Below are 55,785 nucleotides of genomic sequence, written 5' to 3'. Positions count from 1 at the left end.
GGCGGTCATCAACCATGTGGTCGACAGGCGTATCGATGCACTCATGGCACGCACCCAGAAGCGGCCACTGGCCGAAGGCCGGGTAGCGCCTCTGCCGGCGCTGTTGTTCGCGCTGGCGTTGGCCCTGATGGGCATGGCTTCGCTGCTGGTCTTCACCAACGCCCTCACGGCCTGGCTGACCCTGGCTTCATTGTTGGGTTATGCAGTGCTCTACACCGGCTTTCTCAAGCGCGCCACGCCACAGAACATCGTCATCGGCGGGTTGGCTGGCGCGGCACCGCCGTTGCTCGGCTGGGTGGCGGTCAGCGGCCACATCAGCGCCGAGCCACTGCTGCTGGTGCTGATCATCTTTGCCTGGACGCCCCCGCATTTCTGGGCGTTGGCCATTCACCGCAAGGAGGAATACGCCAAGGCCGATATTCCGATGCTGCCGGTAACCCACGGCGAGGGATACACCAAGCTGCATATCCTGCTCTACACCCTGATTCTGCTGGCGGTTACCCTGTTGCCCTACGCCATCCACATGAGCGGCCTGCTCTACCTGGTTTGTGCCCTTTTGCTCGGCCTGCGCTTTCTGCATTGGGCGTGGGTGTTGTACCGTGGCAGCCGGCCGCACGCGGCGATCGGCACGTTCAAGTACTCTATCGGCTACCTGTTCGCACTGTTCATCGCGTTGCTCGTTGACCACTACTTGTTGCTGAACCTATGACTCGAACCCAGAAAACCGTATTCATCCTCGTCGCCCTGGTCGCGCTGATCCTGGGCCTTACCGTCAACAAGGTGCTCAATGGCCGCAGCCAACCCAACCCTGCCGAGCTGATCGACGCCGGCATTATCCTGCTGCCCCAGAGCCGTACGGTGGCGGACGTGACCATGACCAATCAGGACGGCCAGCCGGTAAAGCTGGATGACCTCAAGGGCAAGTGGTCGCTGCTGTTCTTCGGCTACACCTACTGCCCGGACATCTGCCCTACTACCCTGGCCCAGTTGCGCCAGGTGAAGAGCGAACTGCCCAAGGAGGCCGTGGACCGGCTGCAAGTGATGCTGGTGAGCGTTGACCCGAACCGCGATACGCCGAACCAGCTCAAGCAGTACCTGGGCTATTTCGACAAGGACTTCGTGGGGGTCGCGGGGTCGATCGAGGATACCCAGAAACTGGCCAACGCCTTGAGCATTCCCTTCATTCCGGCCGATACCAGCAAGCCTGGGTATACCGTGGATCACAGTGGCAACCTGGCAATCGTCGGGCCGGACGGGCGTCAGCGTGGGTTCATTCGAGCGCCGTTCAATAACCAGAAGCTGGTGGCGCAGTTGCCGGGGTTGGTCAAGCGGGATTGAACCAGGCCCTGAAAGCCCCGCGGGTGAACCCGTTCCCAGAGCTTTTCCGCTGATCTGGAGCACAGCGGTTCACCTGTGGGAGCGGGTTTGCCCGCGAAGAGGCGGGTGTAGATCTGCGGCTTAGAACGCCGGAATCACCGCACCCTTGTACTTCTCTTCGATGAATTTCTTCACCTCTGGCGAGTGCAGCGCAGCAGCCAGTTTCTTCATGTCGTCCGAGTCCTTGTTGTCCGGACGAGCCACCAGAATGTTCACGTAAGGCGAGTCGCTGCCTTCGATGACCAGTGCATCCTTCTCCGGGTTCAGCTTGGCTTCCAGCGCATAGTTGGTGTTGATCAGCGCCAGGTCGACCTGGGTCAGTACGCGGGGGATGGTGGCTGCTTCGAGCTCACGGAACTTCAGGCCCTTGTCGTTACCGGTGATGTCTTTGACGGTGGACAGGATGTTCTTGTTGTCCTTGAGCTTGATCACACCGGCCTTGTCCAGCAGCAACAGGGCACGACCGCCGTTGGTGGCGTCGTTGGGGATGACCACGGTGGCACCGGAGGACAGCTCGTCGAGCTTCTTGATCTTGGTCGAGTAGGCGCCCAAGGGCTCCAGGTGCACGCCGGTAACGCTGACCAGCTGAGTGCCCTTGGACTTGTTGAATTCATCCAGGTACGGCTGGTGCTGGAAGAAGTTGGCGTCCAGGCGCTTCTCGGCGACCTGCACGTTCGGCTGGATGTAGTCGGTGAATTCCTTGACCTTCAGCTCTACGCCTTCCTTCGCCAGCTGTGGCTGGACGAACTTGAGGATCTCGGCGTGCGGCACCGGGGTGGCGGCAACGGTCAGGGTGTCGGCGTGGGCCGAGAAGGCCGCGATGGCGGCAGCGACAGCAAGCAGCTTCTTCATTGATCACTCCTTGTGAGGGCCGCGACGGCCCCCGAACGGGTCGGCCTGGCCGACCCCATTGGGGTTACTTACGGGAAAAATGCACGACCAGTTTGTCGCCCACGCTTTGCAGGACTTGAACCAGAATCAGCAGCAGCACGACGGTAACGATCATCACGTCGGTCTGGAAACGCTGGTAGCCGAAGCGGATCGCCAGGTCGCCCAGGCCGCCGGCACCCACCACACCCGCCATGGCGGTGTAGGACACCAGGGTGATGGCAGTGACGGTGATGGCTGCGAAGATGCCCGGACGGGCCTCTGGCAGCAACGCGTTGGTGATGATCTGGCGGGTGGTGGCGCCCATCGACTGGGTGGCTTCGATGATGCCACGGTCCACTTCGCGCAGGGCCGTTTCGACCAGGCGTGCGAAGAACGGCGTGCAGCCTACCACCAGCGGCGGGATGGCGCCCGCGACACCCAGCGAGGTACCAGTGATCATCACGGTGACCGGGATCATCACGATTAGCAGAATGATGAACGGCAGCGAACGCAGCACGTTGACGACGAACGACAACAGCGCATAGACGCCCTTCTGCTCGAACATCTGCCGTGGTCCGCAGAGGAACAGCAGTACGCCCAGCGGCAGGCCCAGCAGCACGGTGAAGAACAGCGAGCCGAACAGCATGATCATGGTATCGACGGTGGCCAGCCAGATTTCGGCCCAGTCGACGTTGGCGAAGAAATTGAGCGCGTCCATCAACGCAGTACCTCCATATGTACGTCAGCTGCCTTGAAGCGGTCGAACGCCGCCTCCATGTCGCCGCCGGTGACGGCCAGGGTCAGCTGTCCATAGGGGACATCCTTGATGCGGTCGATACGTCCAGCGAGGATGCTGTAGTCGACCCCGGTCTCACGGGCCACGGTGCCCAACAGCGGTGCGTAGGTCGCATCGCCCTGGAATGTCAGGCGCACGATGCGGCCTGGCACGTGGGCGAAGTCGTCACGCTGCTCGCTTTCATCGACGTGTTCGTCTTCCTGCACGAAGCGCTTGGTGGTCGGGTGTTGCGGATGCAGAAATACTTCGGCCACCGAGCCCTGCTCGACGATATGGCCGGCATCCATGACCGCAACGCGGTCGCACACCCGGCGGATCACGTCCATTTCGTGGGTGATCAGCACGATGGTCAGGTTCAGCTCGCGGTTGATCTCGGCCAGCAGCTGCAGCACCGAGGCCGTGGTCTGTGGGTCGAGGGCGCTTGTGGCCTCGTCGCATAGGAGGATTTTTGGGTTGGTGGACAAGGCACGGGCGATGCCGACGCGCTGCTTCTGACCGCCAGACAGCTGTGCCGGGTACTTCCTGGCATGGTCCTGCAGGCCAACGCGGGCCAGCAGTTCGCTGACGCGCTTGTCGATCTCGCTGCGCGACAGTTCGCCGGCCAGGGTCAGTGGCAGCGCCACGTTGTCGGCCACGGTCTTGGATGCCAGCAAGTTGAAGTGCTGGAAAATCATCCCGACCTGCTGACGAAAACCGCGTAGCTGGTTGGCATTGAAGGCGGTGACATCTTCGCCGTCGACGATGATCTTGCCGCCCGAGGGCTCCTCGAGGCGATTGATCAGGCGCAGCATGGTGCTCTTGCCCGCACCGGAGTGGCCAATCAGGCCGAATACCTGGCCGTTTTCGATGGTCAGGCTGGTCGGGTTGAGAGCTGGGATTTCCCTACCGGCGACGCGGTAGGTCTTATGCACATTTTGGAACTCGATCACGTAGCGAACCTTGTGGGGCGCATGGAATTTGTGTCGGCGGTTGGCCGGGGGTCGCGCATTTTAGCCTTTTCCCATAGCTGTTCTTAGCATTTATTTCGTCATGCACCAATCCAGCGGGCATAACGCGACAACCGGTAATCCTGATTGAACGCTCGGCAAAGCTTCCTAGTCACTACTTGAACGAGCCCGTACAGGGCATGCCTGAAGACTGACGAGGAGAGCCGACTCATGCCCACCAAGAAGAACGACGCGCCCAAGCACAGTGAAGTCGCCGGCACCGATACCCCTGACCGGGCCAACACCAACGCCAAGCTGCAGCGGCTGGAGTCCTGCCGCAGCGATGCCACCGGGCAGGCGCTGCGCACCAACCAGGGCGTGAAGATCGCCGATAACCAGAACAGCCTGAAGGCGGGCCCTCGCGGACCATCGCTGCTCGAAGACTTCATCCTGCGCGAGAAGATCACCCACTTCGACCATGAACGCATCCCTGAGCGTATCGTCCACGCCCGGGGTACCGGTGCCCATGGCTACTTCCAGAGCTACGGCTGTCATGCCCAGTTGACCAAGGCTGGCTTCCTCCAGGACCCGGAGAAGATCACGCCGGTGTTCGTACGGTTTTCCACGGTACAAGGGCCACGCGGCTCGGGAGACACGGTGCGCGATGTGCGCGGCTTCGCCGTCAAGTTCTACACCGATGAAGGCAACTTCGACCTTGTTGGCAACAATATGCCGGTGTTTTTCATTCAGGATGCGATCAAGTTTCCTGACTTCGTGCATGCCGTGAAGCCTGAACCGCACAACGAGATACCGACGGGCGGCTCGGCCCATGACACCTTCTGGGACTTCGTTTCGCTGGTGCCGGAATCGGCGCACATGGTCATCTGGACCATGTCCGATCGCGCCATTCCGCGCAGCCTGCGGATGATGGAAGGCTTTGGCGTGCATACTTTCCGCATGATCAACGCCGAGGGCGTGGCCAGTTTCGTCAAGTTCCACTGGAAGCCGCGCCAGGGCGTGCATTCATTGCTATGGGATGAGGCACAGAAGCTGGCGGGCAAAGACACCGACTACCATCGCCGCGACTTGTGGGAAGCGATCGAAACCGGTGACTACCCTGAGTGGGAGTTGGGTGTGCAGATCGTACCTGAGGCCGATGAGCACAAGTTCGACTTCGACTTGCTCGATCCGACCAAGATCATTCCCGAGGAACTGGTGCCAGTCACCAAGCTGGGCAAGATGGTGCTCAACCGCAACCCGGACAATTTCTTTGCCGAAACCGAGCAAGTGGCTTTCTGTCCGGGGCACATCGTGCCGGGTATCGACTTCAGCAATGATCCGCTGCTGCAGGGCCGGCTGTTTTCCTACACCGATACTCAGATCAGCAGGCTGGGTGGCCCGAACTTCCATGAGATCCCGATCAACTGCCCGATGTCGCAGAACCACAACGGCCAGCGCGATGGCATGCACCGCATGACCATCAACAGGGGGCGTGCCTCATACGAGCCGAACTCTATCGACGGCGGTTGGCCCAAGGAGACGCCTCCTGCGGCGCAGGACGGCGGTTTCGAGAGCTATCAGGAGCGCATCGACGCGCACAAGATCCGCCAGCGCAGCGAATCGTTCGGCGACCATTTCTCCCAGGCGCGGCTGTTTTTCCAGAGCATGAGCCCGACTGAGCAGCAACACATCATCAAGGCCTACAGCTTCGAGTTGGGCAAGGTGGAGCGAGAGACCATCCGCCAGCGAGAGGTGAACGAGATTCTGGCTAACATCGACCTGAAGCTGGCGGCTGCAGTAGCAGCGAACCTCGGGTTGCCGGCGCCCAAGCAGGGCACGGTGAAGGTCAAGGGAAGCAAACTCGCGCAATCCGAGGCGCTGAGCCAGATGAACCATCCTGGTGACGTCGGTATCAAGGGGCGCAAGATTGCGCTGCTGGTGGCCGATGGGGTGGATGCGGCTAGCGTTGACGCGCTGGTCAAGGCGCTGGAGGCCGAGAGCGCCCGTCCACTGCTGCTGGGGCCGAGCTCCGCGCCGGTGAAGACGGCAGATGGCAAGCAGTTACCGGTAGACGCGTCGATGGAGGGTATGCCGTCGATCATGTTCGATGGGATAGTCGTTCCGGGCGGCAGCGAATCGGTCAAGGCGCTGGCGTCTAGCGGCTTGGCGAAGCATTTCCTGCTGGAGGGTTACAAGCATCTGAAGGCGATGGTGCTGACCAAGGATCTGGCAAGCAGCCTGGGCCTGAAGCAAGACAGGGGGCTGCTGCTGGGAGATGACAAGGCGGTAATGAATGCCTTCGTCAAAGCCGTAGAAGGGCATCGGGTATGGGAGCGAGAGGCCGTCGCGGAGGGTGTGCCGGCCTGAGGGCTGCAAAAGCAGCCCTGATCGTCACTGCTGATGCGGGACCAGAACGACCTGTGCCCGCATCGAGCGTCGGATTTCATGCTTCTGCTTGAGCTCGAAATCGCTGTCGATCTTGTGCACGCGCTTCTCAAGCAGTGTCTTCAGCCAAGGCGCGTCTTCGGTCCGAGGTACCTGGAACACCACCTCGCACTGGTAATTCACCACGTCCTTGGCAATTTCGTCGAGCTGGCGTCGCATCGCCCGGATATCGGTGGTTTTCAGCGCAACGACGGTGCTTGGTGCAGCCGGGTCGATCACCCGCGCCTGGGGCTTGGCCTCGGCAGCCTTCAGCGCTGCCTCGGCTTTTTCCAGCTCGGCCTTGCGTGCCTGGGTAACGGCATCGCCACCGGTCACCGCTGGCGCCTGGGGCATCAGCGCCCGGGCACGGGCCAGCGCGGTGGCTGCAGCATTGACGTCGCCCTTCTGCAGGACGATCTGGCTACGCTGCAGGTAGGCTTCGGCAAGCTGGCGCTGGTATTGCTCCAGGCGTGCGTCGTCGGGCGACTGGGTTTGCAGCGCCGCCAACTGATCTTCGGCGGTGGCCAGCTCATCGCTGGTGATACTTTGCTGCAATTGCTGCCAGGCATCGGCTTGGGCAGGTGCACCCGCCTGTTCGACCGGCGCGCTGGAACAGGCAGCCAGGAACAGCGAAAACGCGGCAACAAGCAGATAACGGGAGGCGAACGGCTTCATTCCTGCGACTCTCTATTTGCGCAAAAAGCGAGCAAGTCTACACCCAGGGGCATACGCTCGAAAACAGGTCTTACAGACCCTTTACCCTTGAAAAGGTTGCAGGGTATGCCTGCGCACCCCCCGGTTTTCAGCGCTTGGGCAAGGCCAGGCTCAGCAAGAATAGCACTGCGGCGCACACCACGATCGACGGGCCGGCCGGTGTGTCCTTGAACCATGACAGGGCCAGGCCGCCACACACGGCGGTGACGCCCAGCAGGCTGGCACCCAAGGCCATTTGCTCGGGGGAGCGGGCGTGACGTTGTGCCGCGGCGGCGGGAATGATCAGCAGCGATGTGATCAACAGCACCCCGACGATCTTCATGGCGACGGCGATGACCACTGCAATCAGCAGCATCAGCGCCATGCGCAGGCTCGCCACTGGCAAGCCTTCGACCATGGCCAGCTCTTCGTGCACGGTGACCGCCAGCAGGGGGCGCCACAAGGCTGCGAGCAGCAGCAGGACCAGCGCGCTGCCACCGAGGATCCAGGCCAGGTCGGTGGTGCTGATGGCCAGCAAATCACCGAACAGATAGGCCATGAGGTCGATGCGCACATCGTGCATGAAGCTGAGCGCCACCAGGCCCAGCGACAGGGTGCTGGGGGCCAGGATGCCGAGCAGGGTATCGGAGGCCAGCGGCTGGCGCTGTTGCAGCGTCACCAGCAGGATCGCCAGCAGCAGGCAGCCCACGGTCACTGCCAGCGCAGGGCTGACATCCAGGGCGAAGCCCAGTGCCACGCCGAGCAGGGCCGCGTGGGACAGCGTATCGCCGAAGTAGGCCATGCGCCGCCAGACCACGAAGGAACCCAGTGGGCCGGCCACCAGCGCCAGGGAAAGGCCCGCAAGCAGGGCATACAGAAGAAAATCAGCCATGCTTGCAGTGCTCTCCGTGAACATGGGTGCCAGGGGCGATCACCGAGCCATGCAGGTCATGGCTGTGATCGTGGTGGTGATGGTAGATGGCCAGGCTTGGCGCGTTCTGGCCGAACAGCTCGACGAACGCCGGGTCGTTGCTGACCTGCTCGGGGTGGCCGGAGCAGCACACATGGCGGTTCAGGCAAACCACCTGGTCGGTGGCGCTCATCACCAGGTGCAGGTCGTGCGACACCATCAGCACGCCGCAGCCATGGCGGTCGCGCAGGCGAGTGATCAGGTTGTACAGCTCGGTCTGCCCGACCACGTCGACGCCCTGCACCGGCTCATCCAGTACCAGCAGCTCAGGTTCGCGCAGCAGTGCGCGGGCCAGCAGCACGCGTTGCATCTCACCCCCGGAGATGGTCTGGATCGGGCTGTCGATGACCTGTTCGGCGCCCACTTCCTGCAAGGCCGACAAAGCAGCCGCACGGTCGACACCCGGTACCAGTCGCAGGAAGCGCAGTACCGAAAGTGGCAGCGTGGCGTCCACCTGGATTTTCTGCGGCATGTAGCCGATGCGCAGGCGCGGTTTGCGCCATACCGTACCGCGGTGCGGCTTGAGCAGGCCGAGCACGGCGCGTACCAGCGTGGTCTTGCCGGCGCCGTTGGGGCCGATCAGCGTGACGATCTGCCCAGGGGAGACCGACAGGTCGATGCTGTCGAGCACTGCCTCGCCACCGAAAGTGACGCCGACCTGCTCAAGGCGGATCAGTGCATCGCTCATGCCGCGCTCCGGCAGTTGCCGCACAGGCCGACGATCTCGACGGTCTGGGTTTCGACGCTGAAACCTACGTCCTTGGCACTGGCGATGATGGCGTCGCTGATGCTGTCCTGCTCCAGCTCGATGGCTACATGACATACCCGGCAGATCAGGAACTGGCCTTGGTGCGCATGTTCAGGGTGACTGCAACCGATGAAGGCGTTGAGCGATGCGATGCGATGGACCAGGCCGTTTTCGAGCAGGAAGTCCAGTGCCCGGTACACGGTAGGGGGCGCGGCGCGGCGCCCATCCTGCTCGCTGAGCACGGCAAGGATGTCATAGGCGCCCAACGGCTTGTGGCTCTGCCAGACCAGCTCCAGTACGCGACGGCGCAGAGCGGTCAGGCGCAGGCCCTGGCGCGTGCACAGGGCGTCGGCCTCAGCCAGTGCGCTGTGTACGCAATGGGAGTGATCGTGGGGACGGTGAGCCAGCGGCGTAATGGACATGGGCAGCGACGGTTCTGGATGGAGACGTTATTATGTTACCTGTTTCTGACGAGTCGAGTATTCATCGTGTCCCGATTCCTTGTGCTTTTTGTCGCTTTCCTCGCCTGTTCGGCGCACGCCGACGTGCGGGTGCTCACCAGTATCAAGCCGCTGCAGCAGATTGCCGCCGCCGTGCAGGACGGCGTAGGTACGCCCGATGTGCTGCTGCCGCCGGGCGCCTCGCCGCACCACTATGCCCTACGCCCCTCCGACATGCGGCGTGTGGGCGATGCTGACCTGTTGTACTGGATCGGGCCGGACATGGAGAGCTTCCTGCCACGGGTGCTGGGCAGCCGCAGCAAGCCCACGGTCGCGGTTCAGTCGCTGCCGGGCATGAGCCTTCGTCACTTCGGCGAGGATAGCCATTCCCATGAGGAAGAAGACCACGACGACCATGATCACGATCACCGGCCGGGTAGCCTGGATGCGCATTTGTGGCTGTCGTCGGTCAACGCCCGGGTGATCGCGACGAAGATGGCCGCCGACCTGGCGTCGGTCGATCCTTCCAACGCGGCGCGCTACCAGGGCAACCTGAAAGCTTTCGTCGAACGTCTGGATGCCTTGGATGCGCGTATCAAGGCGCGGGTATCGGGTATCGCCAACAAGCCGTACTTCGTGTTCCACGAAGCCTTCGACTACTTCGAGGCCTCTTACGGTCTGAAACACGCCGGAGTGTTCACTGTCGCTGCCGAGGTACAGCCTGGCGCGCAACATGTGGCCGCCATGCGCAAGCGCCTGCAGGAAGTGGGCAAGACCTGTGTCTTCAGTGAGCCACCGCTGCGGCCGCGGTTGGCCGAGACCCTGACGGCAGGGTTGCCGGTGCGCCTGGCCGAGCTGGATGCCCTGGGTGGCACCGACCTGGTGGATGCCGGGGGCTATGAGCGGCTGCTGGAGAAATTGGGTGCTGATCTGGCGGGGTGTCTGGAACAGTTGTAAGCCTGTTCCGACCGCTTCGCGGGTAAACCCGCTCCCACGGCGCTAGCGAAAACTCCCAGGTTATCGCTTTAGTGCAGGAGCGGGTTTACCCACCAAGAGGCAGGCGCGGCCTAGAGCGCGAACGGCAGGTGCAACGCCACCTGCTGACGCTGCGCCAGACGCACCTCGAACTCGCTCGGGTCATGGATCATCACGTCCATGCCGGCGAACGACTCGGCCGCGATCAGTCGCGACAGCCAGAACCGCACGCAGCCGACTCGCAACATCTCTGGCCACAGCTCAGCTTCCGCCGCCGTGAACGGTCGCAGCGCCGCATAGGCCGCCAGCAGCGCCTGGGCGCGGGGCACATCGATGGCGCCGTGCTCATCCAGGCACCAGTCGTTCACGGTGATGGCGATGTCATACAGCATCGGGCCCGAGCAGGCGTTGTAGAAGTCGATCACACCGGTCAGGTGGGTGCCTTCGAACATCACGTTGTCGCGGAACAGGTCGGCATGCAGGTTGGCCCGGGGCAAGGCCAGGATCTGCGCCTTGTGCGCGGTGATCTCGTCCAGTGCCGGCTGTAGCAGCGCAGCCTGCCCGGCGGTGAGACGCGGCAACAGCTCGGCACCCGATTGCAGCATCCAGTCCAGGCCGCGGTCGGTACGGCGCTCGATGATGCGCTCGCGGGTGGCGAGGTGAATGTGCGCGAGCAGTTCGCCCACCTGAGCGCAATGCTGGTTGTTGGGCGCCTTGATGTGCTTGCCCGACAACCGTGGTTGCAGCAGGGCCGGCTTGCCGCACAGTTCGCGCAGGGCGTTGCCGTCGCGGTCACGCAGTGCATAGGGCACCGGCATGTCGGCTTCGTGCAGAACATCGAGCAGCTCGATGAAGAACGGCATGTCCTCGACCGGGCCCCGTTCGACCAATGTCAGGACGAACTCCCCCTGTTCGAGGCTGACGAAGAAGTTGCTGTTCTCGGTACCGGCGGCAATGCCCTGGAAATCGAGCAAACGGCCCAGCTCGTAGGGCGCCAGAAAGGTTTCCAGCTCAGGCCGGGTCACGGGGGTGAAGACTGACATGATGAAGAGTTGCCCATGCGGGCACTTCCGCCGGGAAGTGCCAGGTTGATGTGAACGGTGCGCGTCAGATTACCACTCGAAGATCTTCCAGGACGGAATCAGCATGTCCGGCTGGTCGGAACGAATGAAATTGCCTTCGGAGCCGTCGGCGCGTACCAGAAAGTAAGGCTTGCCGTTCTTCGGCGTGACCTTGATCGCATACAGGAAGCCGTTTTGCCGATATTCCTGGATGGTTTTGTCGCCTTCCGTGCGAATGGTCACATCGGGATCTGCCGATGGGGCGTCGTCCGCCGCCAGGGTGACGACCGGCGTGGTTGCCAACAGGCCGAGCAGTAACAGGCGAATGGGTGTACGCATGATAACCTTGTCCCTTTGTCGTCATTGATCTGGCTATTCTAGCGCCGGACCCGCCGAAAAGGTTGATTCTCCTCATGAGCCAAGTGCCCCTCGTCCTGGTGGACGGTTCCTCCTATCTCTACCGCGCCTTTCACGCGCTGCCGCCGCTGACCACGTCCAAGGGCATGCCAACCGGCGCGGTCAAGGGTGTGCTGAACATGCTCAAGAGCCTGCGCAAGCAATATCCAGACAGCCTGTTCGCCGTGGTGTTCGACGCCAAGGGCGGTACGTTCCGCGATGCGATGTTCGCCGAGTACAAGGCCAACCGGCCAAGCATGCCCGACGATTTGCGGGTACAGGTCGAACCGCTGCACGCCAGTGTGAAAGCCCTGGGCTACCCCCTGTTGTGCGTCGAAGGCGTCGAAGCCGACGACGTGATCGGCACCCTGGCTCGCAGCAGTGCCACCGCTGGCCGGCCGGTGATCATCTCGACCGGTGACAAGGACATGGCGCAGTTGGTCGACGGGCACGTCACACTGGTGAACACCATGACCGGGAGCGTGCTGGACGTGGCGGGCGTGCGCGAAAAGTTCGGTGTCGGGCCCGAGCATATCATCGACTTCCTTGCCCTGATGGGCGACAAGGTCGACAACATCCCCGGCGTGCCGGGCGTGGGCGAAAAGACGGCGGTCGGCCTGCTGACAGGGATCGGCGGTGGTCTGAGCGACCTGTACGCTAACCTCGACAAGGTGGCGGCCCTGCCGATCCGTGGTGCCAAGACCCTGCCAGCCAAGCTCGAAGAGCATCGCGATGCCGCGTTTCTGTCGTATGAGTTGGCCACCATCAAGGTCGACGTGGCGCTGGAAATCGACGTCGATGACCTGGTCTGCGGCGAACCCGACCGCGAGGCGCTGCTGGCGCTGTACACCGAAATGGAGTTCAAGAGCTGGATCGCCGAGGTCCAGCGTGACGCCAGCCAGGCCGGTGAAGCCCTTGAACCGGTCGAGGCACCGGCGGCCAAGGTTGAACCTAAATACGAAACCATCCTCGACCAGGCTCGCTTCGATGCCTGGCTTGAGAAGCTGCGCCAGGCCCAGCTGTTTGCCTTCGACACCGAAACCACCAGCCTGGATGCACAGCAGGCACAGTTGGTGGGCCTGTCGTTCGCAGTCGAGCCCCATGAGGCGGCCTATGTGCCGCTGGCCCACGACTACGAAGGGGCCCCGACGCAGCTGGACCGCGAGCAAGTGTTGAAGGCGCTCAAGCCGTTGCTGGAGGACCCAGGCAAGGCCAAGGTCGGTCAGAACGCCAAGTACGACATCAATATTCTCGCCAATTGCGAGCTGGCCATTCAGATGCGTGGCGTCGCCTATGACACCATGCTCGAATCCTACGTGCTGGATTCCACTGCCACCCGTCACGACATGGACAGCCTGGCGCAGAAATACCTCGATCACACCACCATTACCTTCGAGCAGATTGCGGGCAAGGGTGCCAAGCAGCTGACCTTCAACCAGATTCCCCTGGAAAAGGCCGGCCCCTATGCTGCCGAGGACGCCGATATCACCTTGCGTCTGCACCAGGCGCTGCAGGCGCGCCTGGCCAAGACCCCGAGCGTGCAGCCGGTTCTGATGGACATCGAGATGCCGCTGGTGCCGGTGCTGGCCAAGATCGAGCGCCAGGGGGCATTGGTCGATGCCGAACTGCTGAAGATCCAAAGTGGCGAGCTGGGTGTGAAAATGGCCGAGCTGGAGCGCCGCGCCTTCGAGTTGGCTGGCGAGGAGTTCAACCTGGGTTCGCCCAAGCAGCTGGGTGCCATCCTGTACGACAAGCTGGGCATGCCCGTGCTGAGCAAGACTGCCAAAGGGCAGCCTTCCACCGCTGAAGCGGTGCTCGATGAACTGGCCGAGCAGGGTTACCCGCTGCCCGAAGTACTGATGCAGTACCGCACCCTGAGTAAACTCAAGAGCACCTACACCGACAAGCTTCCAGGGCAGATCAACCCGCGTACTGGGCGCATCCACACCTCGTACCAGCAAGCCGTGGCCGCGACCGGGCGCCTGTCGTCCAGCGACCCGAACCTGCAGAACATCCCGATCCGCACGGCCGAAGGCCGACGCATTCGTCAGGCCTTCATTGCCAGCCCCGGTTACAAGCTGCTGGCGGCGGACTACTCGCAGATCGAGCTGCGCATCATGGCTCACCTGGCCAAGGACGAAGGCCTGCTGCATGCCTTCCGCAACAACCTCGATGTCCACCGTGCGACTGCCGCCGAAGTCTTCGGTGTGGCACTCGAGGCGGTCACCACGGACCAGCGCCGCAGCGCCAAGGCCATCAACTTCGGCTTGATCTACGGTATGAGCGCCTTTGGACTGGCCAAGCAGATCGGTGTCGATCGCAAGCAGTCACAGGACTACATTGACCGTTATTTCGCCCGCTACCCCGGTGTGCTGGCCTACATGGAGCGCACGCGTGCCCAGGCGGCCGAGCAAGGCTTCGTCGAGACCCTGTTCGGACGCCGCCTGTACCTGCCGGACATCAACGCCAAGAACCCAGCCTTGCGCAAAGGCGCCGAACGCACGGCGATCAACGCGCCGATGCAGGGCACCGCAGCCGATATCATCAAGCGGGCGATGGTGAATGTGGACAACTGGCTCACCCAGAGCAATCTGGATGCCCGTGTGATCCTGCAGGTTCACGACGAACTGGTACTCGAAGTGAAAGAGGGTCTGGTCGAGCAGGTGAAAGATGAAATTCGCACGCAAATGAGCAATGCCGCGCAGCTGGATGTTCCGCTGCTGGTAGAGGTAGGCGTGGGCTCGAATTGGGACGAAGCTCACTGATTACGCTGGAAAAGATGTGTAGGATCGGGGATGTGTGCCGCGGATCCGAAGCAGGCCTCGGGCCTCTGGTTCTGAAGTTTCATGAAACTATCGCAAATAGTTTTGAGGGCTTCGGAACTAAATCGGTGAAACGGGGCTCAGAGTAACTGAATGGCTGGTGAAGCCTTTCGATGCTCCTATGTTGTGTTAAGTGTTGGCAGATACCCGGACCCCGCCCTAGCGGTCCGGACTTGAACCCCAGACTTCCCCCTCCCCATATGAAGTCCGGGGTTTTTTTTGCCCGGAATTTGACCAGCCGGTACACACCCGCAGGAGCGGGTGGGCCCGCTCCTGCAGGGTGGTTGTGCTCACTTCAGGCAGTTGGCTTGTCTTCGAGCTCCATCCAATCCGCCAGCACGCGGTAGGCATCCTCGACTCCCAGGCGCTTGGGCGCCGAGAACAGCTGGATGGTCACACCGTCGCCCCAACCCTTGCGAATTTCCGACTGCACCTTGAGCAAGGTGTTCTTGCCGGCACCGTGGGTCAGTTTGTCGGCCTTGGTCAGCAGAATGTGCATCGGCATGCCGCTGGCCTTTGCCCAGTCGAGCATCATCTTGTCGAAGTCGGTCATGGGGTGACGCACGTCCATCATCAGGATGACGCCACGCAGGCACTCGCGGCTGCCCAGGTAGGCCTCCAGGTGGCGCTGCCAGTGCTGCTTGAGCGGGATCGGGACTTTTGCATATCCGTAACCCGGCAGGTCGACCAAACGCCGTTCATCGTCCAGACTGAAGAAATTCAACAGCTGGGTGCGCCCTGGGGTCTTCGAGGTGCGCGCCAGGCTGGCATGAGTCAGGGTATTGAGGGCGCTGGACTTGCCGGCGTTGGAGCGACCGGCGAAAGCCACCTCGTAACCCTGGTCGTCCGGACATTGTTCGACCTTGGCTGCGCTGAGGGCGAATTTGGCTTTCTGGCAGAGGCCGAGGATGGGGTTCTTGACTTGCATGGGATATCCGATGTGGGTGTTGCCAAGGCCGAAGCCGGCAAGCGGTGTCGTTTCCGTTTGGATGGCGGAAGTATATAATGCCCCAGTTTTTGTGTGCTCATTCTCCCAGCGAAGGAGATCGAGCATGGGGTGTCGAACAATAGCTCGCGCATCAGAACGCAGCGCGGCCCCCAACCCTGTCAGGTCGTTCCGCATGGCGAAATGGCTGCTTGCTGTCGGTATGTTCCTACCGTTTTTCAGCGCACAGGCTACACAGGATCCCGAGGCGTTGTACAACCGCACGTGTGCGGCCTGTCACGCCGGGCAGTTGCCACAGGCACCCAAGCGGGGTGACCGGGCAGCCTGGGAGCCAAGGCTGGCGCAAGGTGTGAACACACTGGTGGCGCATGTTACCCAGGGTTTCAAGGCTATGCCGCCGCGTGGATTGTGCATGGACTGCAGTGCCGAGGACTACCGTTTGGTCATCCTTTGGATGAGTGGCAGTCCCGATACATAACATTTCACCCTTAGCCGTGTTGGATTAGCTGATGAACAAACTAGTCGTGAGTCTGCTGTTGACCATGGGTGTCGCAGGTGCGGCCACTGCTGCTGACCCCATCAAAGGCGATGCCGCCGCCGGCCAGGCCAAGACGGCCGTCTGTGGTGCCTGCCACAACCCCGACGGTAACAGTCTGGCGCCGAACTTCCCGAAACTGGCCGGCCAAGGCCAGCGCTACCTCGAAAAACAACTGCATGACATCAAGTCCGGCAAGCGTACCGTGCTGGAAATGACAGGCATGCTCGCCAACTTCAACGACCAGGACCTGGCCGATATCGCCGCCTATTTCTCCAGTCAGAAAGGCAGCGTGGGGGCGGCCGATCCAAAACTGGTCGAGCGGGGCCGTGCCCTGTTCAACGGCGGTGACCTTGAGAAAGGCATGCCGGCCTGTACCGGCTGCCACTCGCCCAATGGCGCTGGCATCGCCCTCGCCGGCTTCCCGCACCTGGGGGGCCAGCATGCGCAGTACGTGACCAAGCAGCTCACGGACTTCCGCGAAGGCAATCGCACCAATGATGGCGATGCCATGCCCATGCGCTCGATTGCCGGCAAGCTGAGCAACAAGGATATCGAGGCGTTGTCCAGCTACATCCAGGGCCTGCATTAACATTCGGTTAATGCTGTACGGCAAAGATGAAAGGGCGGCCGGACCGCCCTTTTTTCAGTCCGCAGCCGTTACACTACAGAACTCGGGCCCTTCCCGACCTGTCTGAATTCAGGTCGCGTCGAGGCGACCAATGACTGCTCAGGAGTAAAGCATGCGTAAACTGATTCTCAGCGCTGCGCTGGTCGCTGCCAGCGTATTCGGTATGACTGCCGTCCAGGCTGCGGAGCCCGTGGCCGGCAAGGAATACATCGAGCTGAGCAACCCTGTTCCGGTATCCGTGCCTGGCAAGATCGAAGTGATCGAGCTGTTCTGGTACGGCTGCCCACACTGCTACCACTTCGAGCCGACCATCAACCCATGGGTAGACAAGCTGCCCAAGGACGTCAATTTCAAACGCGTTCCGGCAATGTTCGGCGGCCCATGGGATGCCCATGGCCAGATGTTCCTGACTCTCGAAGCCATGGGTGTGGAGCACAAGGTGCACGCCGCCGTGTTCGATGCCATCCAGAACCAGCGCAAGCGTCTGACCGACCCTGCCGACATGGCTGACTTCCTCGCTACCCAGGGCGTCGACAAAGACAAGTTCCTGGCGACCTACAACTCCTTCGCCATCAAAGGCCAGGTCAACCAGGCCAAGGAGCTGGCGAAAAAGTACGAAATCACGGGTGTACCGAGCATGGTGGTCAACGGCAAGTACCGCTTCGACCTGGGTACCGCAGGCGGTCCGGAAGGCGTCCTGAACGTCGCCGACCAACTGATCGCCAAGGAGCGCGCCGCTAAGTAAGCGGCGAACCCTATGCCCCGCTTCAGAAACACGCGTGGCATTGGCCTGCATCAGCCGCAGGTCAACGAACATCACCTGCAGGCCCCTGGCCTGCCCGAGGATGGCCGCCTGCGGTTGCTGAGCTTCAACATTCAGGTCGGCATCAGCACCGAGCGTTACCGTCATTACCTGACCCGTAGCTGGCAGCATTTGCTGCCGCACAACGGGCGGGCGGGCAACCTGCAAAAGATCGGCGAGCTGCTCAACGATTTTGACCTGGTGGCCCTGCAGGAGGCCGATGGCGGCAGCCTGCGTTCAGGCTTCGTCAACCAGGTCGAGCACTTGGCTCAGTTGGGCGCCTTCCCCTACTGGTACCAGCAGCTCAATCGCAACCTCGGGCGGTTCGCCCAGCACAGCAACGGGGTGCTCAGCCGCCTCAAACCGCATCTGCTGGAAGACCATCCGTTGCCTGGCCCGGCTGGGCGTGGGGCAATTCTGGTGCGATTCGGCGAGGGCGACGACGCGCTGATCGTGGTGATGATGCACCTGGCACTGGGGGCGAAGACCCGTGCCAGGCAGTTGGCCTACATTCGCGAGCTGATCGGCGGCTATCGTCACCAGGTGTTGATGGGCGACATGAACACCCATGCCACCGACCTGCTCGACCACTCGCCTCTGCGCGATCTGGGCCTGATCGCCCCGCAGGCCGAGGCCACCTTCCCCAGCTGGCGCCCTCAGCGCTGCCTGGACCATATCCTGCTCAGCCCGAGCTTGACCCTCGAACGGGTCGAGGTGCTGGCGCAGCCAATTTCCGACCACCTTCCCGTCGCTGTCGAGATCCGATTGCCTGAAGCATTGACTGTGGATACGCTGCCGGTCCTGAGGTAGATCAGCAGAAGCGTTTCGAGCGCTCAAGTGTTCGAAGCGTTCGCCGAAAGCGTGTAATCACAGCTCATAGATGCATCACTTTTTGCGGATCCAGGCATGACCATCGACGCCGAGCGCTGGAAAGAAAAATATCTAAAAAGCATCGAACAGCAGGAAAAGCTCGAGCGTCGCTGGAATGCTCGACTTGACCTGTTGCGCCGGGGCCTGGTGCGCAGCACCCTGGCAGCCGAAGGCAGCGACAAGGCGGTCGACCAGTGCATGAAGGAAATGCGCGAGGTGATCCGCAGCGACAACATGGACGCCGGCCTGGCCGGCCTGATTCCGCGCCTGGAAAAAGCCGTTCTGGATTCCGAGCAGCGACGTGAAACACGGATGAACCAGGTCCGCGATGCGCTCACGTCATTGGTAAGCCAGTTGCAAACGCTGCCATTGCCGGGTGATGTATCCAGATCATTGAAAAAGCTGGCCAAGAAACTCGATGGCGGCGTAAGCCAGTCCCGCGACCTGCCTCCTTTACTCGGCGAGCTCAGCGGTCTGCAAGGGCTCGCCCTGTCCACGCTGAGCAAACCCGAGGAAGAAGCCAGGCCGGGGTTTCTGCAGCGCCTGTTCGGTAATCGCGAAATCGAACAGCAGGGTGAGCAGGCACTGGTCCATGCAGACCAGGCAGCGGCCGATGTTCCCGCGGTACCTCCTTCGCTCGACGTCGCGCCCGCGCCGCCAGCTTCCGATGTAGTCGAGGCACCAGCGCCCGATGTGGATGAGCTGCAGCCGCTTGCGGCGCAGCTGCAAGCGCCTGCCGAGCCCGTGAGTGCCGAGCAGCCCCAAATGCCGGAAGCCGTTGCAGAGTCGGAACCGACCGTGCTGTCCGAGCCTGCACTGGTCGAGAACCAACGCCATGAGCCACCGGCGGCCCCACCCGCTGCGCCGTTGCCCGTGTCTGAGCAGCTCCAGGAAGGCGAGCTGCCTTCACTGGTCGACGCTTCGTTGCAGGTCGAGGATGCTGCTGGCGAGGACGGCCCCTATGCCTTGCCCGACGCTGTCGAACCACCTTACAGCCAGGTCGCTGCGCATATCGAGCAGACCCTGATTGGCCTGCTCGACGACCTGAGCCTGCCCGAGCGCCACAAGGCACAAGCCCTGGCAATGCGCGAGCGGGTGGCGCGCGGCTTGAACTGGTATGAGCTGATCCCGGTTCTCGACGACCTGGCAGTGCTCATGCTGGCCATTACCGACAGCGGTCAGCACGAATTCGAGGCTTACCTGCAACAGCTCAACGAGCGCCTGGAGAATTTCCAGAGCCACTTGCAGGAAGCCAGTGCCGGACACGCCGACAACAGTACCGCTGCCCGTGAGCTGGACAGCCAACTGCGCGAACAGGTCGATGGCCTGCAAAGTAGCGTACAGGGCGCGGCGGACCTGGAAAGCCTCAAGCACATCCTGGAAAACCGTCTTGAGGGGTTGTCTGTCACCATTGACGATCATCAGCGTGAGCGCGACCGCCGCGAACAGGAACTGGCAGGGCGCCTGCAGGGCCTGGCCGAACGTGTGGCCAGTATGGAGCAGGAAGCCCTTGGCTACCGTGAGCATCTGGAGGAGCAACGGCAGAAGGCGCTTATCGACCCGCTCACCGGCCTGCCGAACCGCGCAGCCTGGGCCGAGCGGGTCGAGCGCGAGGTCCAGGACTGGCAGGAGGGTGGCGGGCATCTGCTGATGGCTATCCTTGACCTGGACCATTTCAAGCGCATCAACGACGGCTACGGCCACCTGGCCGGCGACAAGGTGCTGAAGATCGTTGCCGACCAACTGCGCAAGCGGCTGCGAGGCCAGGATTTCATCGCCCGCTTTGGCGGTGAGGAGTTCGTCCTGTTGTTGCCGCAGACCTCCCCGGCTGCCGGTCAACAATTCGCCGAAGTGCTACGCGCGGCCATCGAGGCGTGCCCATTTCACTTCAAGGGCGAGCGCGTGGTGATCACCGCTTCCATTGGCGTGAGCGCTTTCCGCTCCGGCGAGCGTGCCGACCAAGTGCTCAAGCGTGCCGACGACGCCTTGTACCGGGCGAAGGACCTGGGGCGTAACCGGGTCGAAATGGCATAAACAAGTACCGCATTCATCGCGCCTACGAGGTCGAGACTGCGTAACCGACATGTGCACTGTCGTGCATGTCGTTACGGAACGATCTCTGATGAGGAGCCGAGCGATGAAAGCATTCAAAGCGTGGGTTGTACTAATGATGGGGTTGGCCTACCAGGCCTCTGCCCTGGCCAATGAAACCTGGTGGACCGCACACATTGGCGGTGACGGCAGTGTGTTGCGCCAATGGCCAAAGTGGATCGAAAGGGTCGAGCACAAACCTCAGGACAACTACTTCACTCAATACACGCTGTTCTTCAACAAGCGCATCGTGCATCAGGACCCCGGCTTCTGCTCGGTCTCGCCGATCGATGCCAGCAGCGAAAACAGGCTGGTACATGGCTACGCCAAAGTGATCGGCAAGCCATTGGCCGAGCAGGCAACGGTGCTGACCCAACTGGTGGATGTGAAAGGCCCCAGTGGCGACAACTCGATGGAATTCCTGGTGCTGTGCACACGCTGAATCACTCTTTAGCCTAATGGCCGGGAAGGAGCACGTTATACTGTAGCGACGATGTAGACTCCTCCAGACGTGCTCCCACCGATGAAAACCTTATTCACCGCTTGCATGCTGTTGATCCTAGCGGGTTGTTCCACAGGCCTGCGCATCGACCGCAGCCATGTTTCCGCCAACCAGGACGACCGAATCCAGTTCGTGGTCCTGCATTACACCAATGCGTCCCTTGAACGTTCCCTGGCGCTGCTGACCCATGGTGAGGTCAGCAGTCATTACCTGATAGGTGACGGCCCGGCGACGGTCTACCAGTTGGTCGACGAGAGCCGTCGGGCCTGGCATGCCGGTGACAGCCAGTGGCAAGGTCGAACCTGGCTCAATTCGAGCTCCATCGGCATCGAGATCGTCAATCCTGGTTTCACCGACACCCCCAATGGTCGGGTCTGGCACCCTTACAGCGAGGCGCAGATCCAGGCGCTGATCGCCCTGCTCAACGATATCGTCAAACGCAATCACATCGAGCCGCGCCACATTATTGGCCACAGTGATATCGCACCATTACGCAAACTGGACCCCGGGCCGTTGTTCCCCTGGAAGCGCCTGGCCGAAGCGGGCCTCGGGATTTGGCCAGACGCCGCGGCGGTAGCACGCCAGCAAGCATATTTCAGTGCTAATCCCCCCACGATCGGCTGGTATCAGCAAGAATTAGCCCGTTTTGGTTACGCAATCGAGCAAACCGCAGAGCTGGACGTTGCCACCCGCCATGTGATCGCTGCATTCCAGATGCGCTTCCGTCCAGCGCGTTTCGATGGCATGCCGGACGCACAGACAGCCGCAATTCTGCAGGTGCTCAACCGCATGCGTTAGTCAGGCGCCCCCACGCGCCTTAATCACCGCTCAACGGGCAGGCTGAGTGTCAAACCAGTTGCTATACCTTGTTAATCAACTGGATGCTAGCGATGTCAGCCTTGCTCACTGCACTGCGCCAATTTTTTTACCGTCCCTGGATGCTGGCCACCTTGGCAGCGTTGGCCAGTGGCGCAGTGCTGCTGACTGCCAGCTTCGGTATCGCCCTGCAACAGATGAAGCAGAACGAAAGTGCGCAAATGAATGCGCAGGGCGACCGATTTCTCGAGCGGCTAGAGCAGGTATTCGGCCAGCTGCGCGAGGGCGTCGATGCGTTGCAGGCGCAGCCCTTGCGCGGCTGTGACGCGGCGATGTTGCAGGCCTTGCAGGCAGTCGGCCTCGGGTCGCGCTTTATTTATGAGGCCGCATACATCGACGGCAACATCGCCTGTTCGAATCGGGGGGGTGAAAGGCTCATCGAATCCTTGCGGGCGCCAGACATTCGAGGCCCCACCTACAGCTATTGGTTGAACACCACCACCGAGCCTGATGAAAACCTGGCGGCGCTGATGTTGGGGCGCGGCAGGTTCGTGGTTTCGACATCCCGTGGGCACCTGACCGATGTGGTCGACTTGCCCCCCGGCGGCAGCTTGCTGGTCGTGCTCGACAATGGTGCCCGAGCCATCCCGGTGCTGGGCCCGCCGCAAGTCTGGCCGCCCGCTGCTGCCTGGCCTTCCAGCGAGAACACGCTACTCGAACTGAGCGACCGTCTTATCTATCGCATGCCGACGAAATCGCCGGATTACCAGTTGGTGCTGATCGCTCCACGGGCGAGCCTGCCATTGAAAATGAACGGCATGCTCTGGTTGCTGATTCCTGGCAGCCTGTTGGCGGCCTGCTGCATCGGTTGGCTGGTGCTGCAGCTGGTGCAGCAGCGGCGCTCGATGAGTTCCGAATTGCAGAACGCTCTACGCCGTGGCGAACTGCAAGTGCTTTACCAGCCCATATTCGAACTCGACAGCCGACGATGCGTGGGGGCCGAGGCGTTGGTGCGCTGGCGCCGCCCAGACGGGACGCTGACCAGCCCGGATTTGTTCATTCCCCTGGCCGAGAACACCGGGCAGATATGCCAGATCACCGACTTCGTCCTGCAGCGTGTGCTCGAACAACTTGGGCAGTTGCTGCGTTCGCACCCCAACCTGTACATCTCGGTCAACCTCGCTGCCTGTGATGTGATGGTGCCGCGCATCGGGCGAGTCGCTGCACGGTTATTGGCGTTGCACCGGGTGTCGGCCAGCCAGATCGCCTTCGAGGTTACCGAGCGGGGGCTGATCGACGTGGTAGTGGCCCGTGACAATCTGCAGGCGTTGCGGGCCGTGGGGCACCAGGTGCTGATCGATGATTTCGGCACGGGATATTGCAGTCTGGCCTACCTGCAGACCTTGCCCGTGGATTGCCTGAAGATCGACAAGGCCTTCATCGATGCACTGGGGCACGATGCCGCCAGTAGCGGAGTTGCACCGCACATCATTCGCATGGCCCATGACCTGCACCTGCGAGTGATTGCCGAAGGCATCGAATGCGAAGACCAGGCCGAGCTGCTCAACAGCGAAGGGGTGAACTACGGCCAGGGCTGGTTGTTCGCCCATCCACTTAACGCACGGCAGTTCGCCGAGCTGGTGACCCGCGGAAGACAGGTTGCAGCTCGGCGGGGTGAAAACTGACTTGCGTTGGGCGAGGGTTCAGACAGGCAGCGCCATATAGAATTGGGTGCCTTGTCCGGGGCGGGAAAACACGCCCATGCGCCCCCCATGCAGTTGCACGATCTCCTTGCACAATGCAAGGCCCAGCCCTGCGCCGCCCTTCTTGCGGCCCACCTGCACGAACGGTTCGAAAATTCGGCCTTGCTGCCCATAGGCGATACCTTCGCCATTGTCTTCGACACTGATGATCACTCGCTCTGCGTGCCGCCGTGCATGCAGGCGGATCTTTCCACCGTTTGGAGTATGGCGAATGGCGTTGTGCAGCAGGTTGTCCATTACCCGGTCGAGTTGGGCGACGTCGGCCTGTATGCGTGGCAATGGCGGTTCCAGGACGTTGACCAATTCGATTTGCTTATGCGCAGCCTGCTCGGTGAAGCGTGCCTTGGCGCGTTCAAGCAGGTCGTCGATGGGGCAAGGCGCCAGTTCGAGTTTTTGCAGCCCACTTTGATAGCGTGAAAAGTTCAGCAGGTCATTGATCAACTGGGTCAGACGCTGCATCTCTTCGCCGATGGTTTCGATCAGGTCGTACTCGCGTGCATCCGGGGGGAATGTCAGGCGTTCGCGAAGCAGGCCGAATGCCATGTGCATGCCGGTGATCGGCGTGCGCAGCTCATGGGAGGCACGCAGTACGAACTCGCTGCGTACACGCTCGAAGGCGCGCTGCTCGGTCACATCGTGCAGCACCATCACCGCGCCCAGAATTGGCCCCTGTGGATGGCTGACCGGTGTCAGGCTATAGGTCAGCAGCCGAGACTCTTCGTCGACTTCGATCTGCAGGTCGTCAGGGGGGCGATCGAGGTTGCCGCCGCGCAATACCTGTCGCAGTTGATGTTCCAGCTCCGGGCGCTGCAGGGCGTCGGCCAGGCTGCTGCCCACACGGCTGTCGCTCCAGCCCAGCTGACGCTGTGCTACCGGGTTCAGATGCTCCAGATGGCCTTGGCGGTCGATGATCAGCAAGCCATCGTCGATGCTGTCGAGCACAGCCTGCAGGCGCTGCTGGCCGGCCATCAATTCATCGACATTGGTTTCCTGGTGCTTGCGCAGCGCTTCGGCCATCAACCCGAAACGGCGAGTCAACTGGTTCAGCTCGGCTGCCTGGGTGACCGGCAGGGTGACGTTGAAGTTGCCTTTGCCCAGTTGGTCGGCGGCCTGGGCCAGGGCCTCGATCGGTTGGCCCAGGCGGCGGGCGATCTTGTGTGCGGTGACGAACCCTAGCGCCAGTACTACAAGGCCGATCAGGCCAAGCAGGCCACTGACCAGCAGGGCGCGGCTGCGCGTCTGCTCTTCGCTGCGGATGATGAGCTCTAGCGTTTGCCTGTGGGAGTCGATCAGGTCGGTGCGCACTTGACCAAACGCCGCGCCAAGCGGTTGATCCGCACCCATGCTTCGAGCCGGATTGGCGCTTTCCCGATAGGCCCGCAGAAAGCTTTGAAAATGGCTACTGGCCTTGCTGAAGCTGCTCTGTTCACCACCCTGAGCTAGACCCTGATCGAGCAGGGCCTGGAAGTTGTCCTGCAGCGATTGCAGATGCTCGGGGACGGTATCTTCATCGAGGATCAAGGTCAGTTGTTCGCCTAGGTTCTGCCGCAACTTGAGGCCGATTTCCAGGGCGTGGGTCGCTTCTTTCACCAACTGCTGCTGTACCGTCGCCATTTGCATCACGCTGACCAGACCCAGGGTCAGGCCAAGCAGAGATGCTGTAACGAGCGTTGAAATGCTTAGAAAAAGCCGCGTGCGCAGCTTCATCGACCATTTCATAAGTTGTACTGCTTACGCTTGCGGTACAGGGTGGAGGCATCGATACCCAAGGTCTTGGCGGCTTGGTCCAGCGTATCGCTGGTGGCCAGCACCGCGCCGATATGGGCGCGCTCCAGCTCATCCAGACTGAGGGGCGCGCCGATCCGAGGGGTGTTGCCTGCAGGTTGTTCACCCATTCCCAGGTGGCTCATTTCCACCCACTCCTGCGGGCAGATGATGCTGGCCCGCTCCACCACGTTACGCAGTTCGCGGATGTTGCCCGGCCATCGGTAATTGAGCAACGCAGTGCGAGCTTGCTCACTGAAGCCTCTGGCGGGGCGGGAGTATTCCTTGACGAAGCGGGCCAGGAAGCGCTCGGCCAGGGTCAGGATATCCTCGCTGCGCTCCCGCAGAGGTGGCAGGTGCAACGTGATGACGTTGAGACGGTACAGCAGGTCTTCGCGGAAACGGCTTTCGCGCACCATTTCTTCCAGGTTCAGGTTGGTGGCCGCGAGAATCCGTACGTCGGCTCGCCGGGTGACCGGATCGCCTACCCGCTCGTATTCCTTATCCTGGATGAAACGCAGCAGCTTGGGTTGCAGGGTCAGCGGGAAATCGCCGATCTCGTCGAGGAACAGCGTACCGCCATCGGCCTGGCTGACGCGCCCCAATGTGCTCTCGCTGGCGCCGGTGAAGGCACCACGGGTATGGCCGAACAGTTCGCTTTCCATCAGCTCGGCGTTCAGTGATGGGCAGTTGATGGTGACGCATGCCTTGCGTGCCCGCTTGCTCCAACCATGAATCGCCCGGGCCAGTTCGCCCTTGCCGGTGCCCGATTCTCCCAGAATCAGGATATTGGCATCGGTGGTGGCGACTTGGCGGGCAGTCTCCAGGACAGCCATCATCGCCGGGCTGTGCGAATCCAGCCCGTCCTTTGGTTTGCGTACTTCGCCTTCGAGGGCTTCCAGCCGCGCCGACAGCTGGCGCACTTCCAGTTGTTTGGCCGTGGCCAGGCGCAACTGGTCGGGGCTGCAGGGCTTGACCAGATAGTCGGCAGCCCCGGCCTGAATGGCGTCCACCGCCGTGTCGACTGCGGAATGAGCGGTGACGATCACCACCCGCATCCACGGCGCTTGGATGCGCATCTGGGCCAGTACGTCCAGGCCGTTGTCATCGCCCAGGCGCAAATCCAGGAAGCACAGGTCGAACACCTGGCGCTGAAGCAAGGCTTCGGCCTGGGCGGCGCTGCTTGCGGTGGACACGCTGTAGCCTTCGTCCTCGAGGCAATAGCGGAATGTACGCAGGATAGCGGACTCATCATCCACCAGCAGAATGCGGCCTTGGGTGTCCTGGGCTGACTCCATTTCCTGCGCTCCTTAGGATGTGTCTTCAATTAGTGTGGGAAAAATCGGGCAAGTTGCATGGTCAATATTGACGGATTCTGTCCTTTGCATGCTAGCCAATGGCCCATCTTCGCGGTGAAGCCGCGATATCTCGATGATTGGCTTAGAGGTGTCGAATGGCACATTGGTTGCGAAGATTTTTAGCTTTTGCCTACAGAAGGAGGTGCAGTCATGCCCTTTTCCTACCGCCTGGCCGTGTTCGCGGTCACGCTGCTACCAGCATTCCCCCCAGCTTTCGCTGACCCTGTGAATGACGCTCGCCTGGAGGGTGCCCTGCAAACGGCGTTGGCGTTGAACAGCATGCTGAACCCGTTTCGTATCCAGGTAGAGGTCGACGGCCAGCAGGCCCGACTGGCCGGCGAAGTCGAGAACGAGGTCGAGCGACAGCTTGCAGAAAAGGTTGCCCTTGCCACTCGGGGGATCGAAGAGGTCGACAATCAGCTGCGGATCAACGCCGACTTGGTGGAACGGCCGCTTGAACTGCGTGCCTACGCGCAGCGTCTGGAGGATGCGACGCTGGCGGCGAAGATAAAGGCGCGGCTGCTTTGGAGCCACACCACCGAGCAGGCACCTATAGACGTGCAAAGCAGTGAGGGCGTGGTGACTTTGCGAGGCAAGGTCGATAGCGCGCAGGCCAAGGAGTTGGCGGGTGTTCTGGCGCGGACCACCGAGGGTGTGTATCTGGTCAACAACCTGGTCAGCCTGGACAGCGCAGCCATGGCCAAGGCCAGGGAAACGCCTGTGGGAGCGCAAACCGGGCCGCAACCCAGTGACCGCTGGGTGGTGGACAAGATCCAGGCCAGTTTCAGGTTCAGTCGCAATCTCGATGGCTTGAATATAAAGGTGGACTGCGAGCAGGGGCTCGTCAGGCTTTCTGGCGAAGTGGTCAGTCGCGAGCAGAAGAGCATCGCGGTGGAAACCGCTCGACAGATCTCTGGAGTGCGTGGCGTCGACGCCGACCTGCTGAAAGTAGCCACCAAAGTAGAGGGTTGAATCGTGCAATACGCACGATGCCAGAGGGGGCATCGTGCAGGATACGTCCCCTGCGCCTTGCGGCTTGTTTCATAAGTAAATGATTTATAAAGCTTTTTATTAAAATAAAAGTCTGGCATGCAGGCTGCAATTACCTGTTCAGGTTTGAACAAGAATTACAGCAGGAGAAGCCGGCATGAACCGCCCATCCGTGGACCGTTTCCAAGCTGCAGCATTACCCATTCGCCAGGCGTTGTTTCTTGCACTGGCGCTGCTGTTGACGCTGGCTGCCGGTCTCTTTCACTACAGCTGGCAGACCGCACGGCTGTCCGAGCAAGTGGCGGCTCAAACGGCGTTGATCATGCAGATCCAGTCGACCCGTGCCAACACGCTGGTGAAGGCAGCCGATCCTTTGCCTTCGGCCAAGACTTCCCCTGCCACTCTCGAAAACGTCGTGCCGCAGGACCGTTGGGTGTTCTGAGGCACGCTGACGGGCTGATTTCAAAAAAGAAAGGAGAACCACCATGCTGAGCTGGGCTATCACTTTCCTCATCATCGCCATTGTCGCTGCTGTGCTGGGCTTCGGTGGCATTGCCGGCGCTGCCACTGGTATCGCGAAGATCCTGTTCATTGTCTTCCTGGTGCTGTTCGTAGCCTCCTTCTTCTTTGGACGTGGTCGAGGTTGAAGATGAGCAGGATGCTTCGCAACGCCCTGGTTACCGCCCTGCTGTTGGGCGGTAGCGTAGGGGCGATAGCGGCCAATGACGGCCAGGTCCGGGTCGACCAACTGCTGGGCTCGGACCCCCAATATCGCGAGACGTGGCAGCACACCATCGAGGACGAGGAGCGGCTGCCAGACTGGGTCATCAACCTGAGCGGCAGTGCCCAGGAGCAGATGTCGGCGGTCACCGAGGACGGTGATCGCTACCTGGTCGGTCCTTTGTGCGAATCGGCGGACAAGTGCACCTACAAACGCCTCATCGTGGCCTTCAGCTGGGATAAGGACGATGCCTACGGGATGCTCGTGGAGGTGCCCGAAGGCCTGCCGAGCGACAAGTCGCCGACCCGCCATGCACAGTACCGCTGGTTGGGCGACCCGGATGACGGCATGAAGGCAATGCTGCAAGAGCAACTCAAGCGCGATCCGAAGTGGTACTGACACCGATGCGCGCGCTGTCACGAAATAGAAGCTGAACCTTTCTATATTTCACGCTTCTATGATGCGCTGCCCCGAGGAGGGGCTGCACATGACCAAGGGGTCGGGCTGTTCTGATTGTTGCAGGATCGGAGTGGCCTAGGGGTACAGGGAGTGCCTCCAGCAATGGGCCGGGTCAGGAAAGGCAGATTCGGAAGTCCCGGACCGGTCGTGTCTTAAAAGCTGAAAGACACTTCGGACCGGTCGGGCTTCCGAGACGCCATAGGGATTTGTCCCATTCCCTTTCTGGATTTTTCCTACGAGACACATTTTGTCTCGACCGTATATCCATTTTTTTTCGTCTGCCGAGAGGGCGCAAGAGGTGTCATTTCGGCCATTCGGATTGTCGAACAAGCCATTTTCAGCCCGGCTTGGGTACGGTCAAATCTGCCTATGAATGGCGGTTTGGTCTTGTTCGGGATTCCGAACGTTACAAATCAAAGGCTTGAGAACAGTGGTTTAAGGACAGAAACGTTATGCATATTCGGCATAGGGTATCTGTTTCCGGCATTAGATTTCCCCCTTCCCCATCGCAATAGTTGCGGCCTTTTTTCGCTGGTCGAGCACCCGAATGCTCGGCAGCGGTGTCTTTACATGCGGTCTCCGGTTGGAATCAAAACGCTAACGAAGACGTTAAGAACGGCTCTGTTACGCGCCTCTCCAGCCGGCTCCCATGACCACTACAACAAAGGGTAATGACATGAAGAAGGCAAAACTGAGCCTCGCCTGGCAGATTGTGATCGGTCTGCTTCTGGGCGTTGCAGTCGGCGCGCTACTGAACCATTTCAGTGCAGAAAAGGCATGGTGGATCAGCAACGTACTCCAGCCCGCCGGCGACATCTTCATTCGCCTGATCAAGATGATCGTCGTCCCGATTGTGATTTCGTCGCTGATCGTGGGCATCGCCGGGGTAGGCGACGCGAAGAAACTGGGCAGCATCGGCCTGAAGACCATCATCTACTTCGAAGTGGTGACCACCATCGCCATCGTCGTCGGCTTGGTGTTGGCGAACCTGTTCCACCCGGGCGCTGGCATCGACATGAGCACCCTGGGTACCGTCGATATCTCCAAGTACCAGGCCACTGCGGCCGAAGTGCAGCATGAGCACGCGTTCATCGAGACCCTGCTCAATCTGATCCCGTCCAATATCTTCGCAGCGCTGATGCGTGGCGAGATGCTGCCGATCATCTTCTTCTCGGTCATGTTCGGCATGGGTCTGTCGAGCCTCAATGCCGACCTGCGCGAGCCGTTGGTGCGTACCTTCCAGGGCGTGTCGGAGACCATGTTCAAGGTCACCCACATGATCATGAACTACGCCCCGATCGGCGTGTTCGCCCTGATCGCCGCTACCGTCGCCAACTTCGGTTTCGCCTCGCTGCTGCCCCTGGCCAAGCTCGTGCTGCTGGTGTACTTCGCCATCGCTTTCTTCGCCTTCATGGTGCTGGGCCTGGTAGCGCGCGTATTTGGCTTCTCGATCATCAAGATCATGCGCATCATGAAAGACGAGCTGATCCTCGCCTACTCGACCTCCAGCTCCGAGACCGTCCTGCCGCGCGTGATCGAGAAGATGGAGAAGTACGGTGCGCCGAAGTCGATCTGTTCGTTCGTGGTACCGACTGGCTACTCGTTCAACCTCGACGGTTCGACCCTGTACCAGAGCATCGCAGCGATCTTCATCGCCCAGCTGTACGGTATCGACCTGTCGATCGGCCAGCAGCTGATGCTGGTACTGACCCTGATGGTCACCTCCAAAGGTATCGCTGGTGTGCCGGGCGTGTCCTTCGTGGTCTTGCTGGCCACCCTGGGCAGCGTGGGTATTCCGCTGGAAGGCCTGGCGTTCATCGCCGGTGTCGACCGCATCATGGACATGGCCCGTACCGCGCTGAACGTGGTGGGTAACGCACTGGCCGCCGTGGTCATTGCCCGCTGGCAGGGTATGTACGACGCTCAGAAAGGCGAGGCGTATTACACATCGCTGGTGCAGGCTGCAGGCAAGAAAGAAGCCGTAGTCGTCGGCGAAACCGCCAAGCACTAAGCCTCACGTACTGAACGAAGAGCCCCGACTTGTCGGGGCTTTTTGTTGTCTGAGGGCGTTACGGGCTGCATCAGGGACGCAGCCCTCGCGGATAATCTCCGCTATCATTCGGGCATTTTTCAGGGGGAATACACGGATGCTCAACGGCCTTTGGCTCGGCTTTTTCCTGGTGGCGGCGGTGTCCGCGCTGGCCCAGTGGCTGTTGGCTGGCAATGCCGGTATTTTCGCCGCGATGGTCGAGAGCATCTTCGCCATGGCCAAATTGTCCGTCGAGGTCATGGTCTTGCTGTTCGGCACCCTGACCCTTTGGCTGGGCTTTCTCAAGATCGCTGAAAAGGCCGGAATCGTTGAATGGCTGGCAAAAGTCCTCGGCCCGTTGTTCGCACGGCTGATGCCGGAGGTGCCGCCGGGGCACCCTGCGCTTGGCCTGATCACCATGAACTTCGCTGCCAATGGCCTGGGCCTGGACAACGCTGCTACGCCAATCGGCCTCAAGGCCATGCGTGCCCTGCAGGAGCTCAACCCCAGCAGCACCACCGCGACCAACGCACAGATCCTGTTCCTGGTGCTCAATGCCTCGTCCCTGACGCTGCTGCCGGTTACCATCTTCATGTACCGCGCCCAGCAAGGCGCGCCCGACCCGACCATGGTGTTCCTGCCAATTCTTCTGGCCACCAGTGCCTCTACCCTGGTGGGCCTGCTGTCGGTCGCAGTGATGCAACGCCTGCGGCTATGGGACCCGGTGGTGCTGGCGTATCTGGTTCCTGGCGCGTTGTTGCTGGGCGCCTTCATGGCGTTTCTCGGCACATTGTCCGCCGCCGCCCTGGCAAGCCTGTCATCGATCTTGGGCAACCTCACGTTGTTCGGCGTGATCATCCTGTTTCTGCTGGTTGGCGCGCTGAAGCGGGTGAAGGTCTATGAAGCCTTCGTCGAGGGAGCCAAGGAAGGCTTCGACGTTGCCAAGAGCCTGCTGCCATACCTGGTAGCGATGCTGGTGGCCGTCGGCGTGCTGCGTGCCTCGGGGGCGCTGGAGATTGCGCTGGATGGCATACGCCACGCGGTGAACTGGATGGGGCTCGATACCCGTTTCGTAGAGGGGTTGCCAACGGCGCTGGTCAAACCGTTCTCGGGCAGTGCCGCGCGCGCCATGCTGATCGAGACCATGCAGACGCAAGGGGTGGACAGCTTCCCGGCGCTGGTGGCAGCGACCATTCAGGGCAGCACCGAAACGACTTTCTACGTGCTGGCGGTCTACTTCGGTGCGGTTGGCATCCAGCGCGTGCGCCATGCGGTTGGCTGCGCGCTGCTGGCCGAACTGTCCGGCGTGATTGCGGCGATCTTCGTCTGCTACTGGTTCTTCGCCTGAGCCTGGGCACTGCGGGCCACTGTCCAGTCCACCACCTGCGAGGCCAGTTGGTCGCTGGCCGCGCCAAAACCTGCCACCACTGCTGAGACCTCGGTGCCGGCCAGCGGCTGGTGGATCTCGAAGCGCTTGCTGGCGAGGATGCGCTGGCTACGGCCCTGAACCAGTCGTGCGTCATAGCGGATCACCACCTCTACCGTACCGCCCGGACGATACTCGCTCTGGAAAGCCTGCAGCTCACCTGCCAGTTCGTAGTCGGCCTGCAGGTTGCTATCGTCGGCGCTCAGGCGCTGTACCCGGCCGTCACGCTGGAACCCATCGAGCAGCCGGTTACGCACCAGCAGGGGCGTCGGGTCGCTCCAGCGGGCGCCCTTGTAGCTGCTGATCACATTACCTTGGGGGATCACGGCGATACGCGGCCCGGCGAGCACTTCACTGGCCAGTGGCTTGTTCAGGCGCAGTGACCAGTCCACCGCCACCACGTTTCGGCTGGCTTGGCTCACTGGCAGGCGGTAGATATCCACAGGCTCGGTTTTCGGCAGGATTGAGCAGGCCGTGGCCAAGCCCATCGTGGCCGCCAGGGCCATCACGCGCAGCAACGGTTTCATGGCTGGAACTCCTTGTTGTTGTCGCGGCCCAGCAGGTAACCACTCGGGTCTGCCTCCAGGCGCCGGGAAATGCCCTTGAGCGCATTCAGGGTTTCACGTAGCTCGCGTATGGCGGGGGCTAGCTGATCGAGGCCCTGGGCGCCTCCATCGAGGGCTTCGCGGTTGTCCTTGAGCAGCTCGTTGATGGTCGCTGTGCTTTCGGCGAGCGACTGCATGGCTTGCTCGGCGCTCCCGAAGGCCTGCCTGCCCTCTTTGCCCAGTAGGCCGTTGGCGTTGTGCATCAGCGCCTGGGTCTCTGCCAAGGTGGCGCTGGCCTGCTTGCCGACTTCGGCCAATTGCTCGATCGCCTGGGCAATGCCGCCTTTCTGGCTGGCGAAGGCACCGGTGGTTTGTTCCAGGTTGGACAAGGTGTTGCTCAGTCGGTCGATATTGCTTTCCGAGAACATCTGGTTGGCGTTGTGCAACAGCATGTTGATGTTCGTCACCAGGTCGCTGCTGTCATTGAGCAGACGCGAAATGGGCGAAGGCGAGGCGATGATGACGGGTAGCTTGCCGTCCTTGCCCTTGAGTTCCGGGCTCTTCGGCGTGCCGCCGCTGAGCTGGATGAACGAGTTGCCGGTCACCCCAGCCAGGGTCAGTTTGGCCTGGGTGTCTTCCTTGACGGGCGTATCGCCACTGAGGCGCACACGGGCCAGTACACGGCGTGGGTCCTTCGGATCGAGGCGCAGGTTGGTGACGTCGCCGACCTTGATCCCGTTGTATTGCACCGGGCTGCCCCGGGACAAGCCAGAGACCGCTTCGCTGAAGACGACTTCATAGTCCTTGAACGCGTCGTCGACGCTGGACTTTGTCAGCCACAGACCAAAAAGCATGGCGCCGGCCACCACCAGGACGGTGACCAGGCCGATCAGGACGTGATGAGCTCGGGTTTCCATTGTTCAGCGCTCCTGCGCCGCGTTGGTGGCGGCGTGTTCGGCCGCCCGCCCGCGCGGGCCGTGAAAGTATTCGTGAATCCAAGGATCGTCGGTCTGCTCGACCTCGGCCAATGGTCCTGCCACCAGTACCTTCTTCTGCGACAGCACGGCCACACGGTCGGTGATGGTGTAGAGGGTGTCCAGGTCGTGGGTGATGAGAAACACCGACAGGCCCAGGGCGTCGCGCAGGGTAAGGATCAATTGGTCGAAGGCTGCGGCACCGATGGGGTCGAGGCCGGCGGTAGGCTCGTCGAGGAACAGGATGTCCGGATCCAGCGCAAGGGCGCGGGCCAGTGCGGCGCGCTTGATCATGCCGCCGGACAGTGACGACGGGTACTTGTCGGCAGCGGAAATCGGCAGCCCTGCAAGGGCCAGCTTGACCCCGGCCAGGTGCTCGGCATCGGCGCGGGACAGCCCCGCGTGCTCGATCAGGGGCAAGGCAACGTTTTCGGTCACCGTAAGTGAAGAGAACAAGGCGCCCTTCTGGAACAGCACGCCAAAGCGTCGCTCTACCTGTGAGCGCTGGCTCTCATTGAGGCTGGCCAGGTCCTGGCCGAACACCTTGACCTGCCCTTCGTTGGGCCTGCGCAGGCCGATGATGCTACGCAGCAGTACCGACTTGCCGCTGCCAGAACCGCCGACCACGGCCAGGATCTCGCCCCGGTTAAGGTCGAGGTCGAGGTTTTCGTGCACGCTCTGGCTGCCGAAGCGGTTGCAGATGCCCCGCGCTTCAATCACTGCATCCCGGCCATTCACCAACCCATCTCCATGCAGAACAACGCCGCCACCGCATCCAGCACGATGACCACGAAAATCGACTGGACCACGCTGGAGGTGGTATGTGCACCGACCGACTCGGCGCTGCCGCTGACCTTGAAGCCCTCCAGGCAGCCGATGGAGGCGATCAGGAAGGCAAAGAACGGCGCTTTGGCCAGCCCGACGAGAAAATGCTGGACGCCGATGTCGCTTTGCAGCAGCGACAGGAACATCGCAGGCGAGATATCCAGTGTCAGGGCGCAGACCACGGCGCCGCCGACGATGCCGCAGATCATTGCGAGGAAGGTCAGCAACGGCAGGGCTATCAACAGGGCCAGTACCCGCGGCACCACCAGCAGTTCGATCGGGTTCAGCCCAAGGGTGCGGATGGCGTCGATTTCTTCATTGGCCTTCATCGAGCCAATTTGTGCGGTGAAGGCGCTGGCTGTCCGTCCGGCCATGAGGATGGCGGTCAACAGCACCCCGAATTCGCGCAGGAAGGAAAATGCCACCAGGTCCACGGTGAATACGGTTGCACCGAAGTCCGCCAGCACCGTAGCGCCGAGAAACGCCACCACCGCCCCCACCAGAAAAGTCAGCAGCGCCACGATGGGCGCTGCATCCAGGCCGGTTTGCTCGATGTGCGCGACCACTGGCGTGACCCTCCAGCGGTGAGGCTGGAAGACGCGCAGCAGGAGGGTTTCCAGGATCAGGCCGACGAAGCCCAGTATCTGCCGGGTGTCCTGCCAGAGTTTGTCCACCGCCCGTCCGATACGTTCCAGTAGCTGCAACAGTACCGGGCGTTCTGGTTCCTTGACCGGAATGCAGTAGTCCTGCACCGAGCAATAGACATTCTTGAGCAAGGCGCGGCTGGCCTCGGGTAGGTCGTCGGTACAGCGCGACAGCCGATCTGAGCCCAGCAGCTCGGCCAGCAACGAGGCGCCGGCGGTATCCAGTCGCCCCAGTTGACTGAGGTCGGCAATGGTGTCGGCGCCGTATTGCGTACGCAGGTGCTCGCTCGCACGCTTGAGGCTGGCGTAATGGGCCAGCGTCCAGTCACCGACAATGCGCAGGCAAGCCGGTTGAACGCTAGTGTCCAGGGTGGCGCTTGGGGTGGTCATAGGCTCCATGCAACTGACGGTCCGCTAGGCGTAGAGCCTGATCATAGCGCAGCAGGCATGGAGTGGTTTGTTGAGAATGTGCTGTCTACGTCTACAAAAGACCTGAGCTCATGGCGCGGCGTCGTCCACCACCTTGAAGCGCAGCACGCCGATGACCTGGCCATCCTCGGTCAGCACTCGCACTTGCCACTTGCCCACCGGGTTGGGCGGGAAATTCTGCTTGTGGGTCCAGGCCCGGTAGCCTTCCTTGCGCCCGCCATGGATGTCGAGGGCGATGCGGTCGACCTCTTTGCCATCCTTCTGCCACACATGGTAGATCCGCTCGTTCAGGCCCCGAGGTGCGTTGATGGCGGTGTAGGCGTACAAGCCACTGCTGCGGATGCGACTGGCGGCAATTTCATCGAGCGAGTCGCCCGGCTGGCGGTTCAGCACCTCAGTGCTCACTGCCACTTCGGTCATCCACAACGTCGCCGGTGGTACCCAGGAACGCAGCAGCCATCCGCCGCCGCCGACCGCCAGGGTCACCAGTACCAGCGCCACGCCTCGCCGCCAGTTGTTGATCGGGAAACTGCTGGCCAGGCTCGGGAACGACAGCGCCATTGCCGCGATCAGCGCCAGCTTGAAGCTTTGGGCTGTGGTCAGGTGAAGGATGATCGGGAGCGCGGTGAGCAGCGCTGCGAACAACGTCAGGGTATGCAGGGCGAGGAACAGCCAGCGGCGCGGGGCCAGCCACTTGTAGTACAGCGGGTCGATGATCGAAATCAGTCCGGCAGCGCCCAGCAAGCCGGTGAAGACCAGTTGTCCGCTGTTCCAGGTGGTGGTGATGAAGAAGAACGGCAGGACGAAGAACAGGCTTTCCTGGTGGATCATCTGCGTCGCGTAACGCAGCAGCGGCTGTGGGATCTCGCGGTTGAAGGTGCGGGCGAACAGGCCGGTGAGGGTGTTTTCGAGCATCAGCCAGACCCAACTGACCAGCATGAGAACGGCTACCCAGCTAGCCAGGCCGGCTTGGCGATCGACCAGGATGAAACTGCCGATACCGGAAAGAAAACCGCCGAGAGCGATGATGCCGGGGTAGCGTTTGAGCAGTTCGATGACGCGCTGGACGAAGTGGGGTATTGGGGGCATGGGTTTACAACAAGGCATATGGGGAGGCAGTGTCGGCCTTTCGCGGGTAGACCCGCGAACCGGCCGCTGATGGCGAAAGGATACCGCCGATTTACTACTGCCGTGTAGCACCGCTTGGTCGCTTCGCGCCATGACCGCGCCAACGCAGCAACCCCAGCGCCAGAATCAGTCCCAGCAACAAGGCAACCAGCCCATACAGTTCGTCATACCCCAGCAACGGCTTCTCGATACGCAAATAGCCTTGGTCCTTGAGCAATGTCTGCAACGCATCGTTGGCTTGCTCCAGTGTCACTTGGCGTAGCTTGCGTGCCGGGTCGGGGAAGCGTCCGTTGCTATAGTCGTTGAGCGCCCCCCAGTAATAGTCAGCAAGGGCACTGTTACCCTGGGTGCTCCAGCTTTCCTTGGCGACGGCGGCATCCTTGATGCGCGCGAAGGTATCAGGGTCCAGGCCGTCCTTGCGCAGGTGATCCAACAGCTGTTGCATCACCTTGGTCGCCTTGTCGATGTCGTCGCGCTCAAGGTCGGCGTTGAGGCTGAGCATGCCGCTGTCACCGAAGCTCTCACGCTGAACAGTTGGACCGTACGACAGGCCATGACGCAGGCGCAGCTGGTCGTAGACGGCCCACTCCAGGTAGCGTGAGAGCAGGTCTAGGGTGCTCTGGTGGTCGTTGTCCAGGACCGGCTCGATGAACAGCCAGTGCAGTTTGACGCTGTCGCCGAGCCACCCTTTGATGAGTTCGCGACGTTGCTGGGCAGGTTGGCTGATGCTGTCGAGGTTGCGTCGTTCTTCGGGTTCGGTGGCTGGCAGTTCGCCATAGGTGCGTTCGAGGTAGGCCGGCAGCAACCGATCAAGGCCACCGACCATGATCAGCGTCATGTTGTTGGCCGCGTACCAGCGCTCGCGCAGGGCTTGGACCTGCTCCAGGGTCATGTCGTCCAGCTTGGAGCGCTCCGGACATTTGAGGCCCAGCTCGACAGCCAGCTGGTCGCTGGCGGGGTGACCGATGTCCTGGCGGTCGAGCCAACGCTGCAGGTGACCATAATGGCCACCATCTTCACGTTCGATGATGCGCTTGGCCGTGGCCAGCGCCTCGGCGTCGATGCGAGTATCGCGGATGACCGCCAACAGCAGGTCGAGGACTTTGCGCTGGTTGCGTGCCGGCGCTTCGATCACGAACGTGGTGTCGGCGCTGCTGGTGTAGGCATTCCATTCCCCGCCCAGTGCCTGCAGCCGTTCTTCGAGCCCCCCCTCCCCGGTCTCGTCGATACCGCTGAACAGCAGGTGTTCGAGCAGGTGCGGCAACTCCTTCTGGTCACAGTCGAAATCGTCCAGGCCAACGCCCACTACCAGGCGGATGGCGACATGGTCGCGTTCATAGCCGGACTTCAGGATCACTTGCAGGCCATTGGGTAGCAGATAGCCCTCAACGCTCGACCGGTCGAGGGCCAGCGTGGGCAGGCTGCAGATCAGCAGGCAAAGGAACATCAGGCAACGCATGGGCGAGCTTGGGTCTCCGGTCAGCGAGATCAGGGCAAGCGGGCTTCGTCCGGTACAGTGTCGAGCATCAGCCCGCCAGTATCGGAACCGCCCAGTACAACGTAGGCACTGCTGCAGAACAAAGAGTTCAACCGCTTCATGTCAGCGATCAGCTCCAAGTGTAGCGAACTGGTTTCGATACTTTGTACCACCTTGCGTTGCAGTCGGCTGACATGGGCATGAGCCAGGCGCCGCTCCTGAGCTCGGAAGCGACGTTTTTCCCGGAGCAGCAAGTGGGCGCTCTGAGGGTCGGCGCTGAGAAATACCGACAGGCCAAGTCGCAGGTTGGCCAGCAACTGCTCCTGCAAACCGGTCAGTTCCTCTAGGCCGACTTGGGAAAACTCCCGGCGCTGGCTGGTTTTCTGCTGCTGGACTTTGCGCAGCATGCGCTCGATCAGGTCGCAGGCCAGCTTCAGGTTGATGGCCAGTTCGATGATCTCGGCCCAGCGGCGATTGTCTTGGTCGCTCAAGTCTTCGCGAGTCATTTGTGCCAGGTACAGCTTGATCGCGCTGTACAGGGCCTCGCCATCCTCGCCCAAGGCCCGGACCTGCTGAGGCAAGGCGGTCTGGGTGCCGCGCAAGGCGCCAAGCATCGCTTCGAGCATGTTGTCGACGATGTCGCCCAGGCGCAGGGTTTCCCGGGCGGCGTTGGCCAGGGCCAGGCTGGGCGTGCTCAAGGCGGCAGGGTCGAGGTGACGGGGGCGAATCTGGCCGTTTCCGTTTTCACGCTCGGGCAGCAGGCTATTGCACAGCCGACCCATGGGTTTGACGGTGGGCAGCATGATCAGGCAGCGCAGCGTGTTGTAGAGCAGGTGGAAGCCGATGACCAGCTCTTGCGGGCTGAAACTCAGGCTATCCATCCAGTTCACCAGTGGATGCAGCACGGGAATGATCAGCAGCAGGCCGATCAGCTTGTACAGCAGGCTGCCCAATGCCACTCGGCGGCCGGAGGCGTTCTGCATGCTGGTGCTGATGAAGGCCAACAGGCCACTGCCGATGTTCGCGCCCACCACCAGGCCGATGGCCACGGGCAGGCTGATCAATTCGGCGCCCGCCAGAGTGGCGGTAAGCAGCACGGCGGCCAGGCTGGAATAGGTGATCATGGCGAACAGCGCGCCAACCAGGGCGTCGAGCAGAATGTCGCCAGTGAGCGAGGCGAACAGCACTTTTACGCCCTGCGCGTGGGTAATGGGCGCCGCGGCCTGTACGATCAGTTCGAGGGCCAGGATGATCAGACCCAGGCCGATCGCTACCCGGCCCAACTGGCCCAGACGCGTCTGTTTGCGTGACAGGAAGAAGATGACGCCGATGAACACCAGCAGCGGCGACAGCCACGACAGGTCGAAGGTCAGGACCCTGGCCATCAACGCAGTGCCGACGTCGGCCCCCAGCATGATCGCCAGCGCGGGGGTCATCGCCATCAAGCCTTGGCTGACGAACGACGTCACCAGCATGGCGGTGGCGTTGCTGCTTTGCACCATGGCTGTAACCAGAATCCCGGCGATGAAGGCCATCGGGCGGCGGTTCATGTTCTGGCTCAGTACGCGGCGCAGGTTGGAGCCGAACACGCGCAGGATCCCAGTACGGACGATGTGTGTGCCCCATACCAGCAATGCCACGGCGGAGAGCAGGTTGAGCAGGGTCAGCATGTGTAGCCCCCCTTCCTTCTATGCCCCAGTGTCAGGGCCAATGGGTGAAGCGGTGAGCCTGGCCCGGGGGTGGGCTTCTTTTCAGTGCTCACTCAAGCTTTAGTTGTTTTGCGGACGTGGCGCCAGCTTGGCATGGCTGGAACATATTTGAAACATTTGATGATCGTCCGGCGACAGTGCAGGTCACACGAACAAAAAAAGCCCCGAAGGGCTTTTAATGTCGCACGCTCCAGTCTTATTGACCTGGAATGTCCTTGCGCAGTTTCACCGGCTCATGCTCTTTGCCCTGCTTGCGCGCCATGGCGGTACGCATGCGGATGTTGATGGCTTCCACCGCCAGGGAGAAGGCCATGGCGAAGTAGACGTAGCCCTTGGGCACATGCACGTCGAACGACTCGGCGATCAGCACCGTGCCCACCACGATCAGGAATGACAGCGCGAGCATCTTCAGCGACGGGTGTTTGTCGATGAAATTGCTGATGGCACCTGCGCACAGCATCATCACCAGTACAGCCACGATGATGGCGGCGATCATGACCGGCACATGCGACACCATCCCAACGGCAGTGATGACCGAGTCCAGGGAGAACACGATGTCGATGATGGCGATCTGGATGATGGTGTAGAAGAACTTGCCGCCTGCGCCTTTGGGTTCTTCTTGGTTTTCGTCCTCACCTTCCAGGCCGTGGTAGATCTCCTGGGAGCTTTTCCACAGCAGGAACAGGCCACCGAAGAACAGGATCAGGTCGCGGCCGGAAATACCCTGGCCGAAGATCACGAACAGGTCGGCCGTCAGGCGCATGACCCAGGTGATGGACAGCAGCAGCATGATGCGCGTGACCATGGCCAGGGCCAGGCCGAAGATCCGGGTGCGCGGCTGCATGTGCTTGGGCATGCGGCTGACCAGGATCGAAATCATGATGATGTTGTCGATACCTAGAACGATCTCAAGCGCGGTGAGGGTGAAAAAGGCAACCCAGATTTCCGGGCTGGTCAGCCATTCCATGTGTATTCCTTCAAACGATAAAGGCGCTGCGCACAGTGAAGCACGCAGCGCGGTTGGGTGATGCGTTTACAGACTGCTGAACAGCGGGAAAATGCCCATCAACAGCGCGGCGAGCATTATGCACAGGCAGACCAGCACTGCCCACTTGAGGGTGAAGCGCTGATGGTCACCGAACTCGATACCGGCCAGGGCCACCAGCAGGTAGGTAGAGGGTACCAAGGGGCTCAGCAGGTGTACCGGCTGTCCGACGATCGACGCACGGGCCATTTCCACCGGGCTGATGCCGTAATGGCTGGCGGCTTCCGAGAGCACCGGCAGTACGCCGTAGTAGAAGGCGTCGTTGGACATGAAGAAGGTGAACGGCATGCTCACGATCGCGGTGATCACTGCCAGGTACGGCCCCAATGCCTCTGGAATGACAGCGAGCAGGCTCTTGGACATCGCCTCGACCATGCCGGTACCCGAGAGAATGCCAGTGAAGATGCCGGCGGCGAAGATCAGCCCGGTGACTGCCAACACGCTGCCAGCATGGGCGGCGATACGGTCTTTTTGCTGCTGCAGGCACGGGTAGTTGACGATCATGGCGATGCTGAAGGCGATCATGAACAGCACGGGCAGCGGCAACACGCCTGCGATCAGGGCCACCATCAGTGCGGCGGTCAGGGCACCGTTGAACCAGATCAGCTTCGGACGACGAGCTTCGGGGAACTGCGAGACGCTGATTTCGCTGTGGTCGATATCGTCGGTCGGCAGGTGCAGTTCGCCCAGGCGGGCACGCTCGCGCTTGCCGTACAGATAGGCGATGGCAAGAATCGCCAGCACGCCGAAGACCATGGCCGGAATCATCGGCACGAAGATGTCGGATGGGTCCACATGCAGGGCGCTGGCGGCGCGAGCGGTCGGGCCGCCCCATGGGGTCATGTTCATGACCCCACCGGCCAGGATGATCAGGCCGGCCATGATCCGCGGGCTCATGCCCAGGCGGCTGTACAGCGGTAGCATCGCGGCGCAGCAGATCATGTAGGTCGTGGCGCCGTCCCCGTCGAGCGAGACCACCAGGGCCAGGGCGGCAGTGCCGACAGAAACTTTCAGCGGGTCGCCCTTGACCAGTTTGAGGATCTTGCGCACGGCCGGGTCGAACAGGCCGGAATCGATCATCAGGGCGAAGTAGAGGATGGCGAACATCAGCATCACGCCAGTCGGCGCAAGCTTGCTGATGCCCTCGAGCATCATGGGGCCGATCTTGGCGGAAAAGCCCCCGAACACGGCGAACAGGATCGGTACCAGGATCAGTGCGATCAAGGCCGACAGGCGCTTGGTCATGATCAGGTACATGAAGGTGATGACCATGGCAAAGCCGAGGAAGGTCAGCATGGCGGTACTCCAGGCGTGGCGCGGCGAAAGGACAGTCGATTCGGGCTGATCAGCGCGTGATGCGCTGCGCGGGGAGTAAGCGAAGTGGGACTACGAACGGGCGGGCACAGGAAAACATCAGAATCACCATTGTTGTTGTTGATTGGGCCGGGCATGGACGTTTCCGAATGCCCTGGCTGACCGGTCTGCTGCCGGTGGTGGGGCTATCCTATTGGCGCAAGCTTTCAGCCAGCTTTCGCCTCGATGAAGGCGACAGGAGGTAGGTCATGACGGAATCACTCGAAGGAGGTTGCCATTGCGGCGCCCTGCGCTACCGGCTGGAGGGCGATCTGACGGATATCGCCCATTGCCATTGCTCGATCTGCCGGAGGGTCACAGGCGGGTTGCTGGTGACTTGGCTCACCCTGCCCCGCGACGGTTTCACCTGGCTGGCCGGCACGCCCAACCGTTATGTCGCGCCGACCAGTTGTAGCCGGTACTTCTGTGGCCACTGCGGCGCGCACGTGGCGTTGGAGACCACGCACAGTCCGCAAAGCATCGATGTGACAGTGGGCACGCTAGACTACCCGGAGCGCGTCCGGGCCAACCGGCATATCTGGATTGCAAGCCGCTTGCCGTGGCTGCACCTGGATGAGGATTTGCCTGGGGAGGTCGAAGAGAGATACCTGTAGGAGCCGACTAGCCGGCGATGAGGCCGCTGCAGGCACTACGGTAACTGCAACCCACCCGCGGCCTTGTGCAGCGCCCGCAGGTGCTCGCCAACCTGCTTCACATTGGCCTCGACAGCGGCAATTTCCCTGGCCCGCGACGTCTTCAGCAACGCCCTCACCTCTTTGTCCAGGTCGGTGCTCAGGCGCAGTAGTTGGGCCTGCCGCTCACTGCTGACCTTTTCCAGGTGCTGGCGCTCTTCCGGCTGCGGCAGGCCGTAGCCCCTGGCGTCGAGCAATTCTGCTGGCCGGCTGAGGAAGCCACTGTTGGCCAGCATCTGCTGCAGGGCCTTGTTGGCCTTGTCGATGCTGCCATCCTTGAGCGCACTGGCATTGAGATAGCGTTGCTTGACCTCATCCTGAGCCAGCAGAAGTTGGCGACGCAGACTGGCTTGTTCGAGCAGTAGCAAAGCCGCACTGGTTCGCAGATCGGCCTGCTGGAACCAGCCGCGACGCTGATCGGCATCCAGGGCTAGCCAGTCCTCGACCTTGTCCTGCTTGATCGGCAACTGCTTCTTCAACACCTCGAACATGGCCTGGTAGCGATCGCGGTAGGAGTCGAAGCGATAACCCAGGCGCAGCGCCTCGCGCGGGTCGTCGAGCACGCTGGTATCGGCCAGCCCTCGCCCTTTGAGCACTTCCAGCAGGCCGTTGGGCATGATGTTGTCCAGGTCGTTCAAGCGTGGATTGGCCGTGCCGCTGCGCAGCAGCTTGAGCGATTCCACTGCGCAATTGTTGGACAGGAAGTAGTAGTTGCCGTCATAGCTCCAGTGCATCTCTGCCGCTTGGCGGACCAGGTTTTCGATCTCTGGGCGGCTGAGCTTGAGGGGAACGGAGGCCAGGCTGCGCAGTTCGGTCTTGGTGTATTCGTCGATCACCTGACCCAGCGGTAGGACGAACAGCCGTGATGGATACGCCCCGACCAGGCCGTCCCAGCTGGACAGTTGTACGTCGTTGACGAACGCGCGATACGACAGTACCAGATGCTGGTCAAGGTCCAGCCGACAGTCTGGGCCGCGTGGGCGCCCTGGGGCGCAGATCACCAGGCGCAACATGCTGTGGCCCCAGCGGCTGACCCAGTTCTGATTGGCTTCGGCCAGCAGGTAGTCGACTTCGTAGACCCGTTGCGGGTCGATTTCGCCCAGCGGTTGGCGGGCGAAGTCGCTGCCTGCGTTGAGGAACGGCAGGCCCTTGGCACAGGTGTCCTGCGGCGGCGCCCAGCCAAAGTGGTCTCGCAGATACTGGTTGAGCGCTGGGCGGCGGCAACCGTAGCTTGGGTCAAGCAGGAAGTACTCCATATTGACCGCGATGAATTCCTTCGGGCTGCTCAGTTCATACGTGTCAGGGCTGCGAACGCCCTGGCCGTTGTGCTGTTCGCGTTCTCCACGGCGCCCCACGTACTGCGGCCAGCCGGCAAGGTCCAGCAGACGTGGGTCGTCACTCAGGGTGAAGCGGCGTTCGGCCTGGCCACGGCATGGTTCTGGCAAGCCGACTTTGCCCAGGGTGCCCTGCTGGCGCTTGCATTGGGCAATCAAAGAACGATCGGCACTGGACCAGAGGCGGGCTCGGTCGTAGATATGGGTCAGTTCGTGCAGAACGGTGGCCAGAAGTTCCTGGCGAACCGTGCCGTGCGGGCGGTTGGTGCGTTCGCGCGCGGCGCTGCCATCGACCAGTCCCGGCAGTAGCCGGCTGTTGAGCGCCAGCGTGGAAACCAGAGATGCCTGTCCATAAGCGTCAGCGGGCATCGCATTGCTCCAGCTGACCAGGATGCGGCGGTCCAACTGCTGTTTGAAGCGCGGCGGCAACTTGCCCAGTGCTTCGTCAAGCAGGGCTTGGGTGGCTTGCTGTTCTGGGGAAGTGAGGCCGGAAGCCTGCAGCTCGAGCTGCAGGTCGGCCAGGGCGGGCGTGCCGAGCAGTGTCAGCACACCGCCGAGCAGCCAGGCACGCAAGGATTTCACAGCGCGAGGATGGCTTCTGCCAGTACCTGGTCACTGGCGCCACGCGCTTCGGGAACGCGTTCGCGCAGGGTGTTGAAGGCAGCCTCGAGCTGGGCGCCACGGATATCACCGTTGCTGGCGACAAAGCTGGCAGCATCGTCGTGCGCTTCACGTACCACTTTCGAGTCGCGGATCGAGGTGGTGGTGTCAGAGGTGAAGTCGATCGAACGGCCAAAGGCACGCACGATGATGTTGCTGGTGGCCACCAGGGTTTGCGCCTGAGCCAGGTCGGCCAGCACGAGCATGCCGAGGGTGGCGGCGATCAGCGATTTACGCATGGAACATCTCCGGAACATACAAGGAGTCAGGTGTAGTTATTGGACGAGAATTGCTTCTGCCAGTTCAAGGTCGCCGACAGAGTGCCGGGCACCACTGTGCCGCAAAGCGCCGAGGGCGGCTTCAAGGCGGGCACCGCGAATCATGCCGTCGCTGGCCACGAAGGCCGCAGCATCGTCCCGGGCTTGCCGGACCAGCTTGCGGTCGAACGGGGCGGTGGTGACCTGACTGGTGACATAGCCAGTGATGACCAGGCTCTGTGTGGTGGTGTCCATGGCATGGGCTTGCGCCATCCCGACAACGGCGAACAGCAAGGGCAACAGATAACGCATGGGTATTCTAAAGGCTTGGAACGTGGACAGCGAAGGCTACCCCGGATGGGCCGGCCAGAGCCAGCGCATCCGTTTTAGCCGTTACGAGTCAAAGCGCGAGGATGGCCTGGGCAAGTTGAGCGTCACTGGCCTGCAGGGCGGGCATCTGCGAGCGAATGTGCACGAAGGCGCTTTCCAGCTTGGCGCCGCGGATGGCGCCCTGGCTACCGACGAAGCTGGCGGCATCGTCACGGGCGGCCTGAACGATCTTGTCATCTTTGAACGAGGACGAGACATCGGACGTGGCGTCGGTCGAGGCGGCGACTGCGCCAACGACAGCATCGGTGGTAACGACGAAGCTGGTGGCGTTGGCAGTGCCGACGAGGCTCAGCAGCAGTGCGGCACCAATCAGGTGGTTGCGGGACATGATCGTGGACTCCTGGACTAGGGGCAGTGGTACTGCTTATCGGACGCTTACACGGCTATTGGCGGTACGTTACAACAAGATGTTCTACCAGAGTGCTGAAGCAAGCGTATCACGCGCCGATGTTTCTGGATGTTAATGAGCACTGCGCAGCTTAACTGTTATGGTTGTTTTCTGAATTACAGAAACTGTACCTGTTTCGAGTTAGGGGTGCTCTAGCTCGGGGCCTAAATAAAAAACCCGCTGCAGTTTCCTGCAACGGGTTAGGGAAATCGCGGTGCCGGCCGTAGCCGGCGAACCGGTGCTTAGCGCCAGAACGGCTTGCTCAGCTCTTCGTAACGCTGCGACTCGCTGATACCGGCGTCGGCCAGCAGGCGGGCGTCCAGGCGAGCCAGTTGACGGCGGCTGGCCATGCGACGCTGCCAGAGCAGCAGGGTGGAGAGCGCGCGCAGCGGCAGCGAAGCGTTAGATTGCTGGGCGTTGTTTTCAAAAACCAGACCGGAACTGAGGGTACGTTCCATGATGTGACATCCTTCCGCTTATGGCGGCATTAGGTAGTGATTTAACTGATGCCAATGATCCTCTCCTGTCGTCCATAACAGTAGATACAGTTCAATGGTAATGCGATGGTCCAGTTAACTGTTTAACCCTACTGTTGCACTCGAAACTGGCGCAACTGTACTGGTCCGCACTGATATGGTGCGAATTTGAATAATGAGATGGGTTTTATGCGTCGGGAAGGTCGCGATTAACGGTACAGTAGTACAGTTTTTTCGTGAGACTGAAGTGGTCTGTCCGGGCGAGTGGTTTGACTCTACTGGCGCTATCGCCGGCAAGCCGGCCCCTACAGGGATGGTGTACATCCAGTAGGAGCCGGCTTGCCGGCGATAGGGGTGTAACAGTGAAGCGGCTGGATCAGCTGGCCAGCATGCGACCGGTTTCTTCCAGGTTTTCGTGCCAGCTCAGCGCCTCACGCAGGATGTGCGGGGTGTGGCCGCCACGTTGGCAGGCGCGCTCGAAGTAATCGTTCAGCGCGGCGCGGTAGTCCGGGTGGACACAGTTGTCGATGATCGCACGGGCCCGCTCACGTGGCGCCAGGCCGCGCAAGTCTGCCAGGCCTTGCTCGGTGACCAGAATGTCGACATCGTGCTCGGTGTGGTCGACGTGGCTGACCATAGGAACGACGCTGGAAATGGCACCGCCTTTGGCGATCGACTTGGTCACGAATACGGCAAGGTGCGCGTTACGGGCGAAATCGCCGGAACCGCCAATGCCGTTCATCATCTTGGTGCCGCACACGTGGGTGGAGTTCACGTTGCCGTAGATGTCGAACTCCAGGGCGGTGTTGATGCCGATGATGCCCAGGCGACGCACGACTTCCGGGTGGTTGGAGATTTCCTGCGGGCGCAGGACCAGCTTGTCCTTGTAACGCTCGAGGTTGCCGAAGACGTCGGCATTGCGACGGGTCGACAGGGTGATCGAGCTGCCCGAGGCGAAACTCAGCTTGCCGGCGTCGATCAGGTCGAAGGTCGAGTCCTGCAGTACTTCGGAGTACATCGTCAGGTCTTCGAACGGCGACTCGATCAGGCCGCACATCACCGCGTTGGCGATGCTGCCGATACCGGCTTGCAGCGGGCCGAGCTTGTTGGTCATGCGACCGGCCTCGACTTCGCCCTTGAGGAAGTCGATCAGGTGGTCGGCGATGGCCTGGGTTTCGTCGTCCGGCGGCAGAACAGTCGACGGCGAGTCCGGCAGGTCGCTGATGACGATACCGACGATCTTGGCTGGGTCGATCGGGATGGCGGTGCTGCCGATACGGTCGTCGACCTTGACCAACGGAATGGGCGTGCGGGTCGGACGGTAGGTCGGGATATAGATGTCGTGCAGGCCTTCGAGATTGGCATTGTGCGACAGGTTGATCTCGACGATCACTTGCTTGGCGAAGATCGCGAAGCTCGCCGAGTTGCCCACCGAAGTGGTCGGCACGATGTGGCCCTCTTCGGTGATCGCCACCGCTTCGATGACAGCGATGTCAGGCAGTTTCAGCTGCTTGTTGCGCAGCTGTTCGACCGTTTCCGAAAGGTGCTGGTCGATGAACATCACCTTGCCATCGTTGATGGCCTTGCGCAGGGTGCTGTCAACCTGGAAGGGCATGCGACGAGCCAAGACTCCGGCTTCGGTCAGTTGCTTGTCCAGGTCGTTGCCCAGGCTGGCGCCAGTCATCAGGCTGATTTGCAGCGGCGACTGCTTGGCGCGCTCGGCCAGTGCATGGGGTACGGCCTTGGCTTCGCCGGCGCGGGTGAAACCGCTCATGCCGACGGTCATGCCGTCCTCGATCAGACCAGCGGCATCAGCCGCACTCATTACCTTGCTGTGCAGGGAGGACAAGCGGATACGATCACGGTACATGGATTGTTATCTCGGGCTACTGAGGCTACTGCAGCGCAGTCTAGAGATTTCGCCCGTCGCCGTCCCACGACCATGGTCGTATGAGAACCCAGGAAATAGAGCCGTTGATCTGGAGCAATGAATGAGGAAGCCCCGGTCGATTCTGACCGGGGCTTCCTTTATAGCGCAGGGTTTGAAGCGGGTGTCGTCACTCCACTGCCTTGACCATGTCCTCGATGACTTTCTTCGCGTCACCGAACACCATCATGGTCTTGTCCAAGTAGAACAGTTCGTTGTCCAGGCCCGCATAGCCGCTGGCCATGGAGCGCTTGTTGACGATGATGGTCTTGGCCTTGAACGCTTCCAGGATTGGCATGCCGGCAATCGGCGACTTAGGATCGTTTTTCGCTGCCGGGTTGACCACGTCGTTGGCACCCAATACCAACACCACGTCGGCCTGGCCGAACTCGGCGTTGATGTCCTCCATCTCGAACACCTGGTCGTACGGCACTTCGGCCTCGGCCAGCAGCACGTTCATGTGTCCAGGCATGCGCCCCGCTACCGGGTGGATCGCATACTTCACGGTCACGCCGTTGTGGGTCAGTTTTTCGGTCAACTCCTTCAACGCGTGCTGGGCGCGCGCAACGGCCAGGCCGTAGCCCGGAACGATGATCACGCTGTCGGCGTTGCTCAGCAGGAACGTGGCATCGTCGGCCGAGCCGGACTTCACCGGGCGTTGTTCTTTCGAACCCGCCGCTGCGCCGGCATCGGCATCACCGCCAAAGCCGCCGAGGATGACGTTGAAGAACGATCGGTTCATCGCCTTGCACATGATGTACGAAAGAATCGCACCGCTGGAACCGACCAGCGAGCCAGCGATGATCAGCATCGAGTTGTTCAGCGAGAAACCGATGCCCGCCGCCGCCCACCCCGAGTAGCTGTTGAGCATCGACACCACCACAGGCATGTCGGCGCCACCGATCGGGATAATGATCAGCACACCCATGATGAAGGCCAGGACCAGCATCAGGGTGAAGGCGCTGTAATGGCCAGTGAAGGTGAACAACAGGCCCAGCACGATCGTGGTCAGGCCCAGGATCAGGTTCAGCTTGTGCTGACCCGCGAACTGTACCGGTGCTCCTTGGAAGAGACGGAACTTGTACTTGCCGGACAGCTTGCCGAAGGCGATCACCGAACCGGAGAAGGTGATCGCACCGATAGCCGCACCCAGGAACAGCTCCAGCCGGTTACCGGTTGGAATCGGGTCGCTGATGCTGGCCACGATACCCAGCGACTGAGGTTCAAGCACGGCGGCGATGGCGATGAACACGGCAGCCAGGCCGATCATGCTGTGCATGAAGGCGACCAGTTCAGGCATTTTGGTCATTTCAACGCGCTTGGCCATGATCGAGCCGGCGGTACCACCGATCAGCAGGCCCAGGATCACATAGCCGATACCTGCGGTCGCCAGTTCGGAACCAAGCTTGTAGATGAGGCCGACGGTGGTGAGCATCGCGATGCCCATGCCGATCATGCCGAACACGTTGCCGCGGCGCGATGTGGTCGGGTGCGAAAGCCCCTTCAGTGCCTGGATGAAGCACACCGACGCGACGAGGTAGAGAAGCGTTACCAGATTCATGCTCATGCTTACTTCTGCCCTTCGTTCTTGGTTTTCTTCTTGAACATCTCAAGCATGCGTCGGGTGACCAAAAAACCACCGAACACATTCACCGCGGCCAACGCCACGGCCAGGGTGCCCATCAGCTTGCCGGCCGGGGTAACGGTCAGTGCGGCGGCCAGCATGGCGCCGACGATGACAATGGCGGAGATGGCATTGGTAACCGCCATGAGCGGTGTGTGCAGCGCCGGGGTGACGTTCCAGACCACGTGGTAGCCCACATAAATGGCCAGCACGAAGATGATCAGGTTGTAGATGCCGTGGGAAATCAGCATGTCTTCCATTGTCGTGCTCCTTAGCCGTTCTTGCGGACGACCTGGCCATCACGGCACATGAGGCAGGCCGCGACGATGTCGTCTTCGAGGTTGATGACCAGCGCGCCGTCCTTGTCGAACAGCAGCTTCATGAAGTCCAGCAGGTTGCGTGCGTACAACGCCGAGGCATCGGCACCGACTTGAGCGGGCAAGTTGGTGGGGCCAACGATGGTCACACCGTTCTCCATCACTACTTGATCGGCAACGGTCAGCGGGCAGTTGCCGCCTTGGGCGGCTGCCAGGTCGATGACCACCGAGCCCGGCTTCATCTGCGCCACGGTTTCGGCGCTGAGCAGGGTCGGTGCCTTGCGGCCGGGGATCAGTGCGGTGGTGATGACGATGTCGGCCTGTTTGGCGCGTTCGTGTACGGCCTGAGCCTGGCGCTGCATCCAACTGGCCGGCATCGGACGCGCATAACCGCCTACCCCTTCGGCGCACTCACGCTCTTCATCGGTTTCGTAGGGCACGTCGATGAACTTGGCGCCGAGCGACTCGATCTGCTCCTTCACCGCGGGGCGAACGTCCGAAGCCTCGATCACTGCCCCCAGGCGTTTGGCCGTCGCGATGGCCTGAAGGCCAGCTACGCCTGCGCCAAGAATCAGGACACGGGCGGCCTTCACGGTGCCGGCGGCAGTCATGAGCATCGGCATGAAGCGCGGGTAGTGGTGAGCTGCCAGCAGCACGGCCTTGTAACCGGCGATGTTGGCTTGCGACGACAGCACGTCGAGGCTTTGAGCCCGTGACGTGCGAGGTGCGGCTTCCAGGGCGAAGGCGGTGATACCGCGCTCGGCCATCTTGGCGATCAGCTCGTTGTTGAAGGGGTTGAGCATGCCCACCAGGAGGCTGCCACTGTTGATCTGCGCAAGCTCCTCGTCGTTGGGGGCAACGACCTTGAGGACCAATTGGGCGCCGTAGGCATCGGCAGCGCTTCCCAGGGAAGCTCCCACGGCCTCATAGGCACTGTCCGGAATGCTGGCGTTAAGCCCTGCCCCCCGTTGGACGGTGACCTGATGGCCTTGGCCAATCAGTTTCTTGATGGTTTCTGGGGTCGCAGCGACCCTTGTCTCACCGGTCTGCGTCTCGAGAGGAACACCAATGTGCACGACTTTGTCTCCTGCGGTGACCTTTTGTCTTTGTGAATCCAGCGCACTACGGGTGGTGCGCTGGTGTGGCCGATAAGCGCCGAGCCGCCTGTTTACGGGCGGGCGAAGCATTTTGCAGACGAACCCGGAGCCCTTCAACCGGTTCTGAAGCGATACGAACTTAAAACTACAAGTCACCCTGTGACCGTATGTCGCAAGGGGCGGGATGCAGCCCGTCAAATACGGGCAATTGGCAGATTAGGGGAAATTTTGAAATTTTTTGCAGAGATTTCGCTGACAGGCCTGCAAATGTCGCAAATACTGCTGGAGGCCGCGTCCTTGGCAGCTTCAGCAGCTTTTTCGGTTCACCTGAACAGTTTGCTGTTTTGCGACAAATAATTATATCTGTAGGTGTTAAAAATAATTGACTACAAAGGTCGGGAAGGCGTTCTGCCCGTCTGCGCTGCCGTGAACAGTTGCGCCTGTTGCAGTAGCCAGTCGCGGAATGCGCGCAGGGAAGCGGATTCGACCTTGCGTTCAGGGATCATGAGGTAATAGGCCTTGTCGCTCGTCAGTGCGTGCCCATTGGCCTGCACCAGCCTACCCTCATCCAGCTCGTGCTGAATCAAAAATGGAGGGATGAGCGCAACCCCCATCTCATGCATGGCTGCTTGGGCAAGCATGGAGAATAGTTCATAGCGTGGGCCTGTCATGTCGCCTTCGACATTAATGCCCAGGCTGCCGAACCACTGCCTCCAGGCATAGGGGCGGGTGGTCTGCTGCAGCAAAGGGAGCTCGGCGATGCGCCGCGCGTCCAGTCTGCCCTCCCCGCCCAGCAGGTTTGGGCTGCACACAGGGACTGGATTTTCGCCCATTAGGCGGTGAGCCTGGGTACCAGGCCAATCGGCATCACCAAAATAGATGGCGGCGTCAAAGGCTGTATCGGCGAACAGGAAGGGCCGAGTGCGGTTGGTCAGGTTGACGGTGACATCGGGGGTGCGCTGCTGGAAGTCCTTGAGTCGGGGCAGCAACCACTGTGTGCCGAAAGTTGGCACCACCGCCAATTCGATTACGTTCGCGCCCTGCTGGCGCATGACCGACAAGGTATCGCGTTCCACCGCGTCTAGCTGCGCGGCGACTTGCCGACTGTAGGACAAACCTGCCTCGGTTAGCTTTACGCCGCGTCGAGAGCGGCGGAACAGCTCGACGTTCAGGAATGCCTCCAGGCCGCCTATTTGCCGACAAACGGCGCCTTGTGTCAGGGCAAGTTCATGTGCGGCCTTGGTGAAGCTTTCGTGGCGGGCTGCTGCCTCGAAGCAAACCAGGGCGGCGGTACTGGGTATCTTGCGGCGCATGTACGTCAACCTCACTCGTTCGGCAGGCGGTATAAGGAGTCTGCTGGCTACGGAGTGACAAATTATCACTTAATGGTGCGCAATCCTCGTTTGTAGAGGGCGCAGATCAGGCCTAGGATCAAGGGCACAAGAACTACCTCCCCTATTTCGAGGATCTCGCTCATGGCTGGTAAAGCAAGCTTCAACTGGATCGACCCACTGCTGCTCGATCAGCAGCTCACTGAAGAAGAGCGCATGGTGCGTGACAGCGCTTATCAGTTCGCCCAGGACAAGTTGGCGCCCCGTGTGTTGGAAGCCTTCCGGCATGAGCGGACAGACCCAGCGATTTTCCGCGAGATGGGCGAGGTCGGCCTGCTGGGTGCGACCATCCCGGAGCAGTACGGTGGCAGCGGTCTCAATTATGTGTGCTATGGCCTGATCGCCCGCGAGGTGGAACGCATCGACTCGGGCTATCGTTCGATGATGAGTGTTCAGTCGTCCTTGGTGATGGTGCCGATCAACGAGTTCGGCACCGAGGCACAAAAGCAGAAGTACCTGCCCAAGCTGGCCAGCGGTGAGTGGGTCGGTTGCTTCGGGTTGACCGAGCCTAACCATGGTTCCGACCCAGGTTCGATGATTACCCGTGCCAAGAAGGTTGAAGGCGGCTATCGCCTTACGGGTAGCAAGATGTGGATCACTAACAGCCCGATCGCCGATGTGTTCGTGGTGTGGGCCAAGGATGATGCGGGCGATATTCGTGGTTTCGTCCTGGAGAAAGGTTGGCAGGGCCTCAGTGCCCCGGCGATTCATGGCAAGGTTGGCCTGCGTGCGTCGATTACCGGCGAGATCGTGATGGACAACGTCTTCGTGCCTGAGGAAAACATCTTCCCGGATGTCCGTGGCCTGAAAGGCCCGTTCACGTGCTTGAACTCGGCACGCTACGGCATCTCCTGGGGCGCCCTTGGGGCTGCTGAAGCCTGTTGGCACACTGCGCGCCAGTACACTCTGGATCGTCAGCAGTTCGGGCGCCCACTGGCTGCCAACCAGTTGATCCAGAAGAAGCTGGCCGACATGCAGACAGAAATCACGCTGGCGCTGCAGGGTTGCTTGCGCCTGGGTCGTATGAAGGACGAAGGCACGGCCGCCGTCGAGATTACCTCGATCATGAAACGCAACTCCTGTGGCAAGGCCCTGGACATTGCGCGCATGGCGCGCGACATGTTGGGTGGCAATGGCATCTCTGACGAATTCGGGGTTGCGCGTCATCTGGTGAATCTGGAGGTCGTCAACACCTACGAGGGCACGCATGACGTGCATGCGCTAATCCTCGGGCGTGCGCAGACCGGCATTCAGGCCTTCTACTGATCGAGGAGCCAGCCCATGGGCGCGCTTTCACATCTGCGGGTGCTAGACCTTTCGCGTGTGTTGGCCGGGCCCTGGGCCGGCCAGATCCTGGCCGACCTTGGTGCTGATGTGATCAAGGTGGAGCGGCCAGGCAGCGGCGACGATACAAGGGCTTGGGGGCCTCCTTTCCTGAAGGACGTCCAAGGTGAAAACACCAGCGAGGCGGCTTATTACCTCTCGGCCAACCGCAACAAAAGATCGGTGACCATCGACTTCACGCAGCCCCAGGGGCAGCGCCTGGTGCGTGAGCTTGCGGCCAAGTCGGACATCGTCATCGAGAACTTCAAGGTCGGCGGGCTAGCGGCTTATGGGTTGGATTATCAAAGCCTCAAGGCGGTGAACCCGACGCTCATCTATTGTTCGATTACCGGGTTTGGCCAAACAGGGCCTTATGCCAAGCGTGCTGGCTATGACTTCATGATCCAGGGGCTGGGTGGGCTGATGAGCCTGACCGGGCGACCCGAGGGTGAGGAGGGGGCGGGTCCGGTAAAGGTGGGTGTGGCCCTGACCGACATATTGACCGGGTTGTACTCCACTGTGGCGATACTCGCCGCCCTCGCCCACCGCGACCAGTCCGGTACCGGGCAGTACATCGATATGGCGCTGCTGGATGTGCAGGTGGCCTGCCTGGCCAACCAGGCGATGAACTACCTGACGACAGGCATCCCGCCAAAGCGGTTGGGCAACGCTCACCCAAATATCGTGCCTTATCAGGATTTCCCGACCGCGGATGGCGATTTCATCCTTACCGTGGGCAACGATGGGCAGTTCCGCAAGTTTGCGGAAGTGGCTGGGCAGCCACAGTGGGCTGACGATCCGCGTTTCGCAACGAATAAGCAGCGCGTCGCCAACCGGGCCGAGCTGATCCCATTGATCCGTCAGGCTACTGTGTTCAAGACCACGGCCGAGTGGGTCAGTCAGCTGGAGGCAGCAGGCGTGCCGTGTGGGCCGATCAACGATCTGGCGCAGATGTTCCAGGATCCGCAGGTGGTCGCTCGAGGGTTGTCAGTGAGTCTTGATCACCCGTTGGCAGGCAAGGTGCCCCAGGTGGCTAGTCCCATTCGGTTATCGCAGACACCAGTGGAATACCGCCATGCGCCGCCTCTGTTGGGTGAGCACACCGAGGCCGTATTGCATCAGCTGTTGGGATTGGATGCGGGTGAGGTCCAGCGATTGCGTGATGCGGGTGTGCTTTGAGGTGATGGAAGGTGAGCGCTAAGCGGGGAGGCCGTCAGGCCTCCCCGCTTGGCTTTTTAAGCGGTATTGAAGTTTCTTGGAATTAAAAGGTTGACGGCCTCTCGAATCCCCTTATAATGCGCCCCACTTCCGACGCAGTCGAAACGAAAAACTCCTTGTTAATCAACAGGTTGAGTGTTTAGAAAGCAATCGGAAGGGCTGAAAGAGGTGGTTGACAGCGTTTTAAAACGCTGTATTATTCGCCTCCCGCTACGAGAGATCGCAGCGAGTCAAGTGTTTGAAGCTAAACGAGTTTCTCGCAAAAAACTTCAAAATAAACGCTTGACAGCAAATGAGGAAAGCGTAGAATGCGCGCCTCGGTTGAGGCGAAACGCTCTTAGCCAAACGCTCTTTAACAAAT

53 protein-coding genes (1 of these 53 only partly in view) are annotated in these 55,785 nt (G+C 61.2%); 22 read left to right on the top strand and 31 right to left on the bottom strand.

Annotation, left to right across the window (positions count from 1 at the left end):
* Positions 1-709: the 3' portion of a heme o synthase gene (gene cyoE, locus H620_RS0101770; RefSeq protein WP_023378009.1), read on the top strand. Its footprint begins 191 nt before the window's first position; only the last 709 of its 900 coding nucleotides appear in the window; its start codon lies beyond the left edge, outside the window; its stop codon occupies positions 707-709.
* Positions 706-1,338 carry an SCO family protein gene (locus tag H620_RS0101765; protein WP_023378011.1) on the top strand — a complete coding sequence of 211 codons (633 nt, stop codon included), beginning with the start codon at positions 706-708 and terminating at the stop codon, positions 1,336-1,338. Before cyoE ends, H620_RS0101765 begins: the two co-directional genes overlap by 4 nt.
* A gap of 120 nt (positions 1,339-1,458) precedes the next feature.
* On the opposite strand, the gene H620_RS0101760 is transcribed toward H620_RS0101765, so the two are convergent.
* The 3 genes from H620_RS0101760 to H620_RS0101750 all read right to left on the bottom strand — a co-directional run bounded on the left by H620_RS0101760 (position 1,459) and on the right by H620_RS0101750 (position 3,972).
* Positions 1,459-2,229, bottom strand: coding sequence for a MetQ/NlpA family ABC transporter substrate-binding protein (locus H620_RS0101760; protein WP_023378012.1), 771 nt, complete (start codon positions 2,227-2,229; stop codon positions 1,459-1,461).
* A gap of 64 nt (positions 2,230-2,293) precedes the next feature.
* Positions 2,294-2,965: a methionine ABC transporter permease gene (locus tag H620_RS0101755; protein WP_023378014.1), complete on the bottom strand. Its 672-nt coding sequence runs from the start codon at positions 2,963-2,965 to the stop codon at positions 2,294-2,296.
* The gene (locus H620_RS0101750) at positions 2,965-3,972 is read right to left on the bottom strand and encodes a methionine ABC transporter ATP-binding protein (protein WP_023378016.1); all 1,008 of its coding nucleotides are present in this window, start codon (positions 3,970-3,972) and stop codon (positions 2,965-2,967) included. Before H620_RS0101750 ends, H620_RS0101755 begins: the two co-directional genes overlap by 1 nt.
* A gap of 201 nt (positions 3,973-4,173) precedes the next feature.
* On the opposite strand from H620_RS0101750, the gene katE reads away from it, so the two are divergent.
* Positions 4,174-6,336, top strand: coding sequence for a catalase HPII (gene katE / locus H620_RS0101745; RefSeq protein ID WP_273497311.1), 2,163 nt, complete (start codon positions 4,174-4,176; stop codon positions 6,334-6,336).
* A gap of 24 nt (positions 6,337-6,360) precedes the next feature.
* Here the strand turns inward: katE and H620_RS0101740 are convergent, their stop codons facing one another.
* The 4 genes from H620_RS0101740 to zur all read right to left on the bottom strand — a co-directional run bounded on the left by H620_RS0101740 (position 6,361) and on the right by zur (position 9,226).
* A complete protein-coding gene (locus H620_RS0101740; RefSeq protein WP_023378018.1) occupies positions 6,361-7,068 on the bottom strand; it encodes a PA5502 family lipoprotein in 708 nt (235 codons plus the stop codon).
* 127 nt (positions 7,069-7,195) lie between these two features.
* Positions 7,196-7,978: a zinc ABC transporter permease subunit ZnuB gene (gene znuB, locus H620_RS0101735; protein ID WP_023378019.1), complete on the bottom strand. Its 783-nt coding sequence runs from the start codon at positions 7,976-7,978 to the stop codon at positions 7,196-7,198.
* The gene (gene znuC / locus H620_RS0101730) at positions 7,971-8,744 is read right to left on the bottom strand and encodes a zinc ABC transporter ATP-binding protein ZnuC (RefSeq protein WP_023378020.1); all 774 of its coding nucleotides are present in this window, start codon (positions 8,742-8,744) and stop codon (positions 7,971-7,973) included. Before znuC ends, znuB begins: the two co-directional genes overlap by 8 nt.
* Positions 8,741-9,226, bottom strand: coding sequence for a zinc uptake transcriptional repressor Zur (gene zur / locus H620_RS0101725; RefSeq protein ID WP_023378021.1), 486 nt, complete (start codon positions 9,224-9,226; stop codon positions 8,741-8,743). Before zur ends, znuC begins: the two co-directional genes overlap by 4 nt.
* 18 nt (positions 9,227-9,244) lie before the next feature.
* On the opposite strand from zur, the gene H620_RS0101720 reads away from it, so the two are divergent.
* Positions 9,245-10,201, top strand: coding sequence for a zinc ABC transporter substrate-binding protein (locus tag H620_RS0101720; RefSeq protein ID WP_049818686.1), 957 nt, complete (start codon positions 9,245-9,247; stop codon positions 10,199-10,201).
* Positions 10,202-10,311: 110 nt separating this feature from the next.
* Here H620_RS0101720 and H620_RS0101715 read toward each other — a convergent pair whose 3' ends face one another.
* On the bottom strand, positions 10,312-11,262 hold the full coding sequence (locus H620_RS0101715) for a homoserine kinase (RefSeq protein ID WP_027906630.1): 951 nt from the start codon (positions 11,260-11,262) through the stop codon (positions 10,312-10,314).
* A 69-nt stretch (positions 11,263-11,331) separates the two neighbouring features.
* The gene (locus H620_RS0101710; RefSeq protein ID WP_023378024.1) at positions 11,332-11,619 is read right to left on the bottom strand and encodes a DUF2782 domain-containing protein; all 288 of its coding nucleotides are present in this window, start codon (positions 11,617-11,619) and stop codon (positions 11,332-11,334) included.
* Positions 11,620-11,693: 74 nt separating this feature from the next.
* Between H620_RS0101710 and polA the strand changes: the two genes are divergently transcribed.
* On the top strand, positions 11,694-14,441 hold the full coding sequence (gene polA, locus H620_RS0101705; RefSeq protein WP_023378025.1) for a DNA polymerase I: 2,748 nt from the start codon (positions 11,694-11,696) through the stop codon (positions 14,439-14,441).
* A 352-nt stretch (positions 14,442-14,793) separates the two neighbouring features.
* On the opposite strand, the gene yihA is transcribed toward polA, so the two are convergent.
* Positions 14,794-15,426 (bottom strand): ribosome biogenesis GTP-binding protein YihA/YsxC, encoded by a 633-nt coding sequence (gene yihA / locus H620_RS0101700; RefSeq protein ID WP_023378026.1) that lies wholly within the window; start codon positions 15,424-15,426, stop codon positions 14,794-14,796.
* 193 nt (positions 15,427-15,619) lie between these two features.
* Between yihA and H620_RS0101695 the strand changes: the two genes are divergently transcribed.
* The 8 genes from H620_RS0101695 (at position 15,620) to H620_RS0101660 (ending at position 23,376) form a co-directional block, all read left to right on the top strand.
* Complete coding sequence (locus tag H620_RS0101695; protein WP_023378027.1) at positions 15,620-15,922, top strand: c-type cytochrome; 303 nt, start codon at positions 15,620-15,622, stop codon at positions 15,920-15,922.
* 31 nt (positions 15,923-15,953) lie between these two features.
* Positions 15,954-16,571, top strand: coding sequence for a c-type cytochrome (locus H620_RS0101690; RefSeq protein ID WP_023378028.1), 618 nt, complete (start codon positions 15,954-15,956; stop codon positions 16,569-16,571).
* A 151-nt stretch (positions 16,572-16,722) separates the two neighbouring features.
* Complete coding sequence (dsbA, locus tag H620_RS0101685) at positions 16,723-17,355, top strand: thiol:disulfide interchange protein DsbA (protein ID WP_023378029.1); 633 nt, start codon at positions 16,723-16,725, stop codon at positions 17,353-17,355.
* A gap of 12 nt (positions 17,356-17,367) precedes the next feature.
* Complete coding sequence (locus H620_RS0101680; RefSeq protein ID WP_023378030.1) at positions 17,368-18,222, top strand: endonuclease/exonuclease/phosphatase family protein; 855 nt, start codon at positions 17,368-17,370, stop codon at positions 18,220-18,222.
* A gap of 96 nt (positions 18,223-18,318) precedes the next feature.
* Positions 18,319-20,316, top strand: coding sequence for a GGDEF domain-containing protein (locus H620_RS0101675; RefSeq protein ID WP_023378031.1), 1,998 nt, complete (start codon positions 18,319-18,321; stop codon positions 20,314-20,316).
* Positions 20,317-20,419: 103 nt separating this feature from the next.
* Entirely contained in the window at positions 20,420-20,815 is a 396-nt protein-coding gene (locus H620_RS0101670) for a hypothetical protein (protein WP_023378032.1), read from the top strand.
* A gap of 81 nt (positions 20,816-20,896) precedes the next feature.
* Positions 20,897-21,673, top strand: coding sequence for an N-acetylmuramoyl-L-alanine amidase (locus tag H620_RS0101665; protein WP_023378033.1), 777 nt, complete (start codon positions 20,897-20,899; stop codon positions 21,671-21,673).
* Positions 21,674-21,765: 92 nt separating this feature from the next.
* Positions 21,766-23,376 carry an EAL domain-containing protein gene (locus H620_RS0101660; protein WP_023378034.1) on the top strand — a complete coding sequence of 537 codons (1,611 nt, stop codon included), beginning with the start codon at positions 21,766-21,768 and terminating at the stop codon, positions 23,374-23,376.
* An 18-nt stretch (positions 23,377-23,394) separates the two neighbouring features.
* On the opposite strand, the gene H620_RS0101655 is transcribed toward H620_RS0101660, so the two are convergent.
* Together H620_RS0101655 and algB are read right to left on the bottom strand one after the other, a co-directional pair.
* On the bottom strand, positions 23,395-25,173 hold the full coding sequence (locus H620_RS0101655) for a KinB sensor domain-containing domain (protein WP_023378035.1): 1,779 nt from the start codon (positions 25,171-25,173) through the stop codon (positions 23,395-23,397).
* Positions 25,170-26,516, bottom strand: coding sequence for a sigma-54-dependent response regulator transcription factor AlgB (algB, locus tag H620_RS0101650; RefSeq protein ID WP_027906627.1), 1,347 nt, complete (start codon positions 26,514-26,516; stop codon positions 25,170-25,172). The genes H620_RS0101655 and algB overlap by 4 nt, the downstream gene beginning before the upstream one ends.
* 210 nt (positions 26,517-26,726) lie before the next feature.
* Here algB and H620_RS0101645 point away from each other — a divergent pair, with 210 nt between their 5' ends.
* The 6 genes from H620_RS0101645 to H620_RS0101620 all read left to right on the top strand — a co-directional run bounded on the left by H620_RS0101645 (position 26,727) and on the right by H620_RS0101620 (position 32,123).
* Positions 26,727-27,548 carry a BON domain-containing protein gene (locus tag H620_RS0101645; protein ID WP_027906626.1) on the top strand — a complete coding sequence of 274 codons (822 nt, stop codon included), beginning with the start codon at positions 26,727-26,729 and terminating at the stop codon, positions 27,546-27,548.
* Between the two features lie 175 nt (positions 27,549-27,723).
* Positions 27,724-28,008 (top strand): hypothetical protein, encoded by a 285-nt coding sequence (locus H620_RS0101640; RefSeq protein ID WP_027906625.1) that lies wholly within the window; start codon positions 27,724-27,726, stop codon positions 28,006-28,008.
* A gap of 43 nt (positions 28,009-28,051) precedes the next feature.
* Positions 28,052-28,213: a DUF1328 domain-containing protein gene (locus tag H620_RS26170; RefSeq protein ID WP_003252966.1), complete on the top strand. Its 162-nt coding sequence runs from the start codon at positions 28,052-28,054 to the stop codon at positions 28,211-28,213.
* Positions 28,214-28,215: 2 nt separating this feature from the next.
* The gene (locus tag H620_RS0101630; RefSeq protein WP_027906624.1) at positions 28,216-28,686 is read left to right on the top strand and encodes an inhibitor of vertebrate lysozyme family protein; all 471 of its coding nucleotides are present in this window, start codon (positions 28,216-28,218) and stop codon (positions 28,684-28,686) included.
* 736 nt (positions 28,687-29,422) lie between these two features.
* Positions 29,423-30,757: a glutamate/aspartate:proton symporter GltP gene (gene gltP / locus H620_RS0101625; protein ID WP_023378040.1), complete on the top strand. Its 1,335-nt coding sequence runs from the start codon at positions 29,423-29,425 to the stop codon at positions 30,755-30,757.
* A 136-nt stretch (positions 30,758-30,893) separates the two neighbouring features.
* Entirely contained in the window at positions 30,894-32,123 is a 1,230-nt protein-coding gene (locus H620_RS0101620) for a nucleoside recognition domain-containing protein (protein ID WP_023378041.1), read from the top strand.
* Here the strand turns inward: H620_RS0101620 and H620_RS0101615 are convergent.
* The 9 genes from H620_RS0101615 to H620_RS0101575 all read right to left on the bottom strand — a co-directional run bounded on the left by H620_RS0101615 (position 32,105) and on the right by H620_RS0101575 (position 42,273).
* Positions 32,105-32,728 carry an ABC-type transport auxiliary lipoprotein family protein gene (locus H620_RS0101615; protein WP_023378042.1) on the bottom strand — a complete coding sequence of 208 codons (624 nt, stop codon included), beginning with the start codon at positions 32,726-32,728 and terminating at the stop codon, positions 32,105-32,107. The genes H620_RS0101620 and H620_RS0101615 overlap by 19 nt on opposite strands.
* Entirely contained in the window at positions 32,725-33,663 is a 939-nt protein-coding gene (locus H620_RS0101610) for an MlaD family protein (RefSeq protein ID WP_027906623.1), read from the bottom strand. The genes H620_RS0101615 and H620_RS0101610 overlap by 4 nt, the downstream gene beginning before the upstream one ends.
* Before the next feature lie 3 nt (positions 33,664-33,666).
* Positions 33,667-34,458, bottom strand: coding sequence for an ABC transporter ATP-binding protein (locus H620_RS0101605; protein WP_023378044.1), 792 nt, complete (start codon positions 34,456-34,458; stop codon positions 33,667-33,669).
* Entirely contained in the window at positions 34,455-35,588 is a 1,134-nt protein-coding gene (locus H620_RS0101600; RefSeq protein WP_027906622.1) for an ABC transporter permease, read from the bottom strand. The genes H620_RS0101605 and H620_RS0101600 overlap by 4 nt, the downstream gene beginning before the upstream one ends.
* Before the next feature lie 99 nt (positions 35,589-35,687).
* The gene (locus tag H620_RS0101595; protein ID WP_023378046.1) at positions 35,688-36,707 is read right to left on the bottom strand and encodes a DUF5924 family protein; all 1,020 of its coding nucleotides are present in this window, start codon (positions 36,705-36,707) and stop codon (positions 35,688-35,690) included.
* A gap of 94 nt (positions 36,708-36,801) precedes the next feature.
* On the bottom strand, positions 36,802-38,205 hold the full coding sequence (locus tag H620_RS0101590; protein ID WP_023378047.1) for a M16 family metallopeptidase: 1,404 nt from the start codon (positions 38,203-38,205) through the stop codon (positions 36,802-36,804).
* A 29-nt stretch (positions 38,206-38,234) separates the two neighbouring features.
* The gene (locus H620_RS0101585) at positions 38,235-39,893 is read right to left on the bottom strand and encodes a Na/Pi cotransporter family protein (protein ID WP_023378048.1); all 1,659 of its coding nucleotides are present in this window, start codon (positions 39,891-39,893) and stop codon (positions 38,235-38,237) included.
* A 235-nt stretch (positions 39,894-40,128) separates the two neighbouring features.
* Positions 40,129-40,899: a TerC family protein gene (locus H620_RS0101580; RefSeq protein ID WP_023378050.1), complete on the bottom strand. Its 771-nt coding sequence runs from the start codon at positions 40,897-40,899 to the stop codon at positions 40,129-40,131.
* Between the two features lie 66 nt (positions 40,900-40,965).
* A complete protein-coding gene (locus H620_RS0101575; protein WP_023378051.1) occupies positions 40,966-42,273 on the bottom strand; it encodes a CitMHS family transporter in 1,308 nt (435 codons plus the stop codon).
* 266 nt (positions 42,274-42,539) lie between these two features.
* On the opposite strand from H620_RS0101575, the gene H620_RS0101570 reads away from it, so the two are divergent.
* A complete protein-coding gene (locus H620_RS0101570) occupies positions 42,540-42,944 on the top strand; it encodes a GFA family protein (protein WP_023378052.1) in 405 nt (134 codons plus the stop codon).
* 35 nt (positions 42,945-42,979) lie between these two features.
* Here H620_RS0101570 and H620_RS0101565 read toward each other — a convergent pair whose 3' ends face one another.
* The 10 genes from H620_RS0101565 to H620_RS0101520 form a co-directional block, all read right to left on the bottom strand.
* Complete coding sequence (locus tag H620_RS0101565) at positions 42,980-44,938, bottom strand: DUF7844 domain-containing protein (protein ID WP_027906621.1); 1,959 nt, start codon at positions 44,936-44,938, stop codon at positions 42,980-42,982.
* A complete protein-coding gene (locus H620_RS0101560) occupies positions 44,935-45,255 on the bottom strand; it encodes a DUF2388 domain-containing protein (RefSeq protein WP_027906620.1) in 321 nt (106 codons plus the stop codon). The genes H620_RS0101565 and H620_RS0101560 overlap by 4 nt, the downstream gene beginning before the upstream one ends.
* A 36-nt stretch (positions 45,256-45,291) precedes the next feature.
* Positions 45,292-45,585 carry a DUF2388 domain-containing protein gene (locus H620_RS0101555; RefSeq protein ID WP_023378055.1) on the bottom strand — a complete coding sequence of 98 codons (294 nt, stop codon included), beginning with the start codon at positions 45,583-45,585 and terminating at the stop codon, positions 45,292-45,294.
* Between the two features lie 88 nt (positions 45,586-45,673).
* Positions 45,674-45,991: a DUF2388 domain-containing protein gene (locus tag H620_RS0101550; RefSeq protein WP_023378056.1), complete on the bottom strand. Its 318-nt coding sequence runs from the start codon at positions 45,989-45,991 to the stop codon at positions 45,674-45,676.
* Positions 45,992-46,293: 302 nt separating this feature from the next.
* Positions 46,294-46,509, bottom strand: a complete 216-nt coding sequence (locus H620_RS0101545) for a DUF1127 domain-containing protein (RefSeq protein WP_023378057.1) — start codon at positions 46,507-46,509, stop codon at positions 46,294-46,296.
* A 394-nt stretch (positions 46,510-46,903) separates the two neighbouring features.
* The gene (locus H620_RS0101540; protein ID WP_023378058.1) at positions 46,904-48,397 is read right to left on the bottom strand and encodes a succinyl-CoA:acetate CoA-transferase ScpC; all 1,494 of its coding nucleotides are present in this window, start codon (positions 48,395-48,397) and stop codon (positions 46,904-46,906) included.
* A gap of 187 nt (positions 48,398-48,584) precedes the next feature.
* Complete coding sequence (locus H620_RS0101535) at positions 48,585-50,021, bottom strand: NAD(P)(+) transhydrogenase (Re/Si-specific) subunit beta (protein ID WP_023378059.1); 1,437 nt, start codon at positions 50,019-50,021, stop codon at positions 48,585-48,587.
* Positions 50,022-50,023: 2 nt separating this feature from the next.
* On the bottom strand, positions 50,024-50,338 hold the full coding sequence (locus tag H620_RS0101530; protein WP_023378063.1) for an NAD(P) transhydrogenase subunit alpha part 2: 315 nt from the start codon (positions 50,336-50,338) through the stop codon (positions 50,024-50,026).
* 11 nt (positions 50,339-50,349) lie between these two features.
* Positions 50,350-51,471, bottom strand: a complete 1,122-nt coding sequence (locus H620_RS0101525) for a Re/Si-specific NAD(P)(+) transhydrogenase subunit alpha (RefSeq protein ID WP_023378065.1) — start codon at positions 51,469-51,471, stop codon at positions 50,350-50,352.
* A 407-nt stretch (positions 51,472-51,878) separates the two neighbouring features.
* Positions 51,879-52,805, bottom strand: a complete 927-nt coding sequence (locus H620_RS0101520) for a LysR family transcriptional regulator (RefSeq protein ID WP_023378066.1) — start codon at positions 52,803-52,805, stop codon at positions 51,879-51,881.
* Between the two features lie 162 nt (positions 52,806-52,967).
* On the opposite strand from H620_RS0101520, the gene H620_RS0101515 reads away from it, so the two are divergent.
* Positions 52,968-54,149: an acyl-CoA dehydrogenase gene (locus tag H620_RS0101515; RefSeq protein WP_023378068.1), complete on the top strand. Its 1,182-nt coding sequence runs from the start codon at positions 52,968-52,970 to the stop codon at positions 54,147-54,149.
* Positions 54,150-54,164: 15 nt separating this feature from the next.
* On the top strand, positions 54,165-55,385 hold the full coding sequence (locus H620_RS0101510) for a CaiB/BaiF CoA transferase family protein (RefSeq protein WP_023378069.1): 1,221 nt from the start codon (positions 54,165-54,167) through the stop codon (positions 55,383-55,385).
* The last annotated feature ends 400 nt before the right edge of the window (positions 55,386-55,785 follow it).

It is taken from the genome of Pseudomonas taiwanensis DSM 21245 (genome assembly GCF_000425785.1).
GTDB lineage: Bacteria > Pseudomonadota > Gammaproteobacteria > Pseudomonadales > Pseudomonadaceae > Aquipseudomonas > Aquipseudomonas taiwanensis.
Note: the sequence above shows the minus strand (reverse complement) of the source record. Positions and strands in the feature narration are given on the sequence as shown.

What these genes read in the sequence shown, in the direction of transcription:
- H620_RS0101765 (WP_023378011.1), top strand. Translation starts at nt 706, where the DNA reads ATGACTCGAACCCAGAAAACCGTATTCATCCTCGTCGCCCTGGTCGCG.
- H620_RS0101760 (WP_023378012.1), bottom strand. Translation starts at nt 2,229, where the DNA reads ATGAAGAAGCTGCTTGCTGTCGCTGCCGCCATCGCGGCCTTCTCGGCC.
- H620_RS0101755 (WP_023378014.1), bottom strand. Translation starts at nt 2,965, where the DNA reads ATGGACGCGCTCAATTTCTTCGCCAACGTCGACTGGGCCGAAATCTGG.
- H620_RS0101740 (WP_023378018.1), bottom strand. Translation starts at nt 7,068, where the DNA reads ATGAAGCCGTTCGCCTCCCGTTATCTGCTTGTTGCCGCGTTTTCGCTG.
- znuB (WP_023378019.1), bottom strand. Translation starts at nt 7,978, where the DNA reads ATGGCTGATTTTCTTCTGTATGCCCTGCTTGCGGGCCTTTCCCTGGCG.
- znuC (WP_023378020.1), bottom strand. Translation starts at nt 8,744, where the DNA reads ATGAGCGATGCACTGATCCGCCTTGAGCAGGTCGGCGTCACTTTCGGT.
- zur (WP_023378021.1), bottom strand. Translation starts at nt 9,226, where the DNA reads ATGTCCATTACGCCGCTGGCTCACCGTCCCCACGATCACTCCCATTGC.
- H620_RS0101720 (WP_049818686.1), top strand. Translation starts at nt 9,245, where the DNA reads ATGGAGACGTTATTATGTTACCTGTTTCTGACGAGTCGAGTATTCATC.
- H620_RS0101715 (WP_027906630.1), bottom strand. Translation starts at nt 11,262, where the DNA reads ATGTCAGTCTTCACCCCCGTGACCCGGCCTGAGCTGGAAACCTTTCTG.
- H620_RS0101710 (WP_023378024.1), bottom strand. Translation starts at nt 11,619, where the DNA reads ATGCGTACACCCATTCGCCTGTTACTGCTCGGCCTGTTGGCAACCACG.
- polA (WP_023378025.1), top strand. Translation starts at nt 11,694, where the DNA reads ATGAGCCAAGTGCCCCTCGTCCTGGTGGACGGTTCCTCCTATCTCTAC.
- yihA (WP_023378026.1), bottom strand. Translation starts at nt 15,426, where the DNA reads ATGCAAGTCAAGAACCCCATCCTCGGCCTCTGCCAGAAAGCCAAATTC.
- H620_RS0101695 (WP_023378027.1), top strand. Translation starts at nt 15,620, where the DNA reads ATGGCGAAATGGCTGCTTGCTGTCGGTATGTTCCTACCGTTTTTCAGC.
- H620_RS0101690 (WP_023378028.1), top strand. Translation starts at nt 15,954, where the DNA reads ATGAACAAACTAGTCGTGAGTCTGCTGTTGACCATGGGTGTCGCAGGT.
- dsbA (WP_023378029.1), top strand. Translation starts at nt 16,723, where the DNA reads ATGCGTAAACTGATTCTCAGCGCTGCGCTGGTCGCTGCCAGCGTATTC.
- H620_RS0101680 (WP_023378030.1), top strand. Translation starts at nt 17,368, where the DNA reads ATGCCCCGCTTCAGAAACACGCGTGGCATTGGCCTGCATCAGCCGCAG.
- H620_RS0101675 (WP_023378031.1), top strand. Translation starts at nt 18,319, where the DNA reads ATGACCATCGACGCCGAGCGCTGGAAAGAAAAATATCTAAAAAGCATC.
- H620_RS0101670 (WP_023378032.1), top strand. Translation starts at nt 20,420, where the DNA reads ATGAAAGCATTCAAAGCGTGGGTTGTACTAATGATGGGGTTGGCCTAC.
- H620_RS0101665 (WP_023378033.1), top strand. Translation starts at nt 20,897, where the DNA reads ATGAAAACCTTATTCACCGCTTGCATGCTGTTGATCCTAGCGGGTTGT.
- H620_RS0101660 (WP_023378034.1), top strand. Translation starts at nt 21,766, where the DNA reads ATGTCAGCCTTGCTCACTGCACTGCGCCAATTTTTTTACCGTCCCTGG.
- H620_RS0101655 (WP_023378035.1), bottom strand. Translation starts at nt 25,173, where the DNA reads ATGAAATGGTCGATGAAGCTGCGCACGCGGCTTTTTCTAAGCATTTCA.
- algB (WP_027906627.1), bottom strand. Translation starts at nt 26,516, where the DNA reads ATGGAGTCAGCCCAGGACACCCAAGGCCGCATTCTGCTGGTGGATGAT.
- H620_RS0101645 (WP_027906626.1), top strand. Translation starts at nt 26,727, where the DNA reads ATGCCCTTTTCCTACCGCCTGGCCGTGTTCGCGGTCACGCTGCTACCA.
- H620_RS0101640 (WP_027906625.1), top strand. Translation starts at nt 27,724, where the DNA reads ATGAACCGCCCATCCGTGGACCGTTTCCAAGCTGCAGCATTACCCATT.
- H620_RS26170 (WP_003252966.1), top strand. Translation starts at nt 28,052, where the DNA reads ATGCTGAGCTGGGCTATCACTTTCCTCATCATCGCCATTGTCGCTGCT.
- H620_RS0101630 (WP_027906624.1), top strand. Translation starts at nt 28,216, where the DNA reads ATGAGCAGGATGCTTCGCAACGCCCTGGTTACCGCCCTGCTGTTGGGC.
- gltP (WP_023378040.1), top strand. Translation starts at nt 29,423, where the DNA reads ATGAAGAAGGCAAAACTGAGCCTCGCCTGGCAGATTGTGATCGGTCTG.
- H620_RS0101620 (WP_023378041.1), top strand. Translation starts at nt 30,894, where the DNA reads ATGCTCAACGGCCTTTGGCTCGGCTTTTTCCTGGTGGCGGCGGTGTCC.
- H620_RS0101615 (WP_023378042.1), bottom strand. Translation starts at nt 32,728, where the DNA reads ATGAAACCGTTGCTGCGCGTGATGGCCCTGGCGGCCACGATGGGCTTG.
- H620_RS0101610 (WP_027906623.1), bottom strand. Translation starts at nt 33,663, where the DNA reads ATGGAAACCCGAGCTCATCACGTCCTGATCGGCCTGGTCACCGTCCTG.
- H620_RS0101600 (WP_027906622.1), bottom strand. Translation starts at nt 35,588, where the DNA reads ATGGAGCCTATGACCACCCCAAGCGCCACCCTGGACACTAGCGTTCAA.
- H620_RS0101595 (WP_023378046.1), bottom strand. Translation starts at nt 36,707, where the DNA reads ATGCCCCCAATACCCCACTTCGTCCAGCGCGTCATCGAACTGCTCAAA.
- H620_RS0101590 (WP_023378047.1), bottom strand. Translation starts at nt 38,205, where the DNA reads ATGCGTTGCCTGATGTTCCTTTGCCTGCTGATCTGCAGCCTGCCCACG.
- H620_RS0101585 (WP_023378048.1), bottom strand. Translation starts at nt 39,893, where the DNA reads ATGCTGACCCTGCTCAACCTGCTCTCCGCCGTGGCATTGCTGGTATGG.
- H620_RS0101580 (WP_023378050.1), bottom strand. Translation starts at nt 40,899, where the DNA reads ATGGAATGGCTGACCAGCCCGGAAATCTGGGTTGCCTTTTTCACCCTC.
- H620_RS0101575 (WP_023378051.1), bottom strand. Translation starts at nt 42,273, where the DNA reads ATGCTGACCTTCCTCGGCTTTGCCATGGTCATCACCTTCATGTACCTG.
- H620_RS0101570 (WP_023378052.1), top strand. Translation starts at nt 42,540, where the DNA reads ATGACGGAATCACTCGAAGGAGGTTGCCATTGCGGCGCCCTGCGCTAC.
- H620_RS0101560 (WP_027906620.1), bottom strand. Translation starts at nt 45,255, where the DNA reads ATGCGTAAATCGCTGATCGCCGCCACCCTCGGCATGCTCGTGCTGGCC.
- H620_RS0101555 (WP_023378055.1), bottom strand. Translation starts at nt 45,585, where the DNA reads ATGCGTTATCTGTTGCCCTTGCTGTTCGCCGTTGTCGGGATGGCGCAA.
- H620_RS0101550 (WP_023378056.1), bottom strand. Translation starts at nt 45,991, where the DNA reads ATGTCCCGCAACCACCTGATTGGTGCCGCACTGCTGCTGAGCCTCGTC.
- H620_RS0101545 (WP_023378057.1), bottom strand. Translation starts at nt 46,509, where the DNA reads ATGGAACGTACCCTCAGTTCCGGTCTGGTTTTTGAAAACAACGCCCAG.
- H620_RS0101540 (WP_023378058.1), bottom strand. Translation starts at nt 48,397, where the DNA reads ATGTACCGTGATCGTATCCGCTTGTCCTCCCTGCACAGCAAGGTAATG.
- H620_RS0101535 (WP_023378059.1), bottom strand. Translation starts at nt 50,021, where the DNA reads ATGAGCATGAATCTGGTAACGCTTCTCTACCTCGTCGCGTCGGTGTGC.
- H620_RS0101530 (WP_023378063.1), bottom strand. Translation starts at nt 50,338, where the DNA reads ATGGAAGACATGCTGATTTCCCACGGCATCTACAACCTGATCATCTTC.
- H620_RS0101520 (WP_023378066.1), bottom strand. Translation starts at nt 52,805, where the DNA reads ATGCGCCGCAAGATACCCAGTACCGCCGCCCTGGTTTGCTTCGAGGCA.
- H620_RS0101515 (WP_023378068.1), top strand. Translation starts at nt 52,968, where the DNA reads ATGGCTGGTAAAGCAAGCTTCAACTGGATCGACCCACTGCTGCTCGAT.
- H620_RS0101510 (WP_023378069.1), top strand. Translation starts at nt 54,165, where the DNA reads ATGGGCGCGCTTTCACATCTGCGGGTGCTAGACCTTTCGCGTGTGTTG.